This is a genomic window from Acidobacteriota bacterium, from assembly GCA_016195325.1.
Lineage (GTDB): Bacteria > Acidobacteriota > Polarisedimenticolia > JACPZX01 > JACPZX01 > JACPZX01.
Window position 1 is genome coordinate 1 of the sequence record JACPZX010000057.1, and the last position, 43,282, is coordinate 43,282.

26 protein-coding genes are annotated in these 43,282 nt (G+C 68.2%); 19 read left to right on the forward strand and 7 right to left on the reverse strand.

Going from position 1 to position 43,282, the window contains the following annotated elements:
* Positions 1-284: AAA family ATPase (locus HY049_10920; GenBank protein ID MBI3449414.1), on the reverse strand; the 284-nt coding region annotated here is incomplete at its 3' end.
* A 146-nt stretch (positions 285-430) separates the two neighbouring features.
* On the opposite strand from HY049_10920, the gene mfd reads away from it, so the two are divergent.
* The 11 genes from mfd to HY049_10975 all read left to right on the forward strand — a co-directional run bounded on the left by mfd (position 431) and on the right by HY049_10975 (position 18,860).
* Complete coding sequence (mfd, locus tag HY049_10925) at positions 431-3,946, forward strand: transcription-repair coupling factor (protein MBI3449415.1); 3,516 nt, start codon at positions 431-433, stop codon at positions 3,944-3,946.
* A 9-nt stretch (positions 3,947-3,955) separates the two neighbouring features.
* Complete coding sequence (locus tag HY049_10930) at positions 3,956-4,936, forward strand: peptidyl-prolyl cis-trans isomerase (protein MBI3449416.1); 981 nt, start codon at positions 3,956-3,958, stop codon at positions 4,934-4,936.
* The gene (locus HY049_10935) at positions 4,933-5,952 is read left to right on the forward strand and encodes a peptidyl-prolyl cis-trans isomerase (protein ID MBI3449417.1); all 1,020 of its coding nucleotides are present in this window, start codon (positions 4,933-4,935) and stop codon (positions 5,950-5,952) included. Before HY049_10930 ends, HY049_10935 begins: the two co-directional genes overlap by 4 nt.
* 277 nt (positions 5,953-6,229) lie before the next feature.
* Positions 6,230-8,827: a TonB-dependent receptor gene (locus HY049_10940; GenBank protein ID MBI3449418.1), complete on the forward strand. Its 2,598-nt coding sequence runs from the start codon at positions 6,230-6,232 to the stop codon at positions 8,825-8,827.
* Between the two features lie 15 nt (positions 8,828-8,842).
* The gene (locus HY049_10945; protein ID MBI3449419.1) at positions 8,843-10,528 is read left to right on the forward strand and encodes a sigma 54-dependent Fis family transcriptional regulator; all 1,686 of its coding nucleotides are present in this window, start codon (positions 8,843-8,845) and stop codon (positions 10,526-10,528) included.
* Between the two features lie 4 nt (positions 10,529-10,532).
* Positions 10,533-13,268, forward strand: a complete 2,736-nt coding sequence (locus tag HY049_10950; protein ID MBI3449420.1) for a serine/threonine-protein kinase — start codon at positions 10,533-10,535, stop codon at positions 13,266-13,268.
* Positions 13,269-13,541: 273 nt separating this feature from the next.
* A complete protein-coding gene (locus HY049_10955) occupies positions 13,542-14,366 on the forward strand; it encodes a hypothetical protein (protein ID MBI3449421.1) in 825 nt (274 codons plus the stop codon).
* 331 nt (positions 14,367-14,697) lie between these two features.
* Positions 14,698-15,468, forward strand: a complete 771-nt coding sequence (locus HY049_10960) for an outer membrane lipoprotein carrier protein LolA (GenBank protein MBI3449422.1) — start codon at positions 14,698-14,700, stop codon at positions 15,466-15,468.
* A gap of 3 nt (positions 15,469-15,471) precedes the next feature.
* On the forward strand, positions 15,472-16,419 hold the full coding sequence (locus HY049_10965; GenBank protein MBI3449423.1) for a histone deacetylase: 948 nt from the start codon (positions 15,472-15,474) through the stop codon (positions 16,417-16,419).
* The gene (locus HY049_10970) at positions 16,419-17,093 is read left to right on the forward strand and encodes a hypothetical protein (protein ID MBI3449424.1); all 675 of its coding nucleotides are present in this window, start codon (positions 16,419-16,421) and stop codon (positions 17,091-17,093) included. The genes HY049_10965 and HY049_10970 overlap by 1 nt, the downstream gene beginning before the upstream one ends.
* Positions 17,094-17,156: 63 nt before the next feature.
* Positions 17,157-18,860: an FG-GAP repeat protein gene (locus HY049_10975; GenBank protein MBI3449425.1), complete on the forward strand. Its 1,704-nt coding sequence runs from the start codon at positions 17,157-17,159 to the stop codon at positions 18,858-18,860.
* 83 nt (positions 18,861-18,943) lie between these two features.
* Here HY049_10975 and groL read toward each other — a convergent pair whose 3' ends face one another.
* Together groL and groES are read right to left on the reverse strand one after the other, a co-directional pair.
* The gene (groL, locus tag HY049_10980) at positions 18,944-20,572 is read right to left on the reverse strand and encodes a chaperonin GroEL (GenBank protein ID MBI3449426.1); all 1,629 of its coding nucleotides are present in this window, start codon (positions 20,570-20,572) and stop codon (positions 18,944-18,946) included.
* Between the two features lie 17 nt (positions 20,573-20,589).
* The gene (groES, locus tag HY049_10985; protein ID MBI3449427.1) at positions 20,590-20,877 is read right to left on the reverse strand and encodes a co-chaperone GroES; all 288 of its coding nucleotides are present in this window, start codon (positions 20,875-20,877) and stop codon (positions 20,590-20,592) included.
* A 274-nt stretch (positions 20,878-21,151) separates the two neighbouring features.
* Here groES and HY049_10990 point away from each other — a divergent pair, with 274 nt between their 5' ends.
* Positions 21,152-23,050 carry an ATP-dependent Clp protease ATP-binding subunit gene (locus HY049_10990; protein MBI3449428.1) on the forward strand — a complete coding sequence of 633 codons (1,899 nt, stop codon included), beginning with the start codon at positions 21,152-21,154 and terminating at the stop codon, positions 23,048-23,050.
* A gap of 143 nt (positions 23,051-23,193) precedes the next feature.
* Entirely contained in the window at positions 23,194-23,751 is a 558-nt protein-coding gene (locus HY049_10995; GenBank protein ID MBI3449429.1) for a hypothetical protein, read from the forward strand.
* Between the two features lie 7 nt (positions 23,752-23,758).
* On the opposite strand, the gene HY049_11000 is transcribed toward HY049_10995, so the two are convergent.
* A complete protein-coding gene (locus HY049_11000) occupies positions 23,759-24,964 on the reverse strand; it encodes an MFS transporter (GenBank protein ID MBI3449430.1) in 1,206 nt (401 codons plus the stop codon).
* A gap of 13 nt (positions 24,965-24,977) precedes the next feature.
* Positions 24,978-25,550 (reverse strand): orotate phosphoribosyltransferase, encoded by a 573-nt coding sequence (pyrE, locus tag HY049_11005; GenBank protein MBI3449431.1) that lies wholly within the window; start codon positions 25,548-25,550, stop codon positions 24,978-24,980.
* Positions 25,551-25,727: 177 nt separating this feature from the next.
* Between pyrE and HY049_11010 the strand changes: the two genes are divergently transcribed.
* The 3 genes from HY049_11010 to HY049_11020 all read left to right on the forward strand — a co-directional run bounded on the left by HY049_11010 (position 25,728) and on the right by HY049_11020 (position 38,243).
* Positions 25,728-37,445, forward strand: coding sequence for a choice-of-anchor D domain-containing protein (locus HY049_11010; GenBank protein ID MBI3449432.1), 11,718 nt, complete (start codon positions 25,728-25,730; stop codon positions 37,443-37,445).
* Positions 37,445-37,774, forward strand: a complete 330-nt coding sequence (locus HY049_11015; protein MBI3449433.1) for a TfoX/Sxy family protein — start codon at positions 37,445-37,447, stop codon at positions 37,772-37,774. The genes HY049_11010 and HY049_11015 overlap by 1 nt, the downstream gene beginning before the upstream one ends.
* 100 nt (positions 37,775-37,874) lie before the next feature.
* Positions 37,875-38,243, forward strand: coding sequence for a VOC family protein (locus tag HY049_11020; protein MBI3449434.1), 369 nt, complete (start codon positions 37,875-37,877; stop codon positions 38,241-38,243).
* An 83-nt stretch (positions 38,244-38,326) separates the two neighbouring features.
* Here the strand turns inward: HY049_11020 and HY049_11025 are convergent, their stop codons facing one another.
* Together HY049_11025 and HY049_11030 are read right to left on the reverse strand one after the other, a co-directional pair.
* Complete coding sequence (locus HY049_11025; protein ID MBI3449435.1) at positions 38,327-39,664, reverse strand: L-lysine 6-transaminase; 1,338 nt, start codon at positions 39,662-39,664, stop codon at positions 38,327-38,329.
* A gap of 162 nt (positions 39,665-39,826) precedes the next feature.
* Entirely contained in the window at positions 39,827-41,437 is a 1,611-nt protein-coding gene (locus HY049_11030) for a S41 family peptidase (protein MBI3449436.1), read from the reverse strand.
* 220 nt (positions 41,438-41,657) lie between these two features.
* On the opposite strand from HY049_11030, the gene tatB reads away from it, so the two are divergent.
* The 3 genes from tatB to HY049_11045 all read left to right on the forward strand — a co-directional run.
* Positions 41,658-41,960 (forward strand): twin-arginine translocase subunit TatB, encoded by a 303-nt coding sequence (gene tatB / locus HY049_11035; GenBank protein MBI3449437.1) that lies wholly within the window; start codon positions 41,658-41,660, stop codon positions 41,958-41,960.
* On the forward strand, positions 41,932-42,711 hold the full coding sequence (tatC, locus tag HY049_11040) for a twin-arginine translocase subunit TatC (protein MBI3449438.1): 780 nt from the start codon (positions 41,932-41,934) through the stop codon (positions 42,709-42,711). Before tatB ends, tatC begins: the two co-directional genes overlap by 29 nt.
* 2 nt (positions 42,712-42,713) lie before the next feature.
* On the forward strand, positions 42,714-43,282 hold a 569-nt coding region (locus tag HY049_11045; protein ID MBI3449439.1), incomplete at its 3' end, for a glycosyltransferase.

Below are 43,282 nucleotides of genomic sequence, written 5' to 3' on the forward strand. Positions count from 1 at the left end.
GCGACGGGGCGGGCATCCACGATCGTCTGGATGTAGGAGAGCAGATCGGGGACACGGTGCACTTCATCGAGGAGCGCTCCTTCGGGATACTGCCCCAAGAACGCGCGCGGATCCCGGCGCGCGTACTCCTGGATGTCGGGTGCCTCGAGCGAGACGTAGGGCAGGCCAGGAAAGACCGCCCGGCACAGAGTGGTCTTGCCCGACTGCCGCGGTCCGGTGACCGTGACAACAGGAAACTTCCGGGCCATGGCGCGCAGACGCCCCTCGAGAAGCCGTCGGATCATGGGAATATGGTGGAACCGTTGGGGCTGATTGTCAATCCGATTGCCAGGTAGCCCCACCCTCGCCGGGCCGCGGACTCCCGGGCGCGAGGGCGTGGACCCCCCCCGGCGTGACCCCGCGCCCCTCCATCGTCTAACCTGTCCGCCACATGCCACCGGCCCTCGGCCGGCGGTTGATCGCGCCGCTGGCAACTCCGTCGTTCACGGCCCTCCTCGAGGCCCTCAAGGAAGAGAGGGGGAGGGGAAGATCCGTCTCGGTCACGGGCCTCCCGAACCCGGCGAAGGCCCTGCACCTTCTCGGCGTGCATCACGCGCTGGGGGTTCCCTGCGCCCTCATCACGCGATCGGACGCGGAGGCCTCGGCCCTCGGCGACGACCTGAGGTCACTCGGCTACGCCTTCGGTCTCGCCGACATCGCGAAGATCCACGTCTTCCCCTCGCTCGACGCCGACCCCTACCAGGGGATCGCGCCCCACCTCTCGTTCGTGACGCGGCGGATGCGAGCTCTCGCGGCCCTCGCGACGGGGGAGTGCTCGATCCTCGTGGCCTCCGTGGAAGCGCTGTTCACTCCGCTCGAGCCGGCGGCGGATTTCGGCAACCGGTGCCTGCTCCTCGGGACCGGGGTCGAGTGGCGCGAGGCCGACGAGATGACGTGGTTCGTGAACCAGGGGTACGAGCGCGTCGACATGGTCGCGACGCCTGGGGAGTTCTCGCGGCGCGGCGGCGTGATCGATCTCTTCATGCCGGCTCTCGAGTCGCCCGTGCGCATCGAGCTCGACGGGAGCGCGATCGCGTCGATGCGCCTCTTCGATCCGGGGGCGCAGCGATCGACCCAGACGATCGACGCGTGCCTCTTCACGCCCGCGCGCGAGATCGTCCTCGGCGGCGTCGAGAGATCATCCCTCTCGCGGGCGCTGGCGGGGCGCGGCGACGGGGCCGCGAAGCTGATCTCCCTCCTCGATCACCAGGGGCGCTTCCCCGGCGTCGAGATGTGCGCGCGCCTTGCGCTGCCGAGGACGGGGACCCTCGCCGACTACGCGCCGGATCACCTCTTCTGCGTCGACGAGCCCGAGATGACGCGCGAGGAGGCGCGAAATCTCTGGGCGGATCTCGTCCGATCGCACGCGTCGATGCCGAACCCGGCGCTTCCGCCGCCCGCCGAGCTCTTCGTCCCGCCGGAAGAGATCGACCGGCTCCTCACCGACCGGGCGCGTTGGTCGCTGCGGCATCTGCGGCTTCAGGCGGACGACTCCGGCGAGGGGAACAGCGCCGCGGGCGCCCTCACCCTCCCGATCGTCGCCGCCGGCGCGCCGTCGTACCGGGGCCGCATCACGTCGTTTCTCGAGGAGATGAAGCGCCGGATGCGGGGCGGCGAGACGACCTGCATCCTGATGTCGAGCGTCGGCACGACGAAGCGCATGCGCGAGCTCCTCGACGAGGCGGGGGTCGGCGCGCGCGATCTCGCCGAGGCGGACGAGTCGCCGGACTCGGGGGGCGCCGTGCTCTACCTCGGGACGGCGCCTGTCAGCGAGGGGTTCAGCCTGGCGCAGGCCTTCTGGCACCTCGTCACCGAGCGCGAGCTCTTCGGCGTCGAGACGCGGGCGCACGCCCGCTCGCCCATCCCCACCTTCGCCTCCGACTTCCGCGACCTCAAGATCGGTGACTACGTGGTCCACGTCGATCACGGCGTCGGCCGTTACGACGGCATCGTCCGCGTGGCCAGCCCGTCGGCGGCCGGCGGGGACGTGTGGCGCGCGCAGGCCGTCCAAATCGAATCGATGATCCTGACGTACGCGAACGGCGACAAGCTCTACGTGCCGATGGACCGCCTCGACCTCGTCCAGAAGTACGTCGGCTCGGGAAGCAGCCACCCGCCCCTCGACAGGCTCGGCGGTCAGGCGTGGACGCGCACGAAGAAGCGCGTCCGCAAGGCGATGGAGGAGATGGCCGTCGAGCTGCTGAACCTGTACGCGGCGCGAAAAACCCAGGAGGGGCACACCTTCGCCGGAGACACCGACTGGCAGAAGGAGTTCGAGACCTCCTTCCCGTGGCAGCTGACCCCCGATCAGGCGCGCGCCATCACCGACGTGAAGCGCGACATGGAGAAGCCCGAGCCGATGGATCGGCTGTTGTGCGGCGACGTCGGCTTCGGGAAGACCGAGGTCGCCCTGAGGGCCGCGTTCAAGGCCGTGATGGACGGGAAGCAGGTCGCCATTCTCGCGCCGACGACGGTCCTCGCCCTCCAGCACTACAACACCTTCACCTCGCGCTTCGCCCCGTTCCCGACGAGGGTCGAGATGCTCAGCCGCTTCCGCACCGACAGGGAGATGGCCGAGACGGTCGCGCGCATCTCGGCCGGCGAGGTGGACATCGTCGTGGGCACGCACCGGCTGTTGTCCGCCGACATCGAGTTCCGCGACCTCGGGCTCCTGGTCGTCGACGAGGAGCAGCGCTTCGGCGTCGCGCACAAGGAGAGGATCAAGAAGCTCAAGAGGTCGGTCGACGTCCTCACCCTCTCCGCGACGCCGATCCCGCGCACCCTGCAGATGGCGCTGATGGGGGTCTACGACCTGAGCCTCGTCGAGACGCCGCCCGAGAGCCGCCTCGCGATCCAGACGCACCTCCTCCCGTTCAAGGAGACGATCCTCGCCCCGGCGATCCGGCACGAGCTCTCGCGGGGAGGGCAGGTCTACTTCGTCCACAACCGCGTGGAGAGCATCTACGCGGCCGCGAACCTGATCCGGAAGCTGGTCCCCGAGGCGCGCGTCGGCGTCGCCCACGGGCAGATGGGGAAGAACGAGCTCGAGGGCGCGATGATGCGCCTGACGCAGGGGGAGATCGACGTCCTCGTCAGCACGACGATCATCGAGAACGGCCTCGACGTCCCGCGCTGCAACACTCTGATCGTGAACCGCGCCGACCGCTTCGGCCTCTCGCAGCTCTACCAGCTCCGCGGCCGCATCGGCCGCTCGGACAAGCAGGCGTACGCGTACCTCCTGATTCCACCGGACCGCACGCTGTCCGAGATCGCCCGCAAGCGGCTTCAGGCCTTGCAGGACTTCACCGAGCTGGGATCGGGGTTCCGCATCGCGGCGATGGATCTCGAGATCCGCGGCGCCGGCGACCTCCTCGGCCGCCAGCAGCACGGACAGATCGCGGCCGTGGGGTTCGAGATGTACTGCCGGATGCTCGAGCGCACGATCGAGGAGATGAAGGGAGGGGAGCCCCTTCCCGAGTTCCGGAGCCAGATCAACCTCGGCGTCGATCTCAAGATCCCCGACGGCTACGTCCCCGAGGAGGGGCTGCGGCTCGTGCTCTACAAGAAGATCGCCTCGGCCCGGACGGAGGAGGAGATCGACGCGATCCAGGAGGAGATGGGGGATCGCTTCGGGAGGCTTCCGGCCGAGGGGCTGCGGCTACTCGAGGCGGCGAAGCTGCGGCTCGTGGCGGAGAAGCTCCACGTGCAGCAGATCGATCTGCGCGCGGGGACGCTCCAGATCAAGTTCTCGGAGACGACGCCGCTCCCACCCGCGAAGCTCCTCGACTACGTGCGGGCGCACCCCGGGACGACGCTCTCCCCGACGGGGGTGCTGAGGGTTCCGGGATCCTGGACCCCCCCGGAGCGGATGGTCCGATCGCTCGGCGTCTTGCGGGACCTGGGATGACTTGGTAGAGTGGGCCAACGAATGTCCCTCGCGGCGCGCGCGATCCTTCCCGCCTTCCTGCTGGTGCTCGTGGCCTGCCACCCGTCGAACGGATCGGGGGAGACGACCGCGAGCCCCGACGCGATCGCCGAGATCGAGGGGCACGCGGTGACGCTTTCGGCCTTCAACGCGTACGTCGCCTCCATCACACCCGCCGGGGCCGACGAGACGGCGGAGCCGGACCAGGCGGAGCTGATGAGCCGGCTCCTGGACCGCTTCATCGACGAGGAGCTGATCGCGCGGCGGGCCGCGAAAGAGGGGATGACGGTCACCGAGCGCGAGGTCAACGAGTCGCTCCGGGATCTCCAGCGGCCGGACGGCGTGGCGGCGGAGAGGCCCGAGGACGGCCACGAGCCTGATGAGCCGTCGATGCCTCCAAGCGCGCGCGAACGGGCGCGGCGCGCGCTGCTCGTCAGGAAGTTCCGCCAGGAGAAGATATTGAAGGATCTGTCCGTCGAGTCCAGCGAGATCGCCGCCTGGTACGAGGCCCACAAGGACGAGTTCAACCAGACGGCCCACGTCGTCCTGCGACAGATCCTTCTCGAGGACGAGAGCGCGGCCCGGCAGGTGCGCGAGGAGCTGATGAAAGACCCGAACCGGTTCGAGGAGATCGCGAGGGCGAGCTCGATGGCCCCCGACGGCGGCCGCGCGCGCCCCTACGACGAGGCCGACCTCTCACCCGCCATCGTGACCGCGGCGGGGGCGGTTCCCACGGGAGGGATCACCGAAGTCGTCACCGATCCGATGGGGAGCCGGGTCTTCAAGGTGGAGAAGAGGCAGCCGGCCCGCGTCGTCGACCTCGCGGAGGCGTCGGATCGGATCCGCGTGACGCTCCTTCAGGAGAAGGGGAAGAAGAAATACAACGCCTACATGGACTCGCTCCGGCAGAAGGCCGGGCTGGTGCTCCACGAAGAGAGGCTGCCGTTCACCTACAGGAAGCGTGCCGCATGAAGCTGAAGCCGGCTCTGGTGGCGCTCGGGCTGTCGATCGCCGTCGCCGCGTTCGGCCCCGGAGCCCCGCCGGTCAGGGGCGAGATCATCGAAGAGGTCGCCGCGTTCGTCAACGGGCAGATCCTCACGCGCTCGGAGATCGCCGATCGGGAGGCCCAGATCCGCCAGCAGCTCACCCGCCAGTTCGCCGGGGACGAGCTGGAGGCGAAGATCACCGAGGCGCGCAAGAACCTCCTGACCGACATGATCCGCGAGCTGCTCCTGGTCCAGCGCGCCGAGATCCTCGGCCTCGACCTCGACAAGGTCTACCAGCAGGCGATCGACAACCTGAAGGAGCAGCAGGGGATCAAGACGAACGACGAGATGAGCGCGCTGCTCAAGCAGGAGGGGCTCACGCAGGAGGAGCTCCGGAAGACGCTCCTCCGGTACAACGTCCCCGACATCATGATCAACCTCGAGGTGAGGCAGAAGCTCGTCGTCACCGACGACGAGCTGAAGGCCTACTTCGAGAAGCACCGCGAGGAGTTCCGCGTGGACGAGAGCTACAAGATCCGCGAGATCGTTCTGCTCTCCGACGGGCACACCGACCCGGAGCTCGACGCGATCACCGCGCAGATCAAGGCCGAGCTCGCGGCCGGGACACCGTTCGCGGAGCTCGTCCTCAAGTACTCCGAGGCGCCGTCGCGCTTCCAGGAGGGGCTGGTCGGGCCGATGAGCGCGGCCGATCTTTCCCCGGCCCTGCGCGCGGCAGTGGAGAAGATGAAGCCGGGCGAGGTCTCCGAGCCGGTCGCGATGTCCCACGGCGTCCATCTGATTCAGCTCGACACCAAGACCGACGCGAAGGAGCCCGACTTCGAGGCGGTGAAGAGCGGAATCGAGAACAAGATCAAGCAGGAGAAGTTCCAGACGGCGCTCGACGACTACTGGAAGAAGCTCTACAACGAGAACCGCATCAACATCCCGGAGAAGTACCGGCCCTTCGCTCTCGGCGTTCCCAGCAACTCACCGCAGTCGTGAGGGCGTCCTTCCGCGAGCCCTTCCTGTAGATCTGGGTGATCGGTCGTTCGATCGCGCCGGATCGGATGACAGCTGGCCGAAAAGACCTGCAACAAGTATTATCGGCGCATCATCCGTTCCACCAGGTTCCTTGTTCCCGACAGCCACCACGATCCCGCGACGGGAGGGGTCCCAGGGACCGACGGCGAATCTCCACCGGTGCACGGGCAGCCGTTGAGCGTAAGCCGCGAGGGGGGCGACCATGCATGGGGGACCCAGATCCGGCAGATTCCTTCGTTTGACCATTGGGGCCTTCATTGCCCTTGTTCTCGGCGCGGGCCAGCCGGCATCGGCGGTTGAGCAGACGGGCGATCTCAAGGGGTCGGTGCGGGACGAGCACCGGCAACCGATCCCCGAAGTTCTTGTCGCCCTCAAGGGCGCGAACCTGCAGGGGGAGCGCGCCGCCACGAGCGACTCCAGGGGCGAGTTCGCGTTCCGAGCGCTGCCGCCGGGCTCCTACTCGTTGAGCTACGCCGCTCCCGGATACCACGTGATCGAGCAGGAAAGCGTGGTGGTCAGCATCGGGAGAGAAACCTTCATCATTGCGGACCTTATCGTGGAAGGGGGCACCGAGACTGTCACCGTCATCGGGAGCGTGCCCCTCGTGGACGTCGCGGCCACGAGCACACAGGACAACTACACCACAGCGTATCTGGAGCAGGCACGGATCGGTCCGCCCGGCCGGGACTACCTGAGCGTCGCCCGGAGCGGCGCCGGGACGGGACCCCGCTCTGCGACCGGCGGAATCCCGACGGTTCGAGGCGCCACGGTGGGAGAAAACGCCTACCTCGTGGACGGGGTGGACTCCACCGATCCCGCGACGTCGACGACGGGGATACAGTTCATCTACGACGCGATCCAGGAAATCCAGTTCCAGACGGGGGGCTTCCCCGCGGAGTTCGGCCGCGCGACCGGCGGGATCGCGAACATCGTCACGAAATCGGGCGGCAACGAGCTGTCAGGCTCGGCGGACTACCGCTACCGGGACAAGAATCTCAGCGAGAAGGGCGACCATTTCGATCCGGATGCCTCCGCCCCGCGGACCGACAATCTCCAGGGGACACTCGGAGGACCCATCGTCAAGGACAGGCTCTGGTTCTTCGTCGCCGGTCTGTACAATCAGCTCGAGATTCAGCCGCCGGGGAGTCCGTCGCGAATTGACTCCCTGGGTTACTACTACCTCGGCAAGTTGACCTGGCAGATCAACCCAGCGCACAGGCTGAGCTTTCAGCTGACCGACAATCCCACGACGACGGACAATGCCAACGCGGGCCCGCTGGTCGCCGGGGAAGCCACCTTGAAGGCGAAGTTCAGCAGCCGATTTGAAACGGTCCAGTACAACGGCATCCTCTCGCCCAACGTACTCCTTCACGCTCAGGTCGCCCACTACGCCTCGCCTGTGAACTTCACGCCGGAAAGCGGTGATCTGCACACGATCGGCTTCACGAACATCTTCACGGGCGAGCAGACGCGCAATGCCACGGAGATTCAGCTCTCCAACCGCCTCCGAGATCAGGCGAACGCGACGCTGACATGGCACGTCCCCGCATGGGGAGGCGATCACACCTTCAAGCTCGGCCTCGACTACCAGTCGCCGCGCCTGGAGTTCAACGAGGCGGTCCCGGGGGGCGAGGCCGACGACATCGCACCGGACGCCAACGGCGTCCTGACACCCCTCTTCTACAACGAGGTGAAGTCGCGCGGCTGGCTCCATGACGCGGGACAGGTGGCCGGCTATTTCATCCAGGACGAGTGGCAGCCTCTGTCGCGGTGGACCTTCAACCTCGGACTCCGGTATGACGCCTATTTCTATGATGACGATCAAGGGCGCCGGGTCTTCGATGGCGCCCTCCTCGAGCCTCGCACCGGGATCGCCTGGAACGTCACCGGCGATGCGCGCAACGTGATCAAGATATTCGGCGGCGTTTTCGCGCACCCATCGTTGCTCGCTCTTCCGAGAGTCGTCAACACGCGAGCGAACACCACGAACGTCTACGTCAACGAGGAGATCGCGGGGTACCTCACGGGGGCCGGTCCGGTTCCCGTGGATCTGGACGGAAACGGCGTCGTCGATCCGCACGCGTTCTTCGGGACTTTCGGGGGGCCTAGCGGCGAAAAGTTCGCCCACGACGGGAATCTCAATCCGACGAACGTGATCGAGTACTCGGTGGCGTACGAGCGGCAGATCTCGAGCCAGACGTTCGCCGCCGTCACCCTCGTGTCGCGCGAGACCCGGGACATCATCGAGGATACCTGCAACGTGACGACCGGCGCCTGCGTCATCGACAACCTCGCGGGCCTGACGCGCAAGCACGTCGGCGCCGAAGTGCGCCTCGCGGCGGTCGCGGGCCACCGTTTCCATCTCTGGTCGTCCTACACCGTCGGTCGCAGTCGGGGAAACGTGGAGTGGACCGGGGGCCTGGGGGATGACTTCGACACTCCCGCCCAGAGGGTCAACAGGTACGGAAACCTCTCGTACGACGCGACGCACGATGTGAAATCGAACGGATACTGGGATCTTCCGTGGTCCCTTCAGATAGGCTACGGCTACGAATTCACGACGGGCCAGCCGATCAACAGGTTCGTGTTCGACCCCTACGGGAGGAAGTTCATCCGGCCGCGCGGCTACCTGAGGCGCCCCACATTCCAACAGCTCGATCTGGATCTGAGAAAGAACATCCCGTTCCCGAAGACGAAGCTCCAGGCAATCGTCTCCATCGTCAATGCTCTTGACTCGGAGATCGTGACGCAGGTGAATTCCAGGGATCCTGATCTCCGAGCGACCGGTTATCAGCAGCCACGCCGCTACGTCGCCGGCGTTCGATGGACGTTCTGACTTCTTGATGGAGACGTGAGAGGCGCGATGGGGAAGCTGCTCGTCTCCCTCGGTTCGATGCCGCTGCTGGCGTTCGAGCTGGAGGACGGCACGACGCTCATCGGCCGGGCGAGAGCGAACGGCATCGTGTTGACGCTCCCTGAGATCGCCGATGCGCACGCCGAGCTCACCATCTCCGGGCCGGAGGCAAGCATCCGGGCGGTGGGGGAGGAGTCGGTCCTCGTCAACGGGCATCTGGTCAAGGAGTCCTCGCTTGCACCCGGAGACGTCGCGCTGCTCGGCGGATACCGCCTGAGATGGTCGCCGCCCGGCTCCGAGGCGCCATCGGCGACCGACGCCCCATCTGCGCCCGGGACACACTCGCACTCGACCAACCCGGAGGAAGGATCCTCGAACGTTGATGAGAGTGGATCCGTCCAACGCGTCATCGTCGTCGGTGGCCTCGACGTCGGCCTGTCGGTCGATCTCGACGCGCCCGCGCTCCTCGCAGGCCGCGCGCCCGACTGTGATCTGATCCTCCAGGATCCCGCCGTCTCTTGGCGGCACGCGTCGTTCGAGCGCGTCCCGGAGGGGCTTCGCGTCCGGGATCTGGGCAGCCGTAACGGCACGCATCTCGAGGGCCGACGCGTGGAGGCAGCCGTGGCACGGATCGGCAGCCGCGTGCGGATCGGGAGGTCCACGCTCCTCCTGACGACGTGCGGCGACGCCGGCGATCTCGTGCGCACCAGTGAGTCGTCGCGTAGCGCGGGGCCCGGTCTCGCGGAGCTGACGGGGCGGAGCGAGCCGATGCAGAAAGTCTACGCACGCATCCTCGAGGCCGCAGCGGGCAACGTGCCCGCGCTTCTGGTAGGCGAGACAGGAACGGGAAAGGAGCTCACGGCACGCGCCATCCACGCCCTCGGCCAGAGGGCGCGCGGGCCGTTCGTGCCGCTCAACTGCGCCGCGATTCCCAGAGAAATGATGGAGGACCAGCTCTTTGGACACGTGAAGGGCGCCTTCACCGGCGCCGCGTCGGACCATCGCGGCGCGTTCGAGGAGGCGTCCGGAGGCACCATCTTTCTGGACGAAATCACGGAGCTTCCTCCCGATCTGCAGCCCAAGCTGCTGCGCGTTCTCGATGATGGAATCGTTCCACGGATCGGCGGCGGCAGCGCGCGAAGCGACTTCAGGGTCGTGGCTGCGACGAATCGGAATCCGTCGGAGGAGATGGCCGTTGGGAGGTTCAGGAAGGACCTGTACTTCAGGCTGTCGGTCGCGCCGATCGCGCTGCCGCCGCTTCGCGACCGGATCGAGGATCTCCCGGATCTCGTCCACGTCTTCCTTGAGGATTCGAGTCGTCACACAGGAGTGGCCGCCGCCGGCCAGACTCGCGTCGATGAGGACGCACTCGCCCCACTTCGCGAGCATCTCTGGCCGGGTAACGTGCGGGAGCTGAGGAACCTGATCCTCCGGGCGGTGATGCGCGCGCAGGGAGGGGCCATTACCCGGAATCTCGTCGAGGAACTCCTCGCGGAGACAGCGATCGCGGAGGCGCCTTCTGCCACGGCGCCGCGGTCGCTCGAAGAGATCGAGCGGGCGGCCATCTCCCATGCGCTTCGAGATTGCGACGGCCAGCGCCGCGCCGCGGCACGACGCCTCGGCATCGCCGAGTCGACACTGTACGAGAAGATCCGCCGTTACGGCTTGGCGGGCGAGCGCTGAGGTCATGCCGGAAGAGACTTCCCCGGAGCGCTACCAGCTTCGAGAGCCGCTCGGCGCGGGCGGCATGGGTGAGGTCTATCGCGCCTGGGACTCGGTTCTTCAGCGCGACGTAGCAGTCAAGCTGCTGAGGGCTGGGATGCCGGAGGACAGCCACGGCCGTGCGCGCCTCCTCCGCGAGGCGCGCATGGCGGCGACGCTCTCCCACCCGAGCATCTGCGTCGTGCACGACGTGGGCGAGTCGAATGGGCGTCCGTTCGTCACGATGGAACTTCTCCCCGGCGAGACGCTGAGGCGGCGACTCAGGCGCGAGAAGGGTCTGCCCTTCGCCGACGCGGCCCGCATCGGACGGCAGGTCGCGGCCGCCCTTTCGGCGGCGCACGAGCGCGGGATCGTCCACCGCGACATCAAGCCCGAGAACATCATGCTCCTGCCCGACGGTCGCGTGAAGGTGCTCGACTTCGGCCTGGCGAAGCCCATGGGAGACTCGCAGGGTGCGGTCTCCACCTCCGGCGAGAGCCCCTCGAACGTGTCGCAGATCTCCACCCGGCTGCATGAGGAGACCCTGGGGATCGCGGAGACCTCTCTCACGGCTCCCGGTGCGATCGTGGGGACGTCCCACTACCTCTCACCGGAACAGATCCAAGCCCGCCCCGCCGACTCCCGATCGGATGTCTTCGCGTTCGGAGTCGTCCTCTACGAGATGCTCGCGGGCAAGCATCCCTTCACGGGCCGCACGTACCCCGAGCTGATCGCCTCGATCCTCAAGGACGATCCACCCTCCGCGGCGGCGATCCGGCCCGGCACGCCGGCCGCCCTCAACGCCGTCGTCCTCCGCTGTCTGAAGAAAGACCCTCAGGAACGATTCGCGGACGGCGCCGAGCTGACGAAGACGCTCGATCAGATTCCTCTGCCCGATGCGCGGCGTCGCACGTTGCCTTGGGCCCTGACTGCCGCCCTTCTCGTGGCCGTCGGGCTCGCGGCGGCGGCGGGCTGGCAGATGATGAAGACCACGGCCGCGCTGAAGGGGGCGAAGGGTCGGGGGGCCGCGCTGCCGACGTTGAAGCGCCTGACGTTCGACGGAAGCTCGTCTTTTCCTTACTTCTCCCCCGACGGCACGATGCTCGCGTTCGCCTCCGCGGCCGGGGTCGATTGGCAGGCGATGATCATGCCGATCGGCGGCGGCACGCCTCGCCAGCTCACGAACTTCAAGGACGGGTTCGTGCCCATGGGGTGGGGCGCTAAAGGAGACACGCTCCTGGGCTTGCGAGGGAGCGGCGCCTGGGACACGCCGCTGTGGGAACTTCCAATCTCCGGCGGAGAGCCGCGCGTTCTCCTCGAGAAAGGCATCTTTCCCGACTTTGCTCCGGACAGAAGGCACCTCGCCTACTCCACGTCGCGCAATGCGCAATCAGCCGGGGACATCCGCATCCGTGACATGGAGACGGGCGAAGAGCGGGTGATTTACGCCTTCAAGGTTGGGGAGGAGGCTTGCTGGTGCCCCAGATGGTCGCCGGACGGGGACTGGCTCATGTACAAGTGTCTCGCGAAGGGTCCATTCACCAACAACTACAATCTCTACAGGGTCCGGCCCGACGGAAGCGAGCGCACGCAGATCCCCTTGCCCTCCGGCCTGAGGCCGAATCTCTACTATCAATGGGCCGCTGACGGACAATCGATTCTCACAGGCGCGTACAGGGATCTCCGTCTGAGCCTCTTCCTGATCCCGGCTTTCGGTCAGGGCGATCTACGGCGCCTCACCGTCGACTACACGGGCGACGATTCGCCGACGATGGATCGAGCGGGCAGGCGCATCGTGTTCAGGAGATCGACGACCACGAAGGACCTTCTCGAGGTCGGAGTGGACGGCGTTTCCCGCCATCAAGTCTTTTCAACGCAGGCCGAGGCGGGCACACCTGCATTCGATCCCGATGGAACGGGGATCTTCTTCACGCACATCGTCAACGGGGTCGGAATCATCAACTGGCTTCCCCTTCCGATTTCGGGTCACGGGTCGACTCCTCTCACGGACGAAAGCTCGCTCTCATGCCTGTGGCCCGTCCCGCTCGGCGGCGGAGTCGTCGCCTTCGCGTGCAAGCAGGTGTCTCCATCGCCGCAGGAGGCGGCGAACGCGGTCCAGGAGGCGCGCACGATCTGGATCGCGGACCGCTCGGGCGGCTCGCCCACGCCTCTCTTCACCGATGAAGGCAGCGACGGAATCGTTCTTGTGACGGCCTCCCCTTCCGGCCGACACATCCTGTACGACTCGGCGACCAGGGAAGGCCACGCCCTGCGCCTCTACGACCGGGCCACGAACCAGAGTCGCGATCTTCTCCGGCCGAAACGCGGCGAGTCGTACAAAGTCGCGGCATGGACCCGAAGCGAGGATGTCCTCAGGATGATCCACCGCACATGGGCGGTTGACGGTCGGGTGGAGGCCGAGCGTCCCGATCGCATCGAAGAGATTTCGATTTCGACGGGCCGAGTCTCGACGCTCGGTGAAATACCCGACGGCGCCAAGTCGAGCATCCTGTCGCGCGGCGGGGAGTTCGTGGCGTACGCGACCGGGGATCCGCGACAGATCTGGCTCAGATCCGTCGAGGGCTCGCGGCCGCCGCGCAAGGTCGCCGAGATGGCCGACAACGAGGACGTGGGCATGCTGGCGCTGTCACCCGACGCCAGGACGGTGGTCATCACGCGCATCATCTCCACGTCGGATCTCTACCTCCTCGAGAACTTCTAGTCTCGTCGCGCCTCCGGAAATCGGAGGCGGGGCTCTGGTTCTCGGAGACCACCGCACCGCCATGAGCTGATCCGTGGTTGTTTGACCAACGAAAACGCTTCTCTTGCGCGATGATCGTCGCGCAATCCCTCTCGCCGGCGCGTGGCGACTCTCTTGCTATTGCTGATGGCGTCTATCGCCAGTCAACGGTCCGGCCGGCTCGGCGGCGCGTCCGCGTGGCAGCCCCGGACCAGACTCTGACCCCGCTCGCGCGGGATGATGGAGGGAACGGCAATGGCCCGATTGATCGTCTCTCGTCTCCTGATCGTTGCGATCGCTCTCCTGATCGCGAATCCCATCCTCGCCATCACGAACGGCCAGCCCGACAACGGCGCGCATCCGTACGTGGCTTGGGTGAAGGCGCTGCCGCCCGGCGCAACCCACCTGGGCCCCGGGCTCACCGGCGGCGCGCTGATATCGCCCAACGTCGTCCTCGTCCTTGGTATCGTGGCGAGAAACATCAACGTCCTGCAATCGCTGGGCTTCAGGTTCTTCGCCGGCTTCACGGACCCGATCGATGCGAGCGGCACCCCCAACCCGCTCATCATCGAGGTGGATCAGTCAATCCCCAACCCTGGCGCGCTGACCGTACAGCGATCTGACAACACCGGCCTCGGCGTGCTGATTCTGAAGAGCGCCGTTCCAGGAGTTACCCCGGCCACGCTGCCGACGTTGCACGAGCTGGACAGTCTCAACGTGCACAACGGCCTTCACGACGAGAGCTTCGACGTCGTTGGATTCGGCATCGGGGATAGAGACTTCAGCGGCACCGGGATGCCCTTCTTCCCCTTCAGCCTGATCGGTCCCCGCCTCGCCACCGTGGCAGACTTCCTGGCCCTCGGGCCGGTCCCCCTGGTCCTGTCCAGAAATCCGGTGCTCGGCGACGGTGGACCCTGCTTCGGCGATGCCGGCGCGCCGGCGCTGCTTCGCGGGACCAACGAGGTCGTCGGCGTCGCCGGTTTCGGTGGCGACGATGTCTGCAGGGCGATGTCGAAGTTCGCCCGCGTGGACACCGACGACGGGCGCGCCTTCCTGGGGCAGTTCGTCTCGCTGCCGTAGGCGGTGAGGGTGGCTTCTGCGCCCGGCTAAGTCCGAGGAGGCGTGGGTAATTAACCGCGCCTCATCCGGTCTGTGGCGTCACGTTGCTTGTCGTCGACAGAAACCGTGACGCCACAACCGGAGGATTCCCAATACCGGTGGCCGGGAGAGGATCTCGATGCGGGCTGCGTCGCCCGACGGGGCGTGAAACGGGGACGACGCCGGAGGCATCTCAAGAGCCGGCAGTATGGCGAAGAGTACCCGGATCGACCGCGCGTCGCGCGGGCCCGCGTTCGTTGCGCCCCCTGTACTCCTCTGCTAAATTGCACGCTCTTCACGATCACACCCACGCTTGAGGTGCCCTCTGAACAAGTCGGGTAACGCACGGGTCTCTGACCGCCACGCCCTGCTGTCCGCCGGGACCCTCGCCGTCGTCGCCGCAGCGGTCCTCGGGGCGATCTTCGCCCAGGAGCCTCTCGCTCCCGCGCCCGTTCCCATGGAGCCGGAGCTGGCGGCGGCCATCCAGCGGTTCGACGGCGCCCAGGACAGGATCCAGAGGATCTCGGCGCACTTCAAGGAAGTGAAGACGATCGCCCTCCTCAAGGAGCCGGTGATCCAGACGGGCGAGTTCTACCACACCAAGCCCGACAAGTTCCTCTGGGAGTACAAGACCCCGACCGAGAAGGTCCTCGTCCTCGACGCCCGCGGCGTCATGGCGTACTACCCGCACGAGAAGCGCGCCGAGGAGATCAAGACGCGGTTCGGCAAGCGGATCGTGAAGTACCTCGGACTCGGATCGGTCCTCGAGGATCTGGCCGGCGAGTACGAGATGTCGCTCTCCCACGACAACAGGATCGCGGCGACCGACCTCCTGGTCCTCAAGCCGAAGGGGCGCCGCATCCAGAAGCGCCTCGCCGAGATTCGGATCTGGCTCGATCGGGAGGTGAACCAGCCGCGCGCCATCGAGTACGTGGAGGCCGACGGCGACCGGACGCACCTCGACTTCGATCAGATCATGATCAATCCCGAGATCGCCGTCTCGAAGTACGAGATCAAGCTGCCGGACGACGTCACCGTCACCAACACGCTGACGGGATTCTTCGGCGGAGGCAGCAGCCGCTAGCCGATGCGCTCCGTCGGGTACGTCAGCGACCCGCGGTACCTCGAACACCTCACCGGCCCCAGGCATCCCGAGCGCCCCCAGCGCCTCGAGGCGATCGCCTCGCGCGTCGCCGCCTCCGGTCTCGCGAAGGATCTCACCCCTCTCACGGCGGAGCCGGCTCCGACGGAGGCGATCGCCGCGGTCCACGACGCCGACTACGTGGCGCGCGTGAAGCGGACGTGCGAGCAGGGGAGCCCTATCCTCGACTCGATGGACACGGGGGTGTCAGAACGGTCGTACGAGATCGCCCGTCTCGCGGCCGGGGCGGGGATCGCCGCGGCGGATGCCGTCGCGTCGGGAGCTTGCTCGGCCGCGTTCGCGGCGGTGCGCCCCCCGGGACACCACGCCCTGCGCGACACCGCGATGGGATTCTGCCTCTTCAACAGCGCGGCGATCGTCGCGCGGCACTTCCAGAGACGGCACGGCCGCGCGAAGATCTTCATCATCGACTGGGACGTCCACCACGGGAACGGGACCCAGGCCCTCTTCTACGACGACCCGAGCGTCTTCTACTTCAGCATCCACCAGTGGCCGTTCTACCCCGGAACCGGCTCCGAGCGCGAGACGGGGCGCGGCGCGGGGGAGGGGTTCACGCTCAACGCGCCGATTCCCGCGGGCTGCGGCGACGACCGGTACCGCGAGATCTTCGACGGCCGCGTCGTTCCGGCGATCGAGCGCTTCGCGCCGGACGCGATCGTGATCTCCGCCGGCTTCGACGCGCACCGGGACGATCCGCTGGGAGGGATGAAGGTGACGGAGGGAGGTTTCGCGGATCTGACGCGCACGGTGATGGCCGCGACCGCCGGGCTGCCGGCGCGCCCCGGCATCGTCTCGCTCCTCGAGGGGGGGTACGACCTCGACGCTCTCGCCGCCTCCGTCGAGTCGCACCTCGGGACGCTCGTGAGGGGCTGATGTTTCTCGGCCACTTCGCCGTCGGCTTCGCGGCCAAGCGCGTCGCGCCGAAGGCGTCTCTGGCCTGGCTGATGACGGCGCCGAACCTTCTCGATCTCCTCTGGCCCTTCTTCCTCCTCGCCGGGTGGGAGAGGGTGAGGATCGAACCCGGCAACACCGCCTTCACGCCACTGGCCTTCGACGCCTACCCGTGGTCGCACAGCCTGCTCATGGCGTGCATCTGGGGGCTCGGCCTCGCGGCCGTCTACCTCTGGCTGTCGCAGCGCGCGCGCCTCGATTTCGCGGCCGACGTTCGTGGCGCGCGGGTGATCGCTCTCGCGGTCGTGAGCCACTGGGTCCTCGACGTGGTCACGCACCGCCCCGACATGCCGATCGCGCCGGGGATCGGCATCAAGCTGGGGTTCGGGCTCTGGAACTCGGTGGGCGCGACGATCGCGGTCGAGGGCGCGCTCTTCGCCGCCGGAGTGTGGGTCTACGCCTCCTCGACGCGGGCCCGGGATCGCACCGGAGCGTGGTCGCTGATCGGCCTCGTCGTCCTCCTCGTCGCGATCTACGCGGGCCTCATCTTCGGTCCCCCGCCGCCGGGCGTCGCGGCCGTCGCCTGGTCCGATCTGGCCGGGTGGCTCCTCGTGCCGTGGGCGGCGTGGATCGACAGGCATCGGGATACCGTCTGACCCGTTGCCCGCATACCTGAATCGGCGTATAGTCCGGGAACACATCCAGGGAAGGAGGAATTCATGACCCGCCCCTTCCGCCTCCGGATTGTCCTCGCGCTCTCCCTCGCAGGCTGTTTCGTTCCGATAATCGTCACCCCCGCGCGGGCGGCCGACTGCACGCCGCGCTACCAGGTGACGGGCACCGTCCCGAACCAGGGGTTTGGATCCGCCGTCGCCACGATCGGCGACGTGAACGGCGACGGCTTCCCGGACTTCGCCGTCGGAGCGCCGGCGGCCAATCCGGTGCCCTTACAGTCTCCTGCCGTCTACGTCTTATCGGGCCGGGACGGAACCCTCCTGTACAAGGAGCCCGGGCCGGTCGGGAGCGAGTTCGGCTCGGCGATCGCGGCCCTCGGCGACATCAACGGCGACGGTGTGCCCGATTTTCTCGTCGGGGCTACCGAATCGGTGGGGCCGGGCGGAGGGTGCATCTTCGCGATCTCCGGCGCGAACGGCGGCGTGATCTACGACGTCGTCGGCCAGCAGAGCGGGGCCCAGCTCGGCTCGGCCATCGTCGGGTTGGGCGATATTGACGGCGATGGGATCCCCGATTTCGCCGCCGGCGCGCCTCATGCGGCGGGGATGCAGCCCGATTCAGGAGCGGTCTTCGTCTTCTCGGGAGCGACGGGCGACCTCGCAACGCCCCATTTGTTTGGGCAGTTGGCGGGGGATCGTTTCGGCACCTCGGTCGCCTTCATCCGAGGCACGATCGACCCGGGCCCCCCTAATACGCCGGCCCTCCTCGTCGGCGCGCCCGGCGTGGATGTGACGAACGCCGCGACGACCTTCAACAACGCGGGGGCGGTGTACGAGATCGTCCTGCCCACCGGGTCGCCTACGAGGAAACTGACGGGCAACTTCACCGAAGATCACTTCGGCGCCTCGGTAGCGGCGCTCGGGGACATCGACGGCGACGGTCTCGCCGATTTAGCCGCGGGCGCGCCGAACGCGCTCTTCGCCCCCGGCCAGCACGGCGGCGAGGTGCGCGTCTTCTCAGGGGCGACGGCCTCCGAGATCTTCGTCCACCACACCACGATCCAGGGCGACTCCTTCGGCGCCGCGACGGGGGGCACGAAGGATGTCACGGGAGACGTCGTCCCCGACCTCATCGTCGGCGCGCCGGGAGAGCCGGCGAGCGGACTTCCGGGATCGCTGTCGGTCTTCTCGAACGGGAGCGGCCTCGAGCTGTGCCGCGTCGCGGGGCAGACGCCGGGAGAGGGATTCGGGATCGCCTTCGATTCAATCGGCGATCTTGACGGCGATGGTTTCCCCGAGTGGGCTGCCGGAGCGCCGGCTTTTTCCGTGGGCCCCGTGGCGCCTCTCGGCCGTGTCAGTGTGTTCGGCGTCGCGCCGGGGCCGCCTCCGGGGCATCCCTCATTCCTCGAGATCGACCAGTCCAATCCCTTCCCGTTCACCGTCAACCTCCGATGGGGCCCCGTCCCCCCGACGTGCGCCGGGGGCGACTACGCCGTTTACATGGGGCGGTACTTCCGGATGGGGCAGGGGCTCACGAATCATCTCCCCGACACCTGCACGACCGGCGGCGCGACCCAGGTCTCGATTCCCGAGCCGGCCAATTTCCTGCCCGGCACGGCCCTCTACTTCATCGTCACGGCGCAGACGCAGAGCGAGGAAGGGTCGTACGGTCAGGGGACGCTCGGCAACGAACACCCGCCGTCGAGCCGGCCGTGCCACGTGTTCCTGAACACGGGGACGTGCCAGTAGCTCCCAACAAAAAACCCGCCCCCGGGCTGATTCCTCCCGTGGGGCGGGTTCTTAGTTGGAGCCGAACGCTTCCGAGGTCTGCTTCAGTACATCCCACCGCCGCCGCCGTGCGGCATCTGCGGCATCTTCTTCTCGTCCTCGGGGAGCTCGTGGATGAGCGCCTCGGTCGTGAGCATGAGGCCCGCGATGGACGACGCATTGACGAGAGCGGTGCGGGTGACCTTGGTCGGGTCGATGATGCCGGCCTCGAACATGTCCACCCACTTCATTTCGTAGGCGTCGAAGCCCTCGGTCTTCTTGCGACCCTTGGCCTCGTTGACGACGACGGAGCCCTCGTAGCCGGCGTTGTTCGCGATCTGCCGGAGCGGCTCCTCGAGAGCGCGCTTCACGATGTTGATGCCCGTCTGGATGTCGTCGTTGCCGCCCTTGAGCTTGTCGACGGCCGGGATGGCGCGAAGGTAGGCGATGCCGCCGCCGGGGACGATCCCCTCCTCGACAGCCGCCTTGGTCGCGTGCATCGCATCCTCGACGCGCGCCTTCTTCTCCTTCATCTCGGTCTCGGTCGCCGCGCCGACCTTGATGATCGCGACGCCGCCGACCATCTTGGCGAGCCTCTCCTGGAGCTTCTCGCGATCGTAGTCGGAGGTCGTCTCCTCGATCTGCATGCGGATCTGCTTGACGCGACCCTCGATGTCGGCCGACTTGCCCTTGCCCTCGACGATCGTGGTGTTGTCCTTGTCGATCGTGATCTTCTTGGCGCGGCCCAGGTCCTCGACCTTGATGTTCTCGAGCTTGATGCCGAGATCCTCGGTCAGGCACTTGCCCGCGGTCAGGACCGCGATGTCGTCGAGCATCGCCTTGCGGCGATCACCGAAGCCCGGCGCCTTCACGGCCGCGACGTGGAGCGTGCCGCGGAGCTTGTTGACGACCAGCGTCGCGAGGGCCTCGCCCTCGACGTCCTCGGCGACGATCAGGAGCGGCTTGCCGAGACGGGCGATCTGCTCGAGCACGGGGAGGAGATCCTTCATGTTCGAGATCTTCTTCTCGTGGATCAGGATGTACGCGTCCTCGAGAACGCACTCCATCCTCTCGGCATCGGTCACGAAGTAGGGGGAGAGGTAGCCGCGATCGAACTGCATCCCCTCGACGACGTCGAGCGTCGTCTCCATGGAGCGCGCCTCTTCCACCGTGATGACGCCGTCCTTGCCGACCTTCTCCATCGCCTGCGCGATGATGGTGCCGATCGTCTCGTCGTTGTTGGCGGAGATGCGGCCGACCTGCGCGATCGCCTTGCCGGTGACGTTCTTGGAGAGCTTCTTGATCTCCTCGGTCACGCACGTGACGGCCTGCTCGATCCCCTTCTTGAGGTCCATCGGGTTGGCGCCCGCGGTCACGGACTTGATCCCCTCGCGGAGGATCGCCTGGGCGAGAACGGTGGCGGTGGTGGTGCCGTCGCCGGCGACGTCGCTCGTCTTGCTCGCGACCTCACGGACGATCTGCGCGCCCATGTTCTCCTTCGGGTCCTCGAGCTCGATCTCCTTGGCGACCGTCACGCCGTCCTTGGTGCTGGTCGGCGATCCGAACTTCTTCTCGAGGAGGACGTTGCGGCCCTTGGGGCCGAGCGTCACCTTGACGGCGTCGGCGAGCTTGTTGACGCCGCGGAGGACGGCCTGCCGGCAATCCTCGGCGTACACAATGTTCTTGGCTGGCATGTTTGAAATTCCTCCCCTTACTCGATGATGCCGAGGATTTCGTCCTCGCGCAGGATGATGTGCTCTTCGTCGTCGATCTTGATCTCGGTGCCGGCGTACTTCCCGAAGAGGATCTTCGAGCCGACCTTCACTTCCATCGGGACGCGCTTGCCGTTGTCGTCGAGCTTGCCTGAGCCCACGGCGACGACCTTCCCCTCCATCGGCTTTTCTTTCGCGGTGTCGGGGATGATGATCCCGCCCTTGACCTTCTCACTCGCCTCGAGCCGCTTGATGAGGACGCGGTCGTAGAGTGGCTTCACCTTCATGTTGATTCCCTCCGTGCGGTAATTAAGTTGACTCAAGAGAAGAACTTAGGAGTCGTTGTTAGCACTTGAGCTATGCGAGTGCCAACTGTAATGGAATTCGGGGGAGGAGTCAAGCGCCGAGGGCTCGAAAGATGCGATCGAAAGTGCTCGTTGCTGAGTTCAGATCGCGCCCGTATATTCGGACACATCCCGCCCGCGGGACGGAGATGGGCAACACGGACGTACCCTGAACGTTCGTGGACATTCTTCCGACCCGGGACGGTTCGGGTGAGTCATGAGGGAGGTCTCGAAGCTCGATCTTCCCGACAGGGAAGGGGTCGAACGGAGAATCCGCGAGGCTGTCCGCAATCTGGATCCCGAGCTCCGGATGGATGAGCTGGAGCTGACGCATCTCACCGACATCGTCACGAATCACGCGCTGCTCCTGAACGACCTGTACAGCGGCCGCCGGCTCGACCAGATCATGGGGCAGGAGCCGAGCGCCGTCTTCCACTCGATCTCGGAGCTGTCGCGCCGCGATGACGAGATCCCGGCCGACGCGATCCACCAGATCCGCAGCATCCCCGACGACGTCCGCGTCGTCGGCGACAAGTGCCTCTACGACGTCGGCCTCTTCGGCCGCCAGGACTACCAGGGGCTCGACCTCCGGCAGCTCGGCGTGAGGTGCTACCACCTCGCGTCGGATCTCCTCCAGCACCTCGCCGACGACCGCCGCCTCCGCGACTACTTCCGGCAGAACCGGATGGGGCCCATGCCGATCGAGGAGGAGGTCGTCTTCCTGAAGCAGTGCGCCTCGCGTTTCGGAGTCTACGCGAACCTCCTCCGGGGCCTGAAGATCTTCGAGCCCATCGGATCGTCGAGCACGAGCGGCTCCGTGAGCGCCCCCGCCGTGACGCGAACGGCCCCCGCGCCTCCGCTGTCGCCGCCGCTCGACCCCGATGCGCTCATCGACGAGGTCGTGCCTCCGCGCGAGACGCGCGGCGGTTCGAAGGCGCCCCTCGCGGAGCGCGCCGACCCTCGATCGCCGCAGGTCCTCGGGGCGGAGGCCCTTCCGAGGCGGGACCTCCTGTCCCTCTACGAGCGCCTCGTCCTCTTCTCGAACCTCGACGTGCCGGCCCTTCGCGCCGAGCTGAACCGCGTGGTCGTCGATCAGCCCGACGCGGTCTCGGCGCTGTGCGACGAGCTCTCGCTGTACGCGACGGGGACGCAGAACCTGAACCGCCCCGCGTCGTTCTTCCTGGTCGGGCCGACGGGAGTCGGGAAGAACCACCTCGCCGAGTGCCTGGTGCGGGCTCTCCAGGGGAGATGGGGGATCGAGGTCCCGTTCCTCCTCCTCGAGGGGCCGCAGTACACGTACCCCTCCGACATCAACGAGCTGAAGGGGGCGGCCCGCGGCTTCATCCGCAGCGACGAGGAGGGGATCCTCACCGAGTTCTACGAGCGGGCCTCCGGGGCGCCGCTCTCCGTCATCCTGATCGACGAAGTCGAGAAGTCGCACCCGCAGCTCCGGAAGTTCTTCCTCGGGCTGATGGATCGCGGCACGACGATGGACAACCACGGCGACACGCTCCACTTCGTCAACACGCTCTTCATCTATACGTCGAACATCGGCTACTCGCGCCTCCAGACCTCGACGCAGCCGATAGGGTTCGGCGACGCGGCCGCCGCGGACGAGTTCAAGCACCGCGAGGTCGTGCAGGATCTCAAGAAGGTGCTCAGCCCGGAGTTCGTGAACCGGGTCAGCGTCATCCGTTTCCGCCCGCTCTCGAGGGCGTCGGTCGAGCGCATCTTCGACCTCGAGTTCGAGAAGATCGCCAACCGGTACCGGGAGATGCAGGGGATCGCCCTCGGCCTGACCCCCGCGGCGCGGGAGGAGATGATCCGCCAGGGGTACAGCCCCGAGTACGGCGCGCGGCCGCTGGCGCGCCTCATCAACTCGGTGTGCAACATCGAGGTCAGCAAGCGCCTCAAGCGCGACGAGAGCCGCGACATCCGCGAGACGGCCGAGCTCCTCGGCTGGCTGCGAGAGGCGCGCGAGGGAAAGAGGGCGCTCGACCCGGTGACGCTCGCCCGCGTCCTCGAGCAGGCGCGCGTCCACGTGAGCTACTCGACGCTCGCCATCGACTGGGACGGCGCCGCGTTCAGCTACACGCCGACCGGGAGGCCCCACTGACGGCCGGCACTCCCGCGCCGCCGCTCATCCTCACTCTCCGCGCGCTCATCGAGCGCACGTACGATCTCGACACGGGCCTTCCGGACATCGCCCCGTTCATCATCGGCGACGAGGGGTACGCGCGCTTCTACGAGGGGCGCGAGGTGGCGCAGAAGATCGGCGCGTGGGGCGGCGCCCAGGAGGAGCGGACGGCGCGCACCCTTGTCCGCGAGGAGGCGGGCGGCGTCCGCGTGGCGCTCTACTACCCCGATCGGCTGATCCGGAATCTCGAGCGGCGGGATCCGTCGCGCCACCTCGGCGACGAGAACGTGGACGACTTCGCGACGCTGGTGGAGGAGCTCGACCATTTCCTCACCATCGCCGACCGGCACCGCGCTCGCGGGGCGATGTCGCTCCTCGAGCTCGAGCTGCACGCGAACGTGACGAAGGCGCTCACCCTCGAGATCTTCGTCGCGCGGCTCCGCGGCGTGAGCCGGCTCGCGGCGTCCGACCGCGCGTGGGTGCGGCACCATCTCTTCGACAAGAACGAGTACGACGACGACGATCGCGAGGTCCGCGGGCGCTACCGCGACGCGGCGGCCCTCGCGGTGAGGTACCTCGACCACGTCCGCGCCCTTCCCGCCGCCGCGCGGCCCCGGGAATTGAGGCTCTTCCACCGCCTCACGCATCAGCAGAAGCTCGAGCGCATCCACCGCGCCTGACGGGCCGTCAGGCGGCGGGCGACACCTCCTCCGGAGGCTTCAGGCGGCGGAAGGCCGCGTAGAGCAGGATGTCGTAGCCGATCTTGAGCCCGGCGCCGGCGAAGAGCGGCATCGCGAGCGACACCCCCGACATGAAGAGCCCCGCGAACGAGGGGGCCACCGCCCACGCCCCCATCCTCACCAGGTTCGTGACGCCGGAGGCGAACGTCCTCTCCTCGGGGCGGACCATGGCCATCACGTACGACTGGCGCGTCGGGACGTCCATTTCGACGAGCCCCTCCCGGAGCAGGAAGAGCACGGCCGCGATCGGAAACGACGGAGCCCACGCCACGGTGAGCAGGAGGAGGCTCGACGGGATGTGCGTGAAAACCATCGTGTTGACGAGGCCGATCCGCTTCGCGAGCCAGGCCGCGGCCAGATGAGAGCCTGCGTTCGCGACCCGCGCGCCGAAGAAGAGGAGCCCGATCTCGGCGACGCCGACTCCGAAGCGCTCGTAGAAGAAGAAGGAGAGGAGCGCGGCCGTGAGAAAGCCCCCGCCGAGGCTGTCGAGGGCGAAGAGGGAGGAGATGCGGACGAGCACGCGGCGGCTCTCGGGGGCGAGGCGGACCGGGCGACGATCCCCCGCGGCCTCGATCGCCGGCGAGAGCCCGGTGTAGAGGATGGCCGTGGCGAACAGGATCGCCGCGTAGAGGCCGATCGCGATCCGGAACGACGCCGGTTCGGAGGCGACGCCGGATCGGGCGAGCCAGGCCGGCGTCGAGGCCGCGAGGCCGCCGAGGGCGTGGCCGATGTCCTGGAGCACGTTGTACCACGCGAAGGCGCGCGTTCTTTCGGCGTCCGCGGCCGTGGCCGGGAGAATCGCCTGATCGATCACGAGCGCGGCGCCGCGATCGCGCCCCATCCCGTTGAGCATGCCGAGGAACGCGGCCGCGCCGAGCAGGCTCGGGTCCTCGCCCAGCGCGAAGAGCGCGCCGCCCGCCGCGCCCAGGAGCGAGAGGGCGATGAGCATCCGCCGCCGGCCGAGGCGATCGGCCGCGACGGCGGCGACGAGGGCGGCGACCGCGCCGGCCGCGAGGCCCGCGCCGACGATGCCGCCGATGGCGGCGGGGGTGAGGCCGACTCGCGCGAGGTGGACGCCGGCGAGGACGCCGATCATTCCGGTGGCGAGCGCGCGCAGGAAGGCGACGGTGTAGAGGATCGCGCGGTCGTTCACCGCTGCCGGCGGCCTACGGGTCGCGCAGGGCGGCGAAGTCGGATTTCACGAACAGCGGCTGGTACGAGGCGAGGGGGACGCGCTTCCGAATCGCCTCGCCTCCACCCTCCTCGCGATCGACGAGCGGCATGACCGCGACGACCTTCAGCCCGGCCTCCTCCGCCGAGGCGATCGCGTCGAGCGTGGAGCCGCCGGTCGTGACGACGTCCTCGACGATCACCACCTTCGTGCCCCGGGCGGGAGGGTTCTCGATCTTCTTCTGGGTTCCGTGCGTCTTGACCTCGCGCCGGACCATGAACCCCGCGATGGGCGTCCCGCGGAGCGCGCTGAGCTGGACGACGGCGGCGGTGATCGGCACCGCGCCCACGATGGCCCCGCCGATGGCGCCAGGCTTCTCGGGGAGGTTTCCGATCCTTTCGAGCACGATCTCCGCGACCAACGGAAGGCTTCGCGGGTCCAACACCGCGACACGGCAATCGAGGTAGTAGTTCGAGATCTTCCCGGACGCCAGGGTGATCCCCTCCGGACGGTGGAGGAGGCACTTCTCCTCGATGAAATGCCGAAGTTTCTCGCGCGGGGTGGTCATGGGGCCTCGTTTCGTGAGGCTATCCCGCCGCATCGGCCGCCGTCAAACGAGGGCCGCAAGAGGCTCTTCGGTCTATACTTGGCTCAAAGCGCGGCCAGGGCAGGCCGGGGAAGGGTGAGGGGGATGCAGCGTTCGTGCGCCCGGAAACGGGCGCGGCGTCTGTCTTCCAGCATATTTGTGGTCGCCGGGGCGATCCTGGCCCTGTCGATCGCGTGGGCCTCGATGTCCAGCGCGTCGGCCGCGGGCGCCGGACGGGCTGGAGCCGGCGCGATCTACGGGCCTCACGCCGCCGGCACCGTCATCGTCAAGCTGAAGTCGCGGGCGACGCCGGGCGATCACGAGAGCCTCCGCGCGGAGCTCGGCGCCACGCGCCGTCACACCTTCCGCAGCGGCGCGGAGCACTGGAAGCTCCCCCCGGGCCTCTCCACCGAGGAGGCGATCGCGCGCCTGCGGCGGAACCCGAAGGTCGAGTACGCCGAGCCGGACTACGTCGTCCAGACGGCGATCGCGCCGAACGATCCGGGCTACCCGCAGCTCTACGGCCTTCACAACGCCGGCCAGACCGGAGGCAAGCCCGGCGCCGACATCCACGCCGAGCAGGCGTGGGACCTCACCACCGGCTCACGCGGCGCCCTCGTCGCGGTGATCGACACCGGCATCGATCTCCACCATCCCGATCTCGAGGCCAACATCTGGACGAACCCCGGTGAGATTCCGGGGAACGGCATCGACGACGACGGGAACGGGCTCATTGACGACGTGCACGGCTGGGACTTCGCGAACGACGACAACGATCCGTCCGACGACAACGGCCACGGGACGCACGTGTCGGGGACAATCGGCGCGATCGGCGACAACGGCGTCGGCGTCGTGGGGGTGTGCTGGCAGGTCAGCATCGTTCCCTTGAAATTCCTCGACGCCTCGGGGAGCGGGTTCACCTCGAACGCCATCCGGGCGATCGACTACGCCACGAGCCTCCACGTCCGCGTGATGAGCAACTCCTGGAGCGGCTCCCAGTTCACGAGCGCGCTGCTCGAGGCCATCCAGTCGGCGGCCGCGGCCGACATCCTCTTCGTCGCCGCCGCGGGAAACAACGGCACCAACGACGACGCGATCCCGGCGTATCCGGCCGCCTACGACGCGCCGAACATCATCGCCGTCGCCGCGACCGACGACAACGACGAGAAGGCCTCCTTCACGAACTACGGCCCCACGACCGTCGACATCGCCGCGCCGGGGGTGGACATCCTCAGCACCGTCCCGGGCGGGTACGGCTTCAAGAGCGGGACGTCGATGGCGACCCCGATGGTGTCCGGGGCGGCGGCGCTTCTCTTCGGAGCGGCCCCGTCCCTTTCGGCCCTCGCCGCGCGCGACCTCCTCCTGGTGAAGGCCGATCCCCTTCCCAGCCTCACCGGCTTCATCGCGACGGGAGCGCGCCTGAACGCCTTCGCGCCCCTCCTCGGGCAGGACACCACCCCCCCCGGGGCCATCGCGGATCTGGCGGCGACCGGCGCCACGAGCGGCTCGATCTTCCTCTCCTTCACCGCGACCGGCGACGACGGATCGTCGGGGACGGCGGCCTCGTACGACGTGCGCTTCGCGACGTCGCCGATCGACGCGTCGAGCTTCGACGCCGCGACCAGAGCGACGGGCGCTCCCAGGCCGGGACCGGCCGGGTCGCCCCAGGCGATGGAGGTGACCGGTCTCCTCGCCGGGACGACGTATTATCTGGCGCTCGAAGCGATCGACGAGTTCGGGAACCGCGGCCCGGTGAGCAACGCGGCGTCGGCCACGACCCTCCCGCCGCCGACGATCGCGACCTCACCTGCGTCGTTCACCGAGTCGCTTCCCACGGGAGCATCGGTGACGCGGCCCCTCACGATCCGCAACGCCGGGCTCGGGACGCTCGACTGGCGCATCCCCGTCCCGGAGCTCGCGCTCCCTGCGAGCGCGAACGCCGCGGGAGATGCCACGGCGGCCGGCGCCGGAGGCCCCGATCCGTTCGGCTACCGGTACGTCGACAGCGATGAGCCCGGCGAGCCCCCCTTCGCGTGGTCCGATCTGGCGTCGACCGGCACGCCGATCGCCGGGATGACGGGCGACACCCAGTTCTCGTCGCCCATCGCCCTCGGCTTCAAGTTCCCCTTCTACGGCGGCCTCTTCGACACGGTGCGCGTCGCGACGGACGGGTACCTCACCTTCACGAGCACTCTCGCCTCCGGCCAGAACGTCTCGCTCCCGAGCGCCAACGCGCCCGCGAACCTCGTCGCCCCGTTCTGGGCTGACCTCGACTTCAAGGGGACGGGCCGCGCCGTCTACGTCGCCGACGGCAGCTCGTTCACCGTGCAGTACACGGCGACGCCCCGCTTCAGCGGCGGAGGCGTGTACACGTTCCAGGTCACGCTGAGGGACACCGGGGAGATCTCCTTCCGCTATCTCGCGATGACGGGGCCGACCAACATCGCGACGGTGGGGCTCCAGGACGGGACGCAGACGGACGCTCTCCAGATCGCGTTCAACGAGCCGTACGTCCACGACCGGCTCGCCGTGAGGCTGATCCCTCTCGCCCAGTGGCTGACCACTTCCCCTTCGAGCGGGCGGCTCTTTGCGGGGGAGAGCCAGGAGATCGCCGTCAAGATCGACGCGGGCCGCCTTTCGGTGGGGACCTACCTGGGAAGCGTCGTCGTCGAGAACAACGACCCGGCGAGCCCCGAGGCCCGGCACGACGTGACGCTCGGCGTGACGGGGGCTTCGGCGATCGACGTCGAGCCCCGGTCGATCGAGTTCGGCACCGTCTTCGCCGGGTTCGCGTCGGTCGCCTCGTTCACCGTCGCCAACACCGGCACCGACGACCTGCACGTCGCGTCGATCGCGGCCGGCGATCCCGCCGTCTCGTTCGCTCCGGCCTCGTTCACCCTCCCGGTGGGTGGCCGGATCCTCGTCACGGCCACCTACGCGCCGGCGGCCCCCTCGGCGCTCGCCACGTCGCTCGTCATCGGGAGCGACGCGGGGAACGCCCCCGGCCCCGCCGTCGCGATCCACGGCGTCGCCATTCCAGCGCCGGCGCTCGCCGCGTCGCCGGCCGCGCTCAGCGCGTCGCTTCGAACGGGGGAGATGGCGACCGCGACGCTCACCCTCACGAATCCCGGCGCCGCCGATCTCGACGTCGATCTCGCGCCCGAGCAGGGGACGGCGTCCATCACCTCGTTCCCGCCTCCACCGGTCGTGTCGAACGGAGGGTTCGAGACCGGGAACTTCAGCGGGTGGAGCGCGATCACGAACGGCCGCCGCACCGGGCAGGGGTGGACCCCCGCGCGCGCCGGCTCCGGGTTCTTCGGGAACAGCCGGCCGCTCGAGGGGACCTTCGACGCGGTGAACGCGTTCGACGGCGAATCGCGCCTCATCTACACCCTTTCGCAGAGCATCCAGGTGCCGGCGGCGACGCTGGCCGCCGAGCTGAGCTACTACGACCGCATCCAGTTCGACAGCCTCGGGCTGCCGATCTCGTTCCCGCGCGTCTACGACGCGCGGATCGAAGATCCGAACAACGGAGCGCTCCTCGCCCCCGTCGTGCACCTCGAGATCAAGCTGAACGGCCGCCCGTACACCGACCTCGGGTGGCAGCGGCGATCGGTCGACCTCACGCCGTTCGCCGGACGGACGGTGCGGCTCGTCATCCGGGAGACGATCCCGGAGTCTTTCACCGGCCCGGCGCTGATCGAGTTCGACGCCTTCCGCATCGGCTCGGCGCTCCTTCACACGTGGCTCGACGTCGCTCCGAGGCACGCCACGATCCCCGCGGGAGGCACGGCGGATTTCGGCGTCGCCTTCGATGCGACCGGGTCGTCCGCCGCGGTCTACCAGGGAAGCCTCCGCGTGGACGCCGGCGGGCAGGCGGCCGTCGCGCGCGTCCCGGCGACGCTCACCGTGCGCAACGCCCCCGACATCGTCGTCGCGAGAACGGTGGAGTCGGCCCCCGACGTCGCCGCGTACTTCACGGCAGGCGCCACGACGCTCCACCGGTTCCCGGTGTCGGACCCCCCGATCGGGTCGGGGACCCTCGAGCTGACGGCGACGGGAGATTACGGGAACAACCTCGAGAGCGCCACCATGTCGGTGGAGGGGGCCGTCGTCGGAACGATTGGCCTGACCGGAGCCGACTGCTTCCCCGCGACACTGACCTTTCCGATCGACGCGGCGCCCCTCGCGGCCGCGGCGGCCGACGGCGTCGTCACGGTCGACGTCCGGAACACGAACGACGTGGGTATCGTCTGCGCCGTCAACTCGCACGCCGTGAAGCTGACGTACCGGACGCTCGCACGCGCCCTCGACTTCGGCTCCTTCTTCGTCGGCCTCACGCGATCGATCGACCTCACGATCGAGAACCTGGGGACCGACATCCTGAACGTCACCTCGATCGCCAGCGACGACGCCTCGTTCCGTCCGGCGTTCGCGTCCGTGCGCCTCGCGCCGGGGACGGCGCGGACGGTCCGCGTCGAGTTCGAGCCGCCGGCCGTCGGCGACTTCCGCGGCACCCTCACCATTTCGAGCGACGATCCCGATACGCCGCGGGTCACGCTTCCCCTCGCGGGGACGGCGCTCCCGGCCCCCGTGGCCAGCGCCGCTCCCGCGGCGCTTTCGACGACGCTCGTGGAAGGGATGACGGAGCACGACACCCTGACGCTTTCGAACGCCGGAGGGAGCCCGCTCTCGTTCACCCTCCGCGCGGCGCCGCTCCCCTTCGCGCGGGCCGCCGCGGCCTCCGGCTCGCCCATCGGCCCGGGTGTGGCGCTCGTCACCGAGTTCTCGTCGGGGGAGCTCTCGTCGGTCGACACGACGAGCGGCGCCGTCACCCGCATCGCCAGCGGCCTCGCCGGGCCGAACAAGGGCCTCGTCGTGAGCGCCGGGGGGAACGTCGTCTACGTCGCGGAGTCCCTCAGCGGGGAGGTCGTCGGTCTCGATCTCGTGGCGCGATCGATCCGCGTCATCGCCGCGGGGCTCAGCTTCCCGAACGGCCTCGCGCTGAGCCCGAACGGCGAGTCGCTCTACGTGACCGACACCACCACGAACCGGCTCGTGCGGGTGAACCTCCTCAGCGGCGCCGCGACCCCCGTCGTCTCGAGCCTCGTCGGGCCGAACGGGGTCACGATCAACGCCGCCGGCGACACGGCGTACATCGCGGACACGGGCGACGCCGCGCTCGTGAGGGTCGATCTCGCGACCGGGAAGCTCTCCGCCGTCGCCTCGGGGCTGAACGGGCCGGTGGCCGTCGTCCTCGATCCCTCGGAGACGATCGCCTACGTGGCCGAGTCCGGAGGCGGATCGATCGACGCCGTCGCGCTCGCGACGGGGACGGTGAGGCCGGTCGTCGCGGGCCTCGATCACCCGGGGAGCCTGACGCTGAGCGCCGACGGCCAAGTCATCTTCGTGACGGAGTTCAGCGCCGGCACGCTCGACTCCGTCGACATCGGCACGGGCACCATCGCGCGCGTCGCGACGGGCCTGGGAGGCCCGGTCGGCGTCACGTTCGGCACGCTGCCGACGTACCTGGCCCTCACCCCCGCCACGGGAACCGTTCCCCCGTTCGGCTCGGTCGACGTCGACGTCGCGGTGGACAGCACGGGGCTCTTCTCGGGAACGTACGCGAACGACATCGACATCCTGTCGGACGACCCGGTGCGCCCGCTTCTCGTCGTCCCGTCCACGCTGACGGTCATCGGCGTCCCGAGGATCAAGCTCACGGGCCCGCTCATCATCCTCGAGTCGAACCGATCCTTCTTCACGCGGGGCGCCCTCACGACCCATCGCTTCCCGATCACGGTGCCTCCCGGCGGCGCCGGGACGGCCGAGCTGATCGCCAACGGCGATTTCGGGGATCCGACCGAAACGGCGACTCTCGCGGTCGAGGGGACGATCCTCGGCTCGATCGGCGGCATCGGCACCGATTGCGCCACCGCGTCGGCGGTCTTCCCTGTCAGCGACGCCGCGCTCGAGGCGGCGGCGGCCGACGGCGTCCTCGAGATCACGGTGCAGAACTCCGTCGACGCCGCGGCGAATTGCCCGGAGAACAGCCATCTCGTGCGCCTGACGTACCGGGGCTCTTCCGAGCACCTCGACTTCGGGTCGGTGCCCGTGGGTGACGACCGGACGCTCACGCTCCTCATCCAGAACACCGGGAGTGAGCTCCTCGATGTCCTCTCGATCACGAGCGATTCCTCCCTCTTCGCACCGGATCTTGCCTCGGTCCGCGTCGCGCCGAGGAGCTTCCAGATCCTCACCGTCAGGTTCACGCCGACGGCGGCCTCGGATGCCGCCGGCACGCTGACGATCGTGAGCAACGACGGATCGAACGGCGTCCTGACCGTGGCCCTCTCCGGGAAGGGGGAGCCGCCTCCGATTGCGACGGCGTCGCCGGCGGCGATCGAGACGACGCTGACCGAGGGGGACCGAGACGTGCGGACGCTGACGATTGGGAACGCCGGGGACAGCGGGCTCGACTACTCGATCATCGTCCGATCGCACACGCCGGGAGCCGTCTCGACGTCCTTCGCCGGCCTCGGCAACGGAAATCCCCGCCCGTCGAGCAACGCGACGCCGGGGGCTCCCTCCACTCCCGAAGGCAGGGGATCCCCCGCCCGATTCGAGGCGATCCCCGGGGACTTCGAGCCGCTGAACCCGTCCCCCGGCCCCATCACGTGCGTCGTCGAGGATCCGATCGCGGGATACGTCTACGCGCAGGGAAGCGACGCCAATGCCTTCTTCCGCTACGTCGGCGCGACGGGCGCCTGGCAGCAGCTCACGCCGGCGCCGGTCCGGGCCACGAACAACTGCGGCGCGGCGATTCTGAACGGGAAGATCTACACCGCGTACGCCGACAACGGCACGCTCCTCGGCGTCTACGACATCGCCACGAACGCATGGACCGCGATGCCGGGGCCGATCGGCATCGGCACGGGCGACATCGCCTCCGACGGCAGCCGCTACCTCTACCTCGCCAGCGGGACGACCTTCGTCAGGCTCGATCCGGCGGCGGCGGTGACGACGCCGCTCGCCGATCCCCCTTTCGAGTTCACCCCGTGGGGCGGCCTCCGTCACCTCGACGGCGCCCTCTTCGGCCACCAGGGGAACGGCGAGACGGGGTTCGCGACGTACGACATCGCCTCCGATCGCTGGACCGGCCTGCCGCCGGTGCCGGGCGGAGCCGTTCTCGGCGCCACCATCGATCCCGGGCGCCGCGAGTACTTCGCGTACGGGTCCTACGGCGGCACGAACCTCTACCGGTACGCGATCGACTCCGGCGCGTGGAAGGTCGCGACGATTCCCTTCTTCACGCTCGACGACGGCGGGCTCGCCTGGCTGCCGGGGACGGCGCCGTCGATCTACCTCGCGCAGGGTGAAGGGGGAAGCGATTTCGCCCGCTACCGCACCTCCTTCTCCTTCGTGAGCGTCGCGCCCGCCGCGGGGGCCGTGCCCCCGTCCGGAGCGGCGCCGGTCACCGTCACGATAGAGACCCTTGGGTTGAACTCGGGGACGTACGACGCAGGCCTCTCGGTGACGACCAACGATCCTCTGAGGAAGAGCTTCGAAATCCCGGTCCGGGTCCACGTGAACGGCATCCCGCGCGCGCGCGTCGTCGGCGAGCCGCTCGTCGTCACCTCCGCGATCGATTACACGACGGACGGAGCCCGCACGATCCATCTGCTGCCGATCACCTCTCCACCGACCGGCGCCGCCACGGTCTCGATCAAGGCCGAGGGGGACTTCTCCCTGCCGTCCGAGAGCGCCACGGTGCTCGTCGAGGGGAGCCCGGTCGGGATCGTCGGCGCCACGGGCACCGATTGCACGGTCCCGGCGGAGGGGACCTTTCCCATCGACGCCGCCGCGTTCGCGGCGTCGGCGGCGGACGGCATCGTGAGGGTCGAGGTCCTCAACACCAACTCGGTCGGCGTCTTCTGCGGCGTCAACAGGCATACCGTGACGCTGCGGTACAGCGGGCGCGCGGATCGGCTCGATTTCGGGGAGCTCTTCGTCGGCAGGACGCGCGCCCAGCGCATCATCATCCAGAACGTCGGGACGGAGGTCCTCGACGTCCCGAGCGTCCGGAGCGACGTCGCGGAGTTCTCCCCTTCGATCACGTCGATCGCGATTCCCCCGGGCGCCTCGGCTCCCGTGACGGTGACCTTTACCCCGGTGACGGCGGGAAGCTTCGCCGGGACGCTCCGCATCGCGACGAGCGACGCGGACAACCCCGAGCTCGATCTCGCCCTGACCGGAACCGGGCTCACACCCCCCGTCATCGACATCGAGCCACGGTCGCTGTCCTCGACGCTGCTCGAGGATCGGCGCGAGGTCCGGGACCTCGTCGTGGCGAACCGGGGCGGGAGCCCGTTGAAGTTCTCGGCGCTCGTCCGCTTCGACAGCGCCATCACCGGCCTTCCGGGGGCGTTCGAAAGGCTCCACGTGTCGCCGTCGGCGCTCACCTGCATCGTCGCCGATCCCGCGTCGGGGACGCTCTACGGCCAGGACCTCTTCGGCACGCGCTTCTTCCGTTACCGCCCGGCCACCGATTCGTGGGAGCCGCTCGCGGAGGCCCCCGCGCAGCAGTCGAACGGCTGCAGCGCGACGCTCCTCGACGGGAAGATCTACACCGTCAGCGTCACCGACGGGTTCCTCTCCGCCGTCTACGACATCGCCTCCGATGCGTGGACGCAGATTCTCTTCGGGTTGAACGGCGCCACGGCGAACGTCGCGAGTGACGGGGGACAGTTCATCTACGCTTCGTCGGCGAACGCCTTCTTCCGGTTCGACGTGACAGCGGGGACGATGACCGAGCTCCGCGGTCCGCCTTTCGCGTTCGATTCGAAGTCAGGTCTCGGCTATCTCGACGGCTTCGTCTACGGCCATCAGGGGGGCGGGCACGTCGGCTTCGCGCGGTACTCGGTGGCCGGGAACGCGTGGGAGGTCCTGCCCGATCTCCCCGGCGGCGCGGGTCTCGGGGCGGCCATCGATCCGATCGCTCGCGAGTACTTCGCGTACGGCCCGAACGCCGGCACGAACCTCTACCGCTACTCGATCGACAAGAGGGCGTGGTCGGTCTCGACGATCCCCTTCTTCCCGATCTTCGACGGCGGCCTCGGGTGGCTTTCGGGGGCCTCACCGGGGGTCTACTTCGTGCAGGGAGGAACCGGCGCCGGATTCGCGCGGCTGATCAACGAGCCCGGCTTTGTGCGCCTCGACGCGCTCTCGGGATCCATCCCGGCCTTCTCGACGGCGCTCCTTCACGTCACGTTCGACGCCGCGGGCCTCGGCCCCGGCGTCTACAGCACGACGCTCCGTTTCTCGAGCAACGATCCCCTCACCCCGCTCGTCGAGATTCCGGCCTCGCTGCGGGTCGTGTCGCTTCCGGCGATCGCCGTCCTGGGCGAACCGGTCGTTCTCGCCTCCCGACGTGACTACACCTCCACGGGCGCGCGCACGATCCACGCGTTCGACGCGCCGATCGTTCCCGAAGGGGCCGGCTCGCTCGAGCTGACCGCGACGGGCGATTTCGGAGCCCCCTCGAAGACCGCGACGCTCGACGCCGAGACGATCGCGACGGGCGCGGCGGGGAATGCCGCGCTCCAGTGCGGGACCGTCACGACGAAGATCAGCCTCTCCGACGTCGATCTTCGGCGCCTCGTCGCGGACGGGACGCTCCGCGCCACCGTGCAGAACTCCGCCGACGTCACCGCGCCGTGCCCCGTGAACAGGCACGCCGTCGTTCTCACGTACCGCGGATCGGCGAGCGCGCTCGACTTCGGCCGCGTCCTCCACGGCCTGTCCGCGCGCCGGTCGGTGATCGTCGAGAACGTCGGGACGCTCCCTCTCGTCGTGGACTCGATCTCGATCGACACCCTCACGTTCACGACCGGAGCGACCTCTTTCACTCTCGCGCCGGGGGAAAACGGAGCCGTCGCGGTCGACTTCGCCCCTGTCGGGGCCGGCGCCGTCTCGGGGCATCTCCGTATCCACTCGAACGATTCCGCGACACCGCTGGTGACGGTCGCGCTCCAGGGTCTCGGCGCGGAGCCGGCCCTGGCGACCGCCTCGCCGAGCTCAGTGGTCGCGGCGCTGCCTCCGATGAGCGCGACGACGAGGCAGAAGGCGCTGCACCTGACCAACACGGGCGGGAGCGACCTCGCGTGGAGCACGGCGCTCCTCCCGACCTTCGGCGCGTCGTCCCCCGCGACGATTGGCGCATCGCCGCGGCGTCTCGGCGCGGGCGGCCCCGACGCCTTCGGCTACGTGCTCCGCGACAGCGAGCACCTCGGCGGCCCGGTCTTCGCCTGGACCGACATCCAGACGATCGGGACGCAGGTGGCCGTGTCGGGGAACAACGCGACGTCTCCGGCGATCCCGCTCGGATTTGGTTTCCCCTTCTACGGAAACTCGTTCAGCTCGGTGAGGGTCTGCACGAACGGGTGGCTCAGCTTCACGAGCCCTCGCAGCAATGCCGGCAACCCCGAGACGCTCCCCTCGACCAGCTTCCAGGTTCCTGAAAACCTCCTCGCGCCGTTCTGGGACGATCTCGACTTCGGCGCGGTCCGGAAGGCGTCGTCGTACAGCGATGGCGATCGGTTCATCGTGCAGTACACCAACGTCACGCGCGCCGGCGGCGGGCCTGCGTTCACCTTCCAGGTGATCCTCGATCGCTCGGGGCGCATCGTTTTCCAGTACCTGACGATGGCCGGCGCTCTCGACAGCGCGACGATCGGGATCCAGAACGCCGACAAGACGATCGGTCTCCTCGCGGCGTTCGACGAGCCGTTCGTCCACGATGGTCTCGCGGTCGCGTTCGATCGCGTTCCCACTTTCGTGACGGCGGCGCCGCTCTCGGGGGTGATCCCGCCCGGGGGCGCCGCGGACGTGACGGTGACTTTCTCGTCCGCGGGCCTGGCGTCGGGGGACTACGGCGCGACGCTCGTGCTTTCGACGAGCGATCCCTTCCGGGCGTCGATGCTTCGGCCGCTGGTGCTCCACGCGCGGGAGATCGCGCTCGACTACGCGGCCTTCATTCCCTCGACGCTGAACCTCAAGTCGAACGGAAACACGGTGCGAGGGGTGGTCCAGCTTCCGGCGGGTTTCGATCCGCACGACATCGACGTGGCGTCGGTGCGGCTCGAGGGGGCGCTCGGGGTCGTGCCGTCACCGGTGACCTTCCCCGACGAGAACGGCGACGGCGTGAAGGAGCTGAGCCTCAAGTTCGACCGTGCGGGGCTCGCGGCGCTCCTGGGGCCGGGGGCCGTGGTGCCCGTGGCGATCACGGGCGAGGTCCGGGACATCGCGTGGTTCCGCGGGTCGGCGTCGATCACGCCGATCCGGCCGCAGATCAAGTCGCCCGCGTCGGGGGCTGTACTTCTCTCGGGGGGTTCGGCGACGATCGCCTGGGATCCGCCCGCTTCGGTGAGTGGTCTCGCGTACGACGTCTCGGTGTCGCTCGACGGAGGGGCGTCGTGGACCGTCATGGCATCGCGCATGAAGGGGACGTCGCTGGCCTGGACGGTGCCGTCGGGGGGTCGGGCGCGAATTCGCGTCTCGGCCTTCGCATCGGGGGATCTGGTCGGGTACGACACGTCCGGGGAGTTCGCGATCGCCTCAGCGGCCGCACGGCCGGGCTCGGTGCGGGATCTATTCGTGGCAGAGGATGGGCCGGATCTCGTCCTGACGTGGGTGCGGCCTGACGTCGATGCCGCTCACGGCGTCGCAGATCGGTACCGCGTGCTCCAGTCCGCCACCGGCCGCGGGCCGTGGTCGGAGGTGGCGTCGGTGACGTCGGAGTCGGTTCGGGTGCCGGCGGGCGCCTCGACGTTCTTCCTCAAGATCGTGGCGTCGAATGCCGCGGGGGATGGGCCCTGATGGCTTTCGACGAGAAGCTCGCCGGCCGGATTCGGAATCGGCTGGCCCGGCGGAAGGGCCTCACCGAGAGGCGGATGTTCGGCGGGATCGGCTTCATGCTGAACGGCAACATCTGCTGCGGCGTGCACGGGGAAAGGATGATCGTGCGGCTTTCTCCCGACGAGTCGGAAGCGGCGCTGAAGAAGGCCCACGTGCGCGTCTTCGATCTCACCGGACGCGCGATGAAGGGCTGGATCTTCGTCGATCCCGCCGGTGTGAGGACCGACGCCTCCCTCGGGAAGTGGGTCGACGTCGCGGTCGGGTTCGCGGGAAAGCTTCCCCCCAAGTAAACGCACACGAGCCCCCTCGAACCGAGCAAGAACCCGAAAGCGGCCCCACCGGGGCGCGCGCTACTCTGCCGCATCCAACCTGATTCCTTGGAGGTGAGCCATGTACGACCACGTCAGCCTGAAGGTGAAGGACTTCAAGAAGAGCTTGCGCTTCTACGAAAAGGCGCTCGCGCCGCTCGGGTACAAGGTCCAGGGGGAGCCCGACGGCAGCTCGGCGGGGTTCGGATCCGGCGAGACGACCGCTCTGTACATCTCGCAGGGCGCGCCCGCGTCGATCTCGGTGCACATCGCCTTCGCGGCGCCGAGCCGCGCGGCCGTGGACGGCTTCCACGTCCAGGCGATGGAGGCCGGCGGCAAGGACAACGGTAAGCCGGGCATCCGTCAGGACTACGCACCGACGTACTACGCGGCGTTCGTCCACGACCCCGACGGCAACAACATCGAGGCGGTCTGCCACGCGAAGAAGTAGGGCGGCGTCCGTCGAAACAAGGAGGGGAGCCCGGCCGCAGCCGAGCTCCCCTCGTTCGAACCGATAGCCTTACTTAAGCTGCGCTACGCCCGCGCCCCCGCCGTCGTCCCCACGGCGCGCACGGCCTTCGTGAGGATCTCGCAGGCCTGATCGATCTCCGTCTTCCCGGCGATGACCGGCGGGCGGAAGCGGATCGACTGTTTCCCCGACGGGAGGATGAGCATCCCCGCGTCGTACGCGTGCTTCATGATCGCGGGCCGGGCCGCCGGATCGACGACGTCGATGGCCATGAAGAGCCCCAGGCCGCGGGCGTTCGTGAGCACCGCCGGGTGCTCCATCTGGAGACCCTCGAGTTTCGAGAGGGCGTACTTCCCGACCGTGGCGCAATTCTCGACGAGCTTATCGCGCTCGATGACCTCGAGGTACCGCGTCGAGCGGACCATGTCCACGAGGTTTCCGCCCCACGTCGAGTTGATGCGCGACGATTCACGGAAACAATTCGCCTCGACCTCGTCGACGCGCGCGGAGACGAGCGCCCCGCACACCTGGACCTTCTTCCCGAAGGCGATGGCGTCCGGCTCGAAGCCGTAGTGCTGGTACGCCCAGAACTTCCCCGTCAGGGCGACGCCCGTCTGGACCTCGTCCACGATGAAGAAGACCTCCGACTCGTCGCAGATCTGCCTCAAAGAACGGAAGAACTCCGCGCGGAAGTGGTTGTCTCCCCCCTCCCCCTGGATCGGCTCGATGATGAGGGCCGCGACGTCGTCCTTGTTCTGCTGGATCGCCGTCTTGATCTCCGCGAGGGCCTCGCCTTCCGCCTTCTCGACGGCCGCGAGGTTCTTGCCTGCGAGAGGGAAGGTGACCTTCGGGTTCGAGACGCGCGGCCAGTTGAACTTCGGGTAGTACTTCGTCTTGGACGGATCGGTGTTCGTGAGGCTCAGCGTGTACCCCGAGCGGCCGTGGAAGCACTCCTTGAAGTGGATGACCTGGTGCCCCTTCTCTTCCTTGTAACCGCGCGCGAAGTTCTTCCGCACCTTCCAGTCGAAGGCGATCTTCAGCGCGTTCTCGACGCCGAGGGTGCCGCCGGCGACGAGGAAAAGGTGCTTCATCGACGAGCCCGCGGCCATCATCGTGAAGCGCTCGACGAAGGCGGCGGCGTCGGCGGCGTAGATGTCCGAGTTCGTCGGGTTGTGGATGGCGACGCGGCCGATCTTCTCGAGGAACGCGGGTTCCGTCAGCGCCGGGTGGTTCATGCCGAGAGGCTGGCTCGCGACCATCGAGAACATGTCGAGGAACGAGCGGCCGTTCCTCGCGTCCACGATGTGGCAGCCGCGGCTCTTGTCGAAGTCGATCAGAACGTCGAAGCCGTCGACGAGCATCCACTTCCTGAGGACGTCCATCGCACGGCCGGGAGTCATCATCGAATCCATGGGGAGATCTCCTTGGACCCCGCGGGCCCGAAGCCCGGCGGAGCTGTCCACGATGTCGGTGGGTGGAGGATCAGGAGATGCGTGGCGGGTCGTGCGACTCACTCCTCCCCATGGTGAGGAGGATCATGCCGGACAGCCTGAGGTAGTTCGTGCTCATGGCTCGTCGATGGGTGGGTTCGAGGCCTTCGCGTCCGGGTCGGCCGGGTTTTTCTTGCCGGCCTTCGGCTCGAAGGCCACGATGGGGATCTTGGCGGCGCTCGGGATGATTTCGACCGCCTTGAGGACCTGCGGATCGCGGTTCGAGATGACCTTCTGGCGCTCCTCGAGGCCGTACACGGCGCCGATCACCTCGGCCTGGATCATCGTGGTGATGTACTCGACGCTCTCGTCCCAGTCCTTGTCCGTGATCGCGATCTTCTTCTTGACGGCGAAGTCGCGGAAGTCGGCGAGGGTGGCGTCGCTCACCGTGAAGGTCTTGGGGATGTCCTTGTGCTGCGACACGTAGTGGACGCCGTAGTCGAAGAAGACGCTCTTGCGATCGAGGGCCGACTCGAGGTTCGTCGCGTCCTTCTGGGCGATCTCGACGTCCGGCGAGATGCCGCCGCCGCCGAGGACCTTGCGGCCCGCGTCGGTGAAGCGCGTCTCGCGCTTGTCGTCCTCGAGGTCGACCTTGCCGGCGTAGTAATCGTCGAGGCTGTTCTTGTAATCGCGCTGGATGAGGCGTCCCGACGGCGTGTAGTACTTCGCGGTCGTCAGGGCGATGCCGGCGCTGTGGCTCAGGCGGTAGACGGTCTGCACCAGCCCCTTGCCCCATGTCGTCTCGCCGACGATGATGCCGCGGTCGTGATCCTGGATGGCGCCGCTGACGATTTCGGAGGCGGAGGCGCTCCCCTTGTTGACCAGGACCACGAGGGGCATGTTGTCGGTGCCCGCGCGCTCGGTGGACCGGAACTCCTGGTGCGCGTCGCGGACGCGCCCCTTCGTGTAGACGATCATCTCGCGCGGCTTGAGGAAGCGGTCGGAGACCTTGATCGCCTGATCGAGCAGGCCGCCCGGGTTGTAGCGCAGGTCGAGGATCAGCTCTTTCATCCCCTCGGCGGTCAGGGCTTCAATCCTCTCACCCAGCTCGGTGTCGGTGGTCTGCGTGAAGTTCTTGATGCGGATGTACCCGACGCCGGGGCGAAGCATGAAGGCGTAGGGGATGCTCGCGGTCGGGATGTCGTCGCGCACGAGCGTGTAGTCGAGCGGCTGATCGACCCCTTCGCGCTGAACGGTGATGTTGACCCGGGTTCCCTTCTGGCCGCGCAGCTTGTCGAGGGCCTCCTCGATGCTGATGCCGTTGGTCGGCTTCCCCTCGATGTGGCTGATGATGTCCCCCGCGCGGATGCCGGCGCGCGAGGCGGGGGTCCCGTCGATGGGGCTGATGACCGTGAGCTCTTTCTCGTCCCCCTTGAGCGAGATGACGATGCCGAGGCCCGAGAACGATCCCTGCTGTTCCTCTTGCATGGCGCGGTACGACTTGGGATCGAGGAAGTAGGTGTGCGGATCGAGCTTCTCGATCATGCCGTGGATGGCGCCGAAGACGAGATCGCGCGACGGCACTTCGTCGACGTAACGGGTCTCGACCAGGTCGAGAATCTGGTTGAAGGTCTTGAGGGAGTCGGCGTCGGGTGTGGAGGCTGCCGGGGCGACCGCAGGTCTGGCGGCGAGGACGAGGGTCGCCAGAATGACCGATGCGGTACCGATCCAAAGGCGTCGCTTCATGGCCGGAACCCTGTTTGTTCGCCGATAGTTGAAGAGCGGTGGAGGAATATACCACCCTGTCCGGCGACGCGCCATGAAGCCTCTCGCCTTGACACTCCGTCTCGGGCGCAGATAGGATCCCTTGTCCTTTCTATCAGATGCGGAAATTCCCGGCCGTCCCAGCCGTCCGGGCCGTCCCGGGCGGGCGCGGCGACGGGCTCCCGGGTGAAGCGGAGGCGGGTTGTTCGGCTCTATCGGCGGCTCGGAGCTCCTGGTTCTCGCCGCCATCGGTCTGCTCGTCTTCGGGCCGAGGCGGCTGCCGGAGATGGGCCGGAAGCTGGCCGGGTGGGTCAACGAGTTCCGCAAGGCGGCCGGCGACATGAAGGCCGCCATCGAGAAGGAAGCGAGCCTCGGAGACGTCCGGAAGGTGGCCGAAGAGTTCCACCAGTCCATCCGGCAGGAAGCGGCCGGCATCCCCGTCGAGCCGGTCCGCGCGGCGCTAGAGGAGCCGAAGAGTGAGCGAGGAGGGCCCGAGGCCTCATGATCCGAACCGGATGTCGATCCTGGAGCATCTGGAGGAGCTTCGCTCCCGCCTGATCCGCTGCGCCCTCGCCGTGACGATCGGGTTCTTCGCCGGGTGGTACTTCTCGCAGCCCATCTACGAATTCCTCGTGGCGCCGGTCGTCACGGAGCTTCCCAAGGGGGTCAAGCTCGCGTACACCGGGCTCTCGGATCCCTTCCTTCTCTACATGAAGGTCGCGCTCATCGCGGGGATGTTCGTCTCGCTGCCGTACGTCCTCTGGCAGCTCTGGATGTTCATCTCGCCGGGGCTCTACCGGAAGGAGAAGAAGTGGGTGGTCCCCTTCGTCACGGGGGCGACGGCCTTCTTCGTGGCGGGAGCGGCGTTCGCGTATTACGTCATCGTGCCCTTCACCTGCTCGTACTTCATCGCCCTCGGTGAGCAGGCCGGTTTCCAGGCGGTCATCACCGTCCGAGAGCTCCTGTCGTTCGAGCTCCAGCTCATCGTGGCGACCGGGGTGGTCTTCGAGATGCCGGTGCTCGTCTTCTTTCTGACGCGCATCGGGGTGGTGACCCCCGCGTTCCTGTGGCACTACGTCGGCCACGCGATCTTCGTCATCTTCCTGATCGCCGCGTGGATCACGCCGTCCCCCGACGCCTTCTCGATGCTCGTCGTGGGGACGCCGATGACGGGGCTCTACTTTCTGAGCATCGGCGTCTCGTGGGTCTTCCGGCGCCGGGCGCCGGGCGCGGCCCCCTCCGCGCCGCCGGGCTGACGATGCGGCCCCTCGCGGTCCTCCACGTGCACCTCGGCGCGCGCGACGGGTGCGCGGAGCGGCAGACCGCGGCGCTGATCGCAGGGCTCGGCCGGCACGGTCACCGAACTCTCGGCCTCGTCCGCCGCGGCGGCGGCGCGGAGCGGCGATCGCTCGACGCGGGCGCTCCCGTCTTTCCGCTCGGCCCCCGCTTCCCCTCGGGGCCGGGGGGTCTTCTCACCTGGTGGTCGCGGGAGAGGGCGAGGCATCTCGCCTCGCGCGGCGCGTGGGAGCTGATCCACTACCACGATCCGCTCGCGGCGGCAGCCGTCTCGCCGATCCTCGCAGGCACGGCGGGCGCCGCGTCGTCGGCGTTCCGCACGATCGTCACCTACCGCGGCCGGGGGGCGCGATCGTCGGCGGGTGAGCTGCGCGCGCTCAGGCGCCTTCACCGGGCCGGCGGGATGATCGTCGCCGCCTCCGAGGCGCTCTGGTCGGCGCTCGTGCGGCAGGGGTTCGACGAGGACCGGCTCTCGTACATCCATCCCGGGATCGACATCCCGCGCTTCGCGCGCGACGCCGGCCGGAGGGA

Coding starts and splice junctions, on each gene's coding strand:
- mfd (MBI3449415.1), top strand. CDS start 431: ATGCCACCGGCCCTCGGCCGGCGGTTGATCGCGCCGCTGGCAACTCCG.
- HY049_10935 (MBI3449417.1), top strand. CDS start 4,933: ATGAAGCTGAAGCCGGCTCTGGTGGCGCTCGGGCTGTCGATCGCCGTC.
- HY049_10950 (MBI3449420.1), top strand. CDS start 10,533: ATGCCGGAAGAGACTTCCCCGGAGCGCTACCAGCTTCGAGAGCCGCTC.
- HY049_10955 (MBI3449421.1), top strand. CDS start 13,542: ATGGCCCGATTGATCGTCTCTCGTCTCCTGATCGTTGCGATCGCTCTC.
- HY049_10965 (MBI3449423.1), top strand. CDS start 15,472: ATGCGCTCCGTCGGGTACGTCAGCGACCCGCGGTACCTCGAACACCTC.
- HY049_10970 (MBI3449424.1), top strand. CDS start 16,419: ATGTTTCTCGGCCACTTCGCCGTCGGCTTCGCGGCCAAGCGCGTCGCG.
- HY049_10975 (MBI3449425.1), top strand. CDS start 17,157: ATGACCCGCCCCTTCCGCCTCCGGATTGTCCTCGCGCTCTCCCTCGCA.
- groL (MBI3449426.1), bottom strand. CDS start 20,572: ATGCCAGCCAAGAACATTGTGTACGCCGAGGATTGCCGGCAGGCCGTC.
- groES (MBI3449427.1), bottom strand. CDS start 20,877: ATGAAGGTGAAGCCACTCTACGACCGCGTCCTCATCAAGCGGCTCGAG.
- HY049_10990 (MBI3449428.1), top strand. CDS start 21,152: ATGAGGGAGGTCTCGAAGCTCGATCTTCCCGACAGGGAAGGGGTCGAA.
- pyrE (MBI3449431.1), bottom strand. CDS start 25,550: ATGACCACCCCGCGCGAGAAACTTCGGCATTTCATCGAGGAGAAGTGC.
- HY049_11015 (MBI3449433.1), top strand. CDS start 37,445: ATGGCTTTCGACGAGAAGCTCGCCGGCCGGATTCGGAATCGGCTGGCC.
- HY049_11020 (MBI3449434.1), top strand. CDS start 37,875: ATGTACGACCACGTCAGCCTGAAGGTGAAGGACTTCAAGAAGAGCTTG.
- HY049_11025 (MBI3449435.1), bottom strand. CDS start 39,664: ATGATGACTCCCGGCCGTGCGATGGACGTCCTCAGGAAGTGGATGCTC.
- HY049_11030 (MBI3449436.1), bottom strand. CDS start 41,437: ATGAAGCGACGCCTTTGGATCGGTACCGCATCGGTCATTCTGGCGACC.